At 70.8% G+C, this 57,671-nt stretch carries 48 protein-coding genes and 1 pseudogene (2 of these 49 cut by a window edge); 27 read left to right on the top strand and 22 right to left on the bottom strand.

From position 1 onward, the window contains the following. The 5 genes from ACFYQ5_RS31055 to ACFYQ5_RS31035 form a co-directional block, all read left to right on the top strand. Window positions 1-580, top strand: the 3' portion of a protein-coding gene (locus tag ACFYQ5_RS31055; protein WP_389202369.1) for a sugar ABC transporter substrate-binding protein. Its footprint begins 533 nt before the window's first position; 580 of the gene's 1,113 nt are visible here — the last part of the coding sequence; the start codon falls outside the window, past its left edge; its stop codon occupies window positions 578-580. A gap of 187 nt (window positions 581-767) precedes the next feature. Next, a complete protein-coding gene (locus ACFYQ5_RS31050; RefSeq protein ID WP_389202368.1) occupies window positions 768-1,556 on the top strand; it encodes an ATP-binding cassette domain-containing protein in 789 nt (262 codons plus the stop codon). Further along, the gene (locus ACFYQ5_RS31045) at window positions 1,553-2,830 is read left to right on the top strand and encodes a sugar ABC transporter permease (RefSeq protein ID WP_389202366.1); all 1,278 of its coding nucleotides are present in this window, start codon (window positions 1,553-1,555) and stop codon (window positions 2,828-2,830) included. The genes ACFYQ5_RS31050 and ACFYQ5_RS31045 overlap by 4 nt, the downstream gene beginning before the upstream one ends. Before the next feature lie 172 nt (window positions 2,831-3,002). After that, on the top strand, window positions 3,003-4,919 hold the full coding sequence (gene dxs, locus ACFYQ5_RS31040) for a 1-deoxy-D-xylulose-5-phosphate synthase (protein WP_389202364.1): 1,917 nt from the start codon (window positions 3,003-3,005) through the stop codon (window positions 4,917-4,919). A gap of 144 nt (window positions 4,920-5,063) precedes the next feature. Beyond that, window positions 5,064-6,566, top strand: a complete 1,503-nt coding sequence (locus ACFYQ5_RS31035) for an amino acid permease (RefSeq protein WP_389202361.1) — start codon at window positions 5,064-5,066, stop codon at window positions 6,564-6,566. A 5-nt stretch (window positions 6,567-6,571) separates the two neighbouring features. Here the strand turns inward: ACFYQ5_RS31035 and ACFYQ5_RS31030 are convergent, their stop codons facing one another. The 8 genes from ACFYQ5_RS31030 to ACFYQ5_RS30995 form a co-directional block, all read right to left on the bottom strand. Next, on the bottom strand, window positions 6,572-6,973 hold the full coding sequence (locus ACFYQ5_RS31030) for an NTP pyrophosphohydrolase (protein WP_389202359.1): 402 nt from the start codon (window positions 6,971-6,973) through the stop codon (window positions 6,572-6,574). 17 nt (window positions 6,974-6,990) lie between these two features. After that, the gene (locus tag ACFYQ5_RS31025; RefSeq protein ID WP_389202358.1) at window positions 6,991-8,091 is read right to left on the bottom strand and encodes an LCP family protein; all 1,101 of its coding nucleotides are present in this window, start codon (window positions 8,089-8,091) and stop codon (window positions 6,991-6,993) included. A 180-nt stretch (window positions 8,092-8,271) separates the two neighbouring features. Then, on the bottom strand, window positions 8,272-8,394 hold the full coding sequence (locus ACFYQ5_RS31020) for a hypothetical protein (RefSeq protein ID WP_389202356.1): 123 nt from the start codon (window positions 8,392-8,394) through the stop codon (window positions 8,272-8,274). Between the two features lie 234 nt (window positions 8,395-8,628). After that, on the bottom strand, window positions 8,629-10,761 hold the full coding sequence (locus ACFYQ5_RS31015; RefSeq protein WP_389202354.1) for a 3-hydroxyacyl-CoA dehydrogenase NAD-binding domain-containing protein: 2,133 nt from the start codon (window positions 10,759-10,761) through the stop codon (window positions 8,629-8,631). Further along, window positions 10,758-11,978 (bottom strand): thiolase family protein, encoded by a 1,221-nt coding sequence (locus ACFYQ5_RS31010; protein ID WP_389202353.1) that lies wholly within the window; start codon window positions 11,976-11,978, stop codon window positions 10,758-10,760. The genes ACFYQ5_RS31015 and ACFYQ5_RS31010 overlap by 4 nt, the downstream gene beginning before the upstream one ends. Window positions 11,979-12,259: 281 nt before the next feature. Continuing rightward, complete coding sequence (locus tag ACFYQ5_RS31005) at window positions 12,260-13,534, bottom strand: HRDC domain-containing protein (protein WP_389202351.1); 1,275 nt, start codon at window positions 13,532-13,534, stop codon at window positions 12,260-12,262. A 267-nt stretch (window positions 13,535-13,801) separates the two neighbouring features. Then, window positions 13,802-14,464: a response regulator transcription factor gene (locus tag ACFYQ5_RS31000; protein WP_033300087.1), complete on the bottom strand. Its 663-nt coding sequence runs from the start codon at window positions 14,462-14,464 to the stop codon at window positions 13,802-13,804. A 222-nt stretch (window positions 14,465-14,686) separates the two neighbouring features. Beyond that, entirely contained in the window at window positions 14,687-15,346 is a 660-nt protein-coding gene (locus ACFYQ5_RS30995; RefSeq protein ID WP_389202349.1) for a DUF3000 domain-containing protein, read from the bottom strand. A 158-nt stretch (window positions 15,347-15,504) separates the two neighbouring features. Between ACFYQ5_RS30995 and hemE the strand changes: the two genes are divergently transcribed. Further along, the gene (gene hemE, locus ACFYQ5_RS30990) at window positions 15,505-16,548 is read left to right on the top strand and encodes a uroporphyrinogen decarboxylase (protein ID WP_389202384.1); all 1,044 of its coding nucleotides are present in this window, start codon (window positions 15,505-15,507) and stop codon (window positions 16,546-16,548) included. A 200-nt stretch (window positions 16,549-16,748) separates the two neighbouring features. On the opposite strand, the gene ACFYQ5_RS30985 is transcribed toward hemE, so the two are convergent. Beyond that, window positions 16,749-18,128 (bottom strand): FAD-dependent oxidoreductase, encoded by a 1,380-nt coding sequence (locus tag ACFYQ5_RS30985; protein ID WP_389202347.1) that lies wholly within the window; start codon window positions 18,126-18,128, stop codon window positions 16,749-16,751. 51 nt (window positions 18,129-18,179) lie between these two features. After that, a complete protein-coding gene (locus ACFYQ5_RS30980) occupies window positions 18,180-19,163 on the bottom strand; it encodes a DUF4349 domain-containing protein (RefSeq protein ID WP_389202346.1) in 984 nt (327 codons plus the stop codon). Between the two features lie 127 nt (window positions 19,164-19,290). Here ACFYQ5_RS30980 and hemG point away from each other — a divergent pair, with 127 nt between their 5' ends. Next, entirely contained in the window at window positions 19,291-20,778 is a 1,488-nt protein-coding gene (hemG, locus tag ACFYQ5_RS30975; protein WP_389202344.1) for a protoporphyrinogen oxidase, read from the top strand. Between the two features lie 4 nt (window positions 20,779-20,782). After that, a complete protein-coding gene (gene hemQ / locus ACFYQ5_RS30970; protein ID WP_389202343.1) occupies window positions 20,783-21,496 on the top strand; it encodes a hydrogen peroxide-dependent heme synthase in 714 nt (237 codons plus the stop codon). A 286-nt stretch (window positions 21,497-21,782) separates the two neighbouring features. On the opposite strand, the gene ACFYQ5_RS30965 is transcribed toward hemQ, so the two are convergent. The 3 genes from ACFYQ5_RS30965 to ACFYQ5_RS30955 form a co-directional block, all read right to left on the bottom strand. Next, window positions 21,783-22,559 carry a TIGR04222 domain-containing membrane protein gene (locus ACFYQ5_RS30965; RefSeq protein WP_389202342.1) on the bottom strand — a complete coding sequence of 259 codons (777 nt, stop codon included), beginning with the start codon at window positions 22,557-22,559 and terminating at the stop codon, window positions 21,783-21,785. A 116-nt stretch (window positions 22,560-22,675) separates the two neighbouring features. After that, window positions 22,676-23,689, bottom strand: a complete 1,014-nt coding sequence (locus tag ACFYQ5_RS30960; protein ID WP_389202340.1) for a TIGR04222 domain-containing membrane protein — start codon at window positions 23,687-23,689, stop codon at window positions 22,676-22,678. A gap of 6 nt (window positions 23,690-23,695) precedes the next feature. After that, window positions 23,696-24,988 carry a DUF692 domain-containing protein gene (locus ACFYQ5_RS30955; protein ID WP_389202338.1) on the bottom strand — a complete coding sequence of 431 codons (1,293 nt, stop codon included), beginning with the start codon at window positions 24,986-24,988 and terminating at the stop codon, window positions 23,696-23,698. Window positions 24,989-25,258: 270 nt separating this feature from the next. On the opposite strand from ACFYQ5_RS30955, the pseudogene ACFYQ5_RS30950 reads away from it, so the two are divergent. Next, window positions 25,259-25,458 (top strand): annotated as a pseudogene (locus tag ACFYQ5_RS30950) (hypothetical protein); the annotation flags it as partial. 222 nt (window positions 25,459-25,680) lie between these two features. Here the strand turns inward: ACFYQ5_RS30950 and ACFYQ5_RS30945 are convergent. Beyond that, complete coding sequence (locus ACFYQ5_RS30945; protein ID WP_389202336.1) at window positions 25,681-26,445, bottom strand: peptidyl-tRNA hydrolase; 765 nt, start codon at window positions 26,443-26,445, stop codon at window positions 25,681-25,683. Between the two features lie 74 nt (window positions 26,446-26,519). Between ACFYQ5_RS30945 and ACFYQ5_RS30940 the strand changes: the two genes are divergently transcribed. From ACFYQ5_RS30940 to ACFYQ5_RS30930, 3 genes are read left to right on the top strand one after another with little or no spacing between them, the layout of a single operon-like run. Beyond that, window positions 26,520-27,197 carry an AIM24 family protein gene (locus tag ACFYQ5_RS30940; RefSeq protein ID WP_389202335.1) on the top strand — a complete coding sequence of 226 codons (678 nt, stop codon included), beginning with the start codon at window positions 26,520-26,522 and terminating at the stop codon, window positions 27,195-27,197. Next, the gene (locus ACFYQ5_RS30935) at window positions 27,194-28,789 is read left to right on the top strand and encodes an ATP-binding cassette domain-containing protein (protein ID WP_389202333.1); all 1,596 of its coding nucleotides are present in this window, start codon (window positions 27,194-27,196) and stop codon (window positions 28,787-28,789) included. The genes ACFYQ5_RS30940 and ACFYQ5_RS30935 overlap by 4 nt, the downstream gene beginning before the upstream one ends. Window positions 28,790-28,803: 14 nt before the next feature. Further along, window positions 28,804-28,983 (top strand): hypothetical protein, encoded by a 180-nt coding sequence (locus tag ACFYQ5_RS30930; RefSeq protein ID WP_389202331.1) that lies wholly within the window; start codon window positions 28,804-28,806, stop codon window positions 28,981-28,983. 17 nt (window positions 28,984-29,000) lie between these two features. On the opposite strand, the gene ACFYQ5_RS30925 is transcribed toward ACFYQ5_RS30930, so the two are convergent. From ACFYQ5_RS30925 to zapE, 4 genes are all read right to left on the bottom strand, one after another. Continuing rightward, window positions 29,001-29,912, bottom strand: a complete 912-nt coding sequence (locus ACFYQ5_RS30925; RefSeq protein WP_389202382.1) for a polysaccharide deacetylase family protein — start codon at window positions 29,910-29,912, stop codon at window positions 29,001-29,003. A 136-nt stretch (window positions 29,913-30,048) separates the two neighbouring features. Further along, window positions 30,049-31,425 (bottom strand): alkaline phosphatase PhoX, encoded by a 1,377-nt coding sequence (locus tag ACFYQ5_RS30920; RefSeq protein ID WP_389202329.1) that lies wholly within the window; start codon window positions 31,423-31,425, stop codon window positions 30,049-30,051. 132 nt (window positions 31,426-31,557) lie between these two features. After that, entirely contained in the window at window positions 31,558-31,983 is a 426-nt protein-coding gene (locus tag ACFYQ5_RS30915) for an OsmC family protein (RefSeq protein WP_389202327.1), read from the bottom strand. Between the two features lie 86 nt (window positions 31,984-32,069). Further along, window positions 32,070-33,164, bottom strand: a complete 1,095-nt coding sequence (zapE, locus tag ACFYQ5_RS30910) for a cell division protein ZapE (RefSeq protein WP_389202325.1) — start codon at window positions 33,162-33,164, stop codon at window positions 32,070-32,072. Between the two features lie 37 nt (window positions 33,165-33,201). Between zapE and ACFYQ5_RS30905 the strand changes: the two genes are divergently transcribed. The 4 genes from ACFYQ5_RS30905 (at window position 33,202) to msrB (ending at window position 36,451) form a co-directional block, all read left to right on the top strand. Then, entirely contained in the window at window positions 33,202-33,981 is a 780-nt protein-coding gene (locus ACFYQ5_RS30905; RefSeq protein WP_389202323.1) for a pyrimidine reductase family protein, read from the top strand. A 158-nt stretch (window positions 33,982-34,139) separates the two neighbouring features. After that, window positions 34,140-34,592 (top strand): indole-3-glycerol phosphate synthase, encoded by a 453-nt coding sequence (locus tag ACFYQ5_RS30900; RefSeq protein ID WP_389202322.1) that lies wholly within the window; start codon window positions 34,140-34,142, stop codon window positions 34,590-34,592. A gap of 46 nt (window positions 34,593-34,638) precedes the next feature. Continuing rightward, window positions 34,639-36,033, top strand: coding sequence for a UDP-N-acetylmuramate--L-alanine ligase (murC, locus tag ACFYQ5_RS30895; protein WP_389202320.1), 1,395 nt, complete (start codon window positions 34,639-34,641; stop codon window positions 36,031-36,033). A 10-nt stretch (window positions 36,034-36,043) separates the two neighbouring features. Beyond that, complete coding sequence (gene msrB, locus ACFYQ5_RS30890; protein WP_389202319.1) at window positions 36,044-36,451, top strand: peptide-methionine (R)-S-oxide reductase MsrB; 408 nt, start codon at window positions 36,044-36,046, stop codon at window positions 36,449-36,451. Window positions 36,452-36,575: 124 nt separating this feature from the next. Here the strand turns inward: msrB and ACFYQ5_RS30885 are convergent, their stop codons facing one another. The 3 genes from ACFYQ5_RS30885 to ACFYQ5_RS30875 all read right to left on the bottom strand — a co-directional run bounded on the left by ACFYQ5_RS30885 (window position 36,576) and on the right by ACFYQ5_RS30875 (window position 39,976). Continuing rightward, window positions 36,576-38,747: an MMPL family transporter gene (locus ACFYQ5_RS30885; protein WP_389202317.1), complete on the bottom strand. Its 2,172-nt coding sequence runs from the start codon at window positions 38,745-38,747 to the stop codon at window positions 36,576-36,578. Window positions 38,748-38,787: 40 nt separating this feature from the next. Next, window positions 38,788-39,336: a TetR/AcrR family transcriptional regulator gene (locus ACFYQ5_RS30880; protein ID WP_389202315.1), complete on the bottom strand. Its 549-nt coding sequence runs from the start codon at window positions 39,334-39,336 to the stop codon at window positions 38,788-38,790. Between the two features lie 217 nt (window positions 39,337-39,553). Next, the gene (locus ACFYQ5_RS30875; protein ID WP_389202314.1) at window positions 39,554-39,976 is read right to left on the bottom strand and encodes a MarR family winged helix-turn-helix transcriptional regulator; all 423 of its coding nucleotides are present in this window, start codon (window positions 39,974-39,976) and stop codon (window positions 39,554-39,556) included. A 164-nt stretch (window positions 39,977-40,140) separates the two neighbouring features. Between ACFYQ5_RS30875 and eno the strand changes: the two genes are divergently transcribed. Continuing rightward, window positions 40,141-41,442: a phosphopyruvate hydratase gene (eno, locus tag ACFYQ5_RS30870; protein ID WP_389202312.1), complete on the top strand. Its 1,302-nt coding sequence runs from the start codon at window positions 40,141-40,143 to the stop codon at window positions 41,440-41,442. 258 nt (window positions 41,443-41,700) lie between these two features. Here the strand turns inward: eno and ACFYQ5_RS30865 are convergent, their stop codons facing one another. After that, window positions 41,701-42,171 carry a hypothetical protein gene (locus ACFYQ5_RS30865; RefSeq protein ID WP_389202311.1) on the bottom strand — a complete coding sequence of 157 codons (471 nt, stop codon included), beginning with the start codon at window positions 42,169-42,171 and terminating at the stop codon, window positions 41,701-41,703. 577 nt (window positions 42,172-42,748) lie between these two features. On the opposite strand from ACFYQ5_RS30865, the gene ACFYQ5_RS30860 reads away from it, so the two are divergent. The 10 genes in view from ACFYQ5_RS30860 to ACFYQ5_RS30815 are tightly spaced (at most 42 nt apart) and all read left to right on the top strand, a layout consistent with a single transcriptional unit that may run on beyond the window. Continuing rightward, complete coding sequence (locus ACFYQ5_RS30860) at window positions 42,749-44,599, top strand: phage tail sheath family protein (RefSeq protein WP_389202310.1); 1,851 nt, start codon at window positions 42,749-42,751, stop codon at window positions 44,597-44,599. A gap of 42 nt (window positions 44,600-44,641) precedes the next feature. Next, entirely contained in the window at window positions 44,642-45,166 is a 525-nt protein-coding gene (locus ACFYQ5_RS30855) for a phage tail protein (protein ID WP_033300128.1), read from the top strand. Between the two features lie 8 nt (window positions 45,167-45,174). Then, window positions 45,175-45,933 carry a hypothetical protein gene (locus ACFYQ5_RS30850; protein ID WP_389202308.1) on the top strand — a complete coding sequence of 253 codons (759 nt, stop codon included), beginning with the start codon at window positions 45,175-45,177 and terminating at the stop codon, window positions 45,931-45,933. Then, entirely contained in the window at window positions 45,926-46,654 is a 729-nt protein-coding gene (locus tag ACFYQ5_RS30845; RefSeq protein ID WP_389202306.1) for a hypothetical protein, read from the top strand. The genes ACFYQ5_RS30850 and ACFYQ5_RS30845 overlap by 8 nt, the downstream gene beginning before the upstream one ends. 4 nt (window positions 46,655-46,658) lie before the next feature. Continuing rightward, entirely contained in the window at window positions 46,659-47,498 is an 840-nt protein-coding gene (locus ACFYQ5_RS30840) for a DUF4255 domain-containing protein (protein WP_389202305.1), read from the top strand. Between the two features lie 30 nt (window positions 47,499-47,528). Then, window positions 47,529-49,577: an ATP-binding protein gene (locus tag ACFYQ5_RS30835; protein ID WP_389202303.1), complete on the top strand. Its 2,049-nt coding sequence runs from the start codon at window positions 47,529-47,531 to the stop codon at window positions 49,575-49,577. Continuing rightward, entirely contained in the window at window positions 49,568-49,855 is a 288-nt protein-coding gene (locus tag ACFYQ5_RS30830; RefSeq protein WP_389202302.1) for a hypothetical protein, read from the top strand. The genes ACFYQ5_RS30835 and ACFYQ5_RS30830 overlap by 10 nt, the downstream gene beginning before the upstream one ends. Next, entirely contained in the window at window positions 49,852-56,652 is a 6,801-nt protein-coding gene (locus ACFYQ5_RS30825; RefSeq protein ID WP_389202300.1) for a DUF4157 domain-containing protein, read from the top strand. The genes ACFYQ5_RS30830 and ACFYQ5_RS30825 overlap by 4 nt, the downstream gene beginning before the upstream one ends. Window positions 56,653-56,661: 9 nt before the next feature. Continuing rightward, complete coding sequence (locus ACFYQ5_RS30820) at window positions 56,662-57,360, top strand: hypothetical protein (RefSeq protein WP_389202299.1); 699 nt, start codon at window positions 56,662-56,664, stop codon at window positions 57,358-57,360. A 35-nt stretch (window positions 57,361-57,395) separates the two neighbouring features. Then, window positions 57,396-57,671, top strand: the 5' end (the start) of a protein-coding gene (locus ACFYQ5_RS30815; RefSeq protein ID WP_389202298.1) for a hypothetical protein. It continues 411 nt past the right edge of the window; 276 of the gene's 687 nt are visible here — the first part of the coding sequence; it begins with the start codon at window positions 57,396-57,398; its stop codon lies beyond the right edge, outside the window.

Raw genomic sequence — 57,671 nt, 5'->3', positions numbered from 1 at the left:
CGGCGCGATCACCGACCCGAACGCCAAGCTCTTCAAGAAGGGCGCCAAGTCGGTGCTCGACGGCAAGGTGACGTACGGCAAGGAGTACGACACCAAGGAGTGGAAGGCCGAGAACGCCAACGCCAACATGGAGGGCGCGATCACGGCCCTCGGCAAGGACAAGATCGACGGCGTCTACTCCGCCAACGACGGCATGGCGGGCGGCATCATCCAGGCGCTCAAGTCCGCGGGCATCTCCAAGCTCCCGCCGGTCACCGGCCAGGACGCCGAACTCGCCGGCGTGCAGCACATCGTCAGCGGTGAGCAGTTCATGAGCGTCTACAAGTCGTACCCGCAGGAGGGCGTCATCGCCGCGGAGATGGCCGTGGCGCTCGCCAAGGGCGAGAAGCTCGACTCGATCGCCACGTCCAAGGTCGACAACGGTGACACGAAGGGCATTCCGACCGTCCTCGTCCCGGTCGTCTCGCTGACCAAGGACAACATCAAGGACACCATCATCAAGGATGGCATCTGGACGATCGACGAGATCTGCACGGCCAAGTACAAGGCCGCCTGCGACTCCATCGGTCTGAAGAACTAGCTCCCACCGCTCGGTGGCGGCCCCGGCCCCGCCGAGCGGCCCCAGGCCTGTCCGGCGCCCGCCCACCAACTGTCCCGCTACCGGGCTGGGCGCCGGACGGAACGCTTCTGCTTTTTCTTACTCTTCTGCTCGACCACCGCGCCTTCCCTCAGGCGCGGCATCCCCGCCGGGTCAGGCGGCGAAGGAGATGGTTCACGTGTCCGCTACGCCCGTGTTGGCGTTGCGAGGGGTCTCCAAGCGATTCGGTGCCGTCCAGGCGCTCACCGAAGTAGAGCTTGAGGTCCACGCCGGTGAAGTGGTCGCCCTGGTGGGCGACAACGGCGCCGGTAAATCAACGTTGGTCAAGACGATCGCCGGGGTGCACCCGATCGATGACGGAGTCATCGAGTGGGACGGCCGGCCGGTCCAGATCAACAAGCCGAACGACGCCCAGGGCCTGGGCATCGCGACCGTCTACCAGGACCTCGCGCTCTGCGACAACATCGACGTCGTCGGCAACCTCTACCTCGGCCGGGAGATCCGTAAGTTCGGAATCCTCGACGAGGTCGAGATGGAGCGCCGCTCCCGCGAGCTCCTGTCCACGCTGTCGATCCGCATCCCCAGTGTGCGCATCCCGATCGCCTCGCTCTCCGGGGGCCAGCGCCAGACCGTCGCCATCGCCCGGTCGATGCTCGGTGAGCCCAAGCTCGTCATCCTCGACGAGCCCACCGCCGCCCTCGGCGTCGAGCAGACCGCACAGGTCCTCGACCTCGTCGAGCGGCTGCGCGAACGCGGTCACGCGGTCATCCTCATCAGCCACAACATGGCCGATGTGAAGGCCGTCGCCGACAAGGTCGCCGTGCTCCGGCTGGGCCGGAACAACGGTGTCTTCGACGTGAAGACCACGTCGCAGGAAGAGATCATCTCCGCCATCACGGGCGCCACGGAGAACGCCGTGACCCGTCGTGCGGCGCGTAACGCGGAGGCCAAGAAGTGACAACCGACAAGACGTCCACGGCCGTGGTCAACCCGGAGGCCGCCAAGGGCGCGGACACCGCGGTCGACCCCCGGCTGCTCGTGCGTGAGCAGGGCTTCGCCGGGTACCTCACCGAGTTCAAGCGCAAGATGCGCGGTGGCGACCTCGGCTCGATCCCGGTGATCATCGGCCTGATCATCATCTGCGTGGTCTTCCAGAGCCTGAACTCCGAGTTCCTCTCCGCGAAGAACATCAGCGACATCGCCGTGGCGATGGTGGCCACCGGCATGATGGCCGTCGGCATCATCTTCGTGCTGATGCTCGGCGAGATCGACCTGTCGGTCGGTTCGGTCAGCGGTGTCTCCGGTGCCGTCGTGGCCGTGCTCAGCGTGACCAACGGCATGAACGAGTGGCTCGCCGTCGTCGTCGCGATCGTCAGCGGCGCGGTCATCGGTGCCGTCCACGGCTTCTTCTTCGCCAGGATCGGCGCCCCCGCGTTCGCCGTCACCCTCGCCGGCCTGCTGTTCTGGCTGGGGCTCATGCTCCAGCTCCTCGGCGACACCGGCACGATCAACCTCGACAGCGACGGCGTGGTCGGCAAGCTGACCACGTACTACTTCACGGACGTCGCCGCCGCGTACGGCCTGGCCGCTCTCGCGGTGATCGCCTTCTTCCTCTCGGCGTTCCTGGACAGCCGCCGCCGTGAGGCAGCGGGCGTCCCCTCCCGGCCGGTCACCGACATCGTGGTGCGCACCGTCGTGCTCGCGGTGTTCGCCTTCGCCGCGGCGTACATGTTCAACCAGTACCGCGGTCTCCCGCTGGCTCTGGTCCTCTTCCTCATCGTTCTGGTCGGCACGGACTTCGTTCTGCGCCGTACGACCTACGGGCGGAAGATCTTCGCGCTCGGCGGCAGCGTCGAGGCGTCCCGTCGTGCCGGCATCAACGTCACCGCGATCCGTGTCTCGGTGTTCGCCATCGCCGGCACCTTCGCGGCGATCGGCGGCCTGTTCTGGGCTTCCAAGATCGCGGCCGTCAACCAGGGTTCCGGCACCGGTGACCTCCTGATGAACGTCATCGCCGCGGCCGTCATCGGCGGCACCAGCCTCTTCGGTGGCCGGGGCCGCACCTGGAACGCCCTGCTCGGTGTCATGGTGATCGTCTCGATCCAGTACGGCCTGTCGCTGGAGGGCATCAAGACCCCGGTCCAGTACATGATCACCGGTGGTGTGCTTCTCGCCACGGTCGTCATCGACTCCGTCACCCGCAGGACGCAGAAGACCGCGGGCCGCGCCTGACCGTCCGCACCTGCGCACATGTGCCCGGCATCCCCCGTGATGCCGGGCACGTGCGCGTCCGCCCTGTCCCGGCGGCGCGGCGGAATGTGCCGCCCGATGACCGGGGCCGCCGGCGGAACATTAGACTCATCGGATCGACACGCTCGACCAGCTCACAAGCAAGGAGGCACGGGTGGACCTGCTGACCCGCATCAGGGGACCGCGCGACCTGGACCGGCTCGGTCTCGAGCAGCTCGACCAGCTCGCAGGCGAGATCCGTACCTTCCTCGTCGAGGAGGTGGCCAAGACCGGCGGCCACCTCGGCCCGAACCTCGGCGTGGTCGAGCTGACCATCGCCCTGCACCGGGTCTTCGAGTCCCCGCAGGACAAGGTCCTCTTCGACACCGGCCACCAGAGCTATGTGCACAAGCTGCTCACCGGCCGGCAGGACTTCTCGAAGCTCAAGAGCAAGGGCGGACTCTCCGGATACCCGTCCCGCGCGGAGTCCGAGCACGACGTCATCGAGAACTCGCACGCCTCGACGGTGCTCGGCTGGGCCGACGGCCTCGCCAAGGCCAACGAGATCCTGAAGAAGGACGACCACGTCGTCGCGGTCATCGGTGACGGCGCGCTCACCGGCGGTATGGCCTGGGAGGCGCTGAACAACATCGCCGCCGCCAAGGACCGCCCCCTCGTCATCGTCGTCAACGACAACGAGCGCTCGTACGCACCGACCATCGGCGGCCTCGCGAACCACCTCGCCACCCTCCGTACCACCGACGGGTACGAGCGGTTCCTGGCCCGCGGCAAGGACCTCCTGGAGCGCACGCCCGTCGTCGGCAGGCCGCTCTACGAGACCCTGCACGGCGCCAAGAAGGGCCTCAAGGACTTCATCGCCCCGCAGGGCATGTTCGAGGACCTCGGCCTGAAGTACGTCGGCCCGATCGACGGCCACGACATCGAGGCCCTGGAGTCCGCGCTCCAGCGGGCCAAGCGCTTCGGCGGCCCGGTCATCGTGCACTGCCTCACCGAGAAGGGCCGCGGCTACACCCCCGCCCTCGAGGACGAGGCGGACCGCTTCCACGCGGTCGGCAAGATCCACCCGGACACCGGCCTGCCCATCTCCACCTCCGGCCTCGACTGGACCTCGGTCTTCGGCGAGGAGATGGTCAAGCTGGGCCACGAGCGCGAGGACATCGTCGCCATCACGGCGGCCATGCTCCAGCCCGTCGGCCTCGGCAAGTTCGAGGCGGCCTTCCCGGACCGGATCTATGACGTCGGGATCGCCGAGCAGCACGCGGCGGTCTCCGCGGCGGGCCTCGCCACCGGCGGGCTGCACCCCGTCTTCGCCGTCTACGCCACCTTCCTCAACCGGGCCTTCGACCAGGTCCTGATGGACGTCGCCCTGCACAAGTGCGGAGTGACCTTCGTCCTGGACCGGGCCGGTGTCACGGGCACGGACGGCGCCTCGCACAACGGCATGTGGGACATGTCGATCCTGCAGTGCGTGCCGACCCTGCGCATCGCCGCCCCGCGCGACGCCGACCAGGTCCGCGCCCAACTGCGCGAGGCCGTCGCCGTCGACGACGCGCCCACCGTCGTCCGCTTCTCCAAGGGCGCGGTCGGCCCCGCGGTCAAGGCCGTGGGTACGGCGGGCGGCATGGACATCCTGCGTACGGCGGGTACGGACGCGCCGGACGTCCTCCTGGTCTCCGTCGGCGCGCTCGCCCCGATGTGCCTGGAGATCGCCGCCCTGCTGGACGCCCAGGGCATCTCCACGACCGTGGTGGACCCGCGCTGGGTCAAGCCCGTCGACGAGGCACTCGCCCCGCTCGCCGCGGAGCACCGGGTCGTCGTCACCGTCGAGGACAACAGCAGGGCCGGCGGTGTCGGCTCCGCCGTCGCCCAGGCTCTGCGCGACGCCGACGTCGACGTGCCGCTGCGCGACTTCGGCATCCCGCCGGTCTTCCTCGACCACGCCACGCGCGGCGAGGTCCTGGCCGAGATCGGACTGACCGCGCCGGACATCGCCCGCCAGGTCACCGGCCTGGTCGCCAAGCTCGACGGACGCTACGAGAGCCGTGTCGTGGAGCAGCCCGTCCGCGACTGATCCGCCCGCACGCACATGGGCCGGCCGCCCACCCCACTCGGGTGGTCCGACCGGCCCATTCGCGTGAAACCGGGGCGTAGGGAGCGTGCGGGAAGGGCTGGTTCCGAATCATGGCGTCCACGACGAGTGCGTGGAGGTACGCCGGTGAGCACGCAGCATGACACTCCCCCCAGCGAGAAGGGACTGTTCAGGACCAAGACGGTCGAACAGTCCATCCGCGATACCGAAGAGCCGGAGCACACTCTCAAGAAGTCCCTCTCCGCGGTCGACCTCACGGTCTTCGGGGTGGGTGTCATCATCGGCACCGGAATCTTCGTCCTCACGGGCAAGGTCGCCAAGGAGACGGCGGGCCCCGCCACGGCCCTCGCGTTCGTCGTGGCGGGCATCGTCTGTGCGCTCGCCGCCCTCTGCTACGCCGAATTCGCCTCGACCGTCCCGGTGGCCGGATCGGCGTACACCTTCTCGTACGCCTCTCTGGGCGAACTCGTGGCCTGGATCATCGGCTGGGACCTGGTGCTGGAATTCGCCCTGGGCACCGCGGTGGTGGCCGTCGGCTGGTCCGGTTACGTCCGCTCCCTCCTGGACAACGTCGGCTGGACGATGCCCGAGACGCTCTCCGGCCCGGACGTGGCGAGCGGCCTGGGCTTCGACATCCTGGCTTTCGTCCTCGTGCTGATCCTGACCGTGGTCCTGGTGCTCGGGATGAAACTCTCCGCCCGGGTGACCACGGTGGTCGTCGTCATCAAGCTGGTGGTCGTGGGCATCGTGATCATCGCCGGCCTCTTCTTCATCAAGTCGGCCAACTACTCACCCTTCATCCCCGAGGCGGAGAAGCAGCCCTCGGGCTCGGGCCTGGACGCACCACTGATTCAGCTGATCTTCGGCTACGAACCGACGAACTTCGGCATCATGGGCATCTTCACCGCGGCGTCCGTCGTGTTCTTCGCCTTCATCGGCTTCGACGTCGTGGCCACCGCCGCCGAGGAGACCAAGCTCCCGCAGCGTGACATGCCGCGCGGCATTCTCGCCTCGCTCGTCATCTGCACCCTGCTCTACGTCGCCGTGTCGATCGTCGTCACCGGCATGCAGCACTACTCCGAACTGTCCGTCAGCGCCCCGCTCGCCGATGCCTTCAAGGCCGTCGGACACCCCTTCTACGCGGGCGTCATCAGCTTCGGCGCCGCGGTCGGCCTCACCACGGTCTGCATGATCCTGCTGCTCGGCCAGACCCGGGTGTTCTTCGCGATGAGCCGCGACGGACTGCTCCCGAGGTTCTTCTCGGTCACGCACCCGCGCTTCGGTACCCCGTACCGCCCGACGATCCTGCTCGGTGTGGTCATCGCGATCGTGGCCGGCTTCACGAGCATCAACGAGCTGGCCACCCTGGTGAACATCGGCACGCTCTTCGCATTCGTGGTCGTGGCCCTCGGCGTCATCGTCCTGCGCCGCACCCGCCCCGACCTGCACCGGGCCTTCCGCACCCCGTGGGTACCGCTGCTCCCGATCGTCTCGGTGGCCGCCTCGGTCTGGCTGATGCTGAACCTGCCGGCGGAGACCTGGCTCCGCTTCGGGATCTGGATGGTGCTCGGCGTGATCATCTACTTCGTGTACGGACGCCGGAACAGTCGTATGTCGAAGGCCCGTTGACGTGGTCAGCCCTGCCGTGACCGTGGCAGCGGCCGTACCGTACGCGGACCCGTACAGAGGGCCCCGTACGCCTCGGCCCGCTGCCGCAGTCCACGGTCGGCCGTGACCACGACGCAGGGCCGCACACCCTGGGCGGACGCCGCCAGGGAGGCGATCAGGTCGTCCCCGCTGCCGGGCGCCGCCTCCACCCGTACCCCCGGCACGGACACGACCCCCCGGGCCGCCCCCTCCACGACGAGCACGAGTTCCACCGGGCCGGGGTGCCCGGGCAGCCCCTCGGCGGCGTACAGGACAAGAGAGTCCCGCAGCCGCTCGGCAGCGCCGTGCCGGTCCCGCCACCAGCGGTCCGGCACGGACCCCACCACGTTGGCGGCGTCGACGATCACCAGGGTCTGCTCCACGGTCATCCCTGCAGGATGGCAGATCAGCCGCCGGTGGCCGGAGACTTCTTGGCCGACTCGGGAATCCTGCCGTCCGTCCGGATCGCCTTCCAGAGGTCGCCGGCCTGTGGTTCCGACGCCACCACACGGTTCGGGTCCTGCTCGTCGTAGGCGACCGGCAGCATGATCGTCTCCATCGACGCGGGGTCGACGCCGTTCATCGAGCGGGCGAACTCGCTGAGCGAGGTCAGCGAGGCGAGCCCCTCGTCGGTGGTCAGCGACTTGGTCGCGGAATTGGCGATCCTGTACGCGGTCGCCGGACTGCCCAGCAGGTCCTGGGACTTGATCTCCTTCAGCAGCGCCATCAGGAACTGCTGCTGGAGCCCGATCCGGCCCAGGTCGCTGCCGTCGCCCACGCCGTGCCGGGTCCGCACATAGGCGAGGGACTCGGTGCCGTCGAGCCTGTGCGTGCCGGCGGCCAGGTCGAGGCCCGAGACCTTGTCCTTGATCGGCTCCTCGACCTCCACGTCGACTCCGCCCATGGCGTCGACCAGGTCCTTGAAGCCCGCGAAGTCGATCTCCAGGTAGTGGTCGATCCGGACCCCGGACATCTTCTCCACGGTCTTGACCACGCAGGCCGGACCGGCCTGGGAGTAGACGGAGTTGAACATGACCCGCTCCGCGGATGCCGTCCTCGAACCGTCGTCCTTGACGCACTCGGGCCGGGTCACCAGGGTGTCGCGCGGGATGGACACGGCGACGGCCTCGGACCGGCCCTCGGGTAGGTGCACCACCATCGCGGTGTCGGACCGTGCCCCACTGACACCGCCGCCTCCGCCCAGCTCCTTGTTCTCCGCCCCTGCGCGTGAGTCGGAGCCCAGGACGAGCAGGTTCTGCCCGGTGGTGGGGAGCTTCTCGGGACGGTCCTCACCGAGCGCCTGGTCGATGTCGACGCCCTTGATGTTGCCGTCGAGGTCCTGGTACATCCAGTACGCCGTGCCACCGCCCGCGAGCAGGAGCACGAGCAGGACCCCGAGCGTGATCTTGAGGCCGCGGCGGCGCTCACGGGGCTTCTTCCGGCCCTGCTTCGGCGCTTCCGCCCGTCGTGAGGCGCGCGGGCCCGGGGTTACGGCGTCGTGGCTCATCCTGCACGCGTCCCTTGGTCTGTGGCCCGTGAGGGCTGGGTGTGGTGATGGGGACTCGGGTGGGGCCGGTCCACATGTGCGGGGGAGGCTGAGGCGGGGGAGCGGGTGCCGGCCAGCGGGTGGGGCTTGCAGACGACCCTCGGCTGACGCTCCTGCGGGAGCAGCATGCGCACGAGCCGCTCACCGGCAGGGATGACCGAGCCCGATGGCGCCGGCCACCAGGGGGACGTCCAGGAGCAGCGTCGTGCGGACGTGCTGGTTCATCAGGAACGGGTGCAGCACTCGCCGGAGCTCATGAAGCATCGGACTGAACTTTAGACAGCAATGAAAGGTCTGGTGGGCTTTCGGAGGAGAAATGTCGAACATGTGACGACCGGATGCCGAACAGCGGCCTGTGCGAGCCCGAGAGGGATGCGTCGAGGGCGTAGGCCGTGCAGTGGTGCGCACCGTCGGCCCGATGGCTCTCCGGGCGATCCGGGCACAGCGAAGGGTACGACCCGTGGCCGAGCCGTACCCTTCGCCGCTCTTCGTCAGGTGTTACGCCGGGACGCTCGCCACGCCCTGCGCCAGGAACCGCTTGCCGTTGACCCGCTCCGAGACGCCCTCACGGTCCAGGTACGGCGTGATGCCGCCCAGGTGGAAGGGCCAGCCCGCGCCGGTGATCAGGCAGAGGTCGATGTCCTGGGCCTCGGCGACGACGCCCTCGTCCAGCATCAGGCCGATCTCCTGCGCCACCGCGTCCAGGACGCGGTCACGGACCTGGTCCTCCGTCAGGACGGTGTCGCCCTGCTTGAGGAGTGCGGCGACCTCGGGGTCCAGCTCCGGCTTGCCGGATCCATAGACGTAGAAGCCGCGCTTGCCGGCCTTGACGACTGCCGCGAGGTTCTCGGAGACCGTGAAGCGCTCCGGGAAGGCGCGGTTCAGGGTCTCGGAGACGTGCAGACCGATGGCGGGGCCGACCAGCTCCAGCAGCACCAGCGGGGACATCGGCAGGCCGAGGGGCTCGATGGCCTTCTCCGCCGTCTCGACCGGGGTGCCCTCGTCGATGATGTTCTGGATCTCGCCCATGAAGCGGGTGAGAATGCGGTTGACGACGAACGCCGGGGCGTCCTTCACCAGGACCGCCGTCTTCTTCAGCTTGCGGGCGACGCCGAAGGCCGTGGCCAGCGAGGCGTCGTCGGTCTGCTCACCGCGGACGATCTCCAGGAGCGGGAGGATCGCGACCGGGTTGAAGAAGTGGAAGCCGACGACCCGCTCGGGGTTCTTCAGCTTCGACGCCATCTCGGTGACCGAGAGGGACGAGGTGTTCGTGGCGAGGATCGCGTGCGCCGGGGCGACCGCCTCGACCTCCGCGAACACCTGCTGCTTGACGCCGATCTCCTCGAAGACGGCCTCGATGATGAAGTCGGCGTCGGAGAAGCCCTCCGCCTTGTCCAGCACACCGGAGACCAGGGCCTTGAGGCGGTTGGCCTTGTCCTGGTTGATGCGGCCCTTGCCGAGCAGCTTGTCGATCTCGGCCTGGACGTAGCCCACACCCTTGTCGACGCGCTCCTGGTCGATGTCCGTGAGGACGACCGGTACCTCCAGGCGGCGGAGGAAGAGCAGCGCGAGCTGGCTGGCCATCAGGCCCGCGCCCACGACGCCGACCTTGGTGACCGGGCGGGCCAGGGACTTGTCCGGGGCGCCGGCCGGGCGCTTGGCGCGCTTCTGCACCAGATTGAAGGAGTAGATCCCGGAGCGCAGCTCGCCGCCCATGATCAGGTCCGCGAGGGCCTGGTCCTCGGCGTCGAAGCCGGCGCTCAGGTCGCCGTCCTTGGCCGCGGCGATGATCTCCAGCGCGCGGTACGCGGCGGGGGCGGCGCCGTGCACCTTGGAGTCCGCGACGGCCTTGCCGCGGGCGACGGCCTGGTCCCAGGCGTCACCGCGGTCGACCTCGGGACGCTCGACCGCGATCTCGCCCTTGAGGACGGACGCGGTCCAGATCAGCGACTGCTCCAGGAAGTCCGCGCCCTCGAAGATCGCGTCGGCGATCCCGAGCTCGAAGACCTGCTTGCCCTTGAGCTGACGGTTCTGGTTCAGCGAGTTCTCGATGATCACCGAGACGGCGCGGTCGGCGCCGACCAGGTTGGGGAGCAGTGCGCAGCCGCCCCAGCCGGGGACCAGACCGAGGAAGACCTCGGGCAGTGAGAACGCGGGGATCGCGGTGGAGACGGTGCGGTACGAGCAGTGCAGACCGATCTCGACACCGCCGCCCATGGCCGCGCCGTTGTAGTACGCGAACGTCGGGACCGCGAGGCCGGACAGGCGGCGGAAGACGTCGTGGCCGCCCTTGCCGATGGCCAGCGCGTCCGTGTGGTTCTTGAGGAGCTCGACGCCCTTGAGGTCGGCGCCGACCGCGAAGATGAACGGCTTGCCGGTGACACCGGCACCGACGATCGCGCCTTCGGCGGCCTCCTTCTCGACCTGGTCGACGGCGGCGTTCAGGTTCGCCAGCGACTGGGGGCCGACGGTGGTCGGCTTGGTGTGGTCGAGGCCGTTGTCCAGCGTGATGAGGGCGAAGCGGCCCGCACCGCCGGGAAGGTCGAGATGGCGTACGTGCGCCTGCGTGACGACCTCGCCGGGGAACAGCTCGGCCGCACCCTTCAGAAGCTCAGTGGTGGTGGTGCTCACTTGTTGCCTCCGTCGAAATTCGGGTTCTCCCAGACGACCGTGGCGCCCATGCCGAAGCCGACGCACATCGTCGTCAGGCCGTAGCGGACCTCCGGCTGCTCCTCGAACTGGCGGGCCAGCTGAGTCATCAGGCGGACGCCGGAGGAGGCCAGCGGGTGACCGTAGGCGATCGCGCCGCCGTACTGGTTGACGCGCTGGTCGTCGTCGGCGATGCCGTAGTGCTCCAGGAAGGCGAGCACCTGCACGGCGAAGGCCTCGTTGATCTCGAAGAGACCGATGTCGTCGATGGAGAGGCCGGCCTTGGCCAGGGCCTTCTCCGTCGCCGGGATCGGGCCGTATCCCATGACCTCCGGCTCGACACCCGCGAAGGCGTAGGACACGAGACGCATCTTGACCGGGAGACCCAGCTCGCGGGCGGTCTCCTCGGAAGCGAGCAGCGAGGCGGTGGCGCCGTCGTTGAGACCCGCGGCGTTACCGGCCGTCACGCGGCCGTGGGCGCGGAACGGGGTCTTCAGGCCGGCCAGCGACTCCAGCGTGGTGCCCGGGCGCATCGGCTCGTCGGCGGTGACCAGGCCCCAGCCCGTCTCCCCGGCCTCGGCGTTGGTGCGGCGCACGGAGACCGGCACCAGGTCCTGCTGGATCGTGCCGTTGGCGTACGCCTTGGCGGCCTTCTCCTGCGAGCGGACCGCGTACTCGTCGGCGCGCTGCTTGGTGATCGAGGGGTACCTGTCGTGCAGGTTCTCCGCGGTCATGCCCATGAAGAGGGCGGACTCGTCGACCAGCTTCTCCGACACGAGGCGCGGGTTCGGGTCCACGCTCTCGCCCATCGGGTGGCGGCCCATGTGCTCGACACCGCCGGCGATGACGACGTCGTACGCGCCGAAGGCGATGGAGCCGGCCGTCGAGGTGACGGCGGTCAGGGCGCCCGCACACATGCGGTCGATGGAGTAACCGGGCACCGACTGCGGCAGCCCGGCCAGGATTCCGGCGGTGCGCCCGAGGGTGAGGCCCTGGTCACCGATCTGGGTGGTCGCGGCGATGGCGACCTCGTCGATCTTCGCGGGGTCCAGGTCCGGGTTGCGGCGCAGCAGCTCCCGGATGGCCTTCACGACGAGATCGTCGGCGCGGGTCTCGTGGTAGATGCCCTTCGGGCCCGCTTTGCCGAACGGGGTGCGGACGCCGTCGACGAAGACGACGTCCCGGATGGTACGAGGCACGGTGGCTCTCCTCCAGGGTGCGGGATGGCACTGCTGCGGACGCACACATCGGCGCGCCACGCCCCTCATGCTACTTGCGGGTAACCAGACTGCCCACCCCCCACCACCGGAGCGGTGAACGTCACACGCGACGGGGGCGTCACCGGTGCCCTGGGAAGGCCGGTTAAGTGGCGTGAATTCGATCCTCCTCGACGAGTCGGTCCGTGGTGTGGCCGCGACACGCGTACGCCCCCCTGCCGGAGGCGGATCCGGCAGGGGGGCGCACGCGTGTTCGGGGTGCCTCAGGCGCTCGCGTCCAGGGCCCGCAGCAGCAGGGGGCCGACCTGCTCGATCTGCCAGTGGCGCGCCCCGTGACCGGCCAGCGCGCTCTCCACCGTGTCCGGGGTCAGGACCTTGGGCGGCTCCCAGCAGACCCGGCGCACGGTGTCCGGGGTGATGAGATTCTCCTGCGGCAGGTGCAGCCGCTCGGCGAGCTCCGATACGGCGGCACGGGCCGCCGACAGCCGGGCCGCGGCGGCCGGGTCCTTGTCCGCCCAGGAGCGGGGCGGCGGCGGACCCGCCGGCTGCTGACCGGGCTGCGGCAGCTCCGACTCCGGCAGCTTCTTGGCCCGGTCGACGGCCGCCTGCCACTGCTCCAGCTGACGGCGCCCCATGCGGTGCCCGAACCCGGGCAGCGCGGTGAGCGCGTTCACGTCGGCCGGGAGTGCCAGGGCCGCCTCGATGATCGCGGCGTCGCCGAGCACCTTGCCGGGCGAGATGTCGCGGCGCTGCGCCACCTGGTCACGGGCGGTCCACAGCTCCCGGACGACCGCGATCTGACGGCGGCGGCGCACCTTGTGCATGCCGGAGGTCCGGCGCCACGGGTCCTTGCGCGGGGGAGCGGGCGGCGCCGAGGCGATCGCGGCGAACTCCTCCAGCGCCCACTCCAGCTTGCCCTGCCGGTCCAGCTCCTCCTCCAGGGCGTTGCGCAGGTCCACCAGCAGCTCGACGTCGAGCGCGGCGTAGCGCAGCCAGGGTTCGGGCAGGGGGCGGGTGGACCAGTCGACCGCGGAGTGGCCCTTCTCCAGGGCGTAGCCGAGGACGTTCTCCACTATGGCGCCCAGGCCGACCCGCGGGAATCCCGCCAGCCGTCCGGCGAGCTCCGTGTCGAACAGCGAGGTCGGGGTCATGCCTATGTCGCGCAGGCAGGGCAGATCCTGGGTCGCGGCGTGCAGAATCCACTCAGTTCCGGTCAGGGCCTCGCCGAGCCCGGACAGGTCTGGGCAGCCGACGGGGTCGATCAGCGCGCTCCCCGCGCCCTCGCGGCGCAGCTGTACGAGGTAGGCGCGCTGCCCGTAGCGATAGCCGGAGGCGCGCTCGGCGTCGACGGCGACGGGGCCGGTGCCTGCGGCGAAGTCCGCGATCACCCGGGCCAGCGCATCGTCGGACGCCACCACCGGGGGGATGCCCTCGCGCGGTTCGAGCAAGGGGATCGGCGCCGGGGCGACGTCGTCCGGGGGAGCGCCCCCGGTGGTTCGCAGTGAACTGGCTTCTGCGGTCTCTTGGGCGTCGGTCACATGCCAAGGGTATCTGTGTATGTGCGTCGCCCGTCGACGGAACGTTCCGTCGACGGGCGGCCATGCACGTAAACCGGCCGGTTACGCATCCGCGCAGGTGCCGGTGGGTCAGGGCCTGTCGTTCGGATCAGGCTGGAACAGGGAGCGGGGCCCGGTGCCGTGCTCGCGAGGCGGAGGAGGGAGCCATGGCGACCGGCGGCATCACCGCGAGGTGCGGTGCCAGGGTTCGTGAGCCCAGCATGATCCGAACGACAGGCCTCAGGGGGGTCAGTGGATGATGCCCGTGCGCAGGGCCACGGCGACCATCCCGGCACGGTCTCCGGTGCCGAGCTTGCGGGCGATGCGGGCGAGGTGGCTCTTGACGGTGAGGGCGGAGAGGCCCATCGAGACGCCGATGGCCTTGTTGGACTGGCCTTCGGCGACCAGGCGGAGCACCTCCACCTCACGACCGGAGAGTTCTCGGTAGCCGCCCGGGTGGCTCGGGGAACCGGGAGGCCTGCGGTGCATTCGGGCTGCGTTGGCGCCGATCGGGGCGACGCCGGGACGGGTGGGATGGCCGATGTTGGTACGGGTGCCGGTGACGACATAGCCTTTCACGCCGCCCGCGAGGGCGTTGCGTACCGCGCCGATGTCATCGGCGGCGGAGAGGGCGAGGCCGTTCGGCCAGCCGGCGGCTCGGGTCTCGGACAGCAGGGTCAGCCCGGAACCGTCGGGCAGGTGGACGTCGGCAACGCAGATGTCGCGCGGGTTGCCGACGCGGGGGCGGGCCTCCGCGATGGACGACGCCTCGATGACGTCACGAACTCCGAGGGCCCACAGATGGCGGGTGACGGTGGAACGGACGCGCGGGTCGGCCACGACGACCATGGCCGTCGGCTTGTTCGGGCGGTAGGCGACCAGGCTTGCGGGCTGCTCGAGGAGAACGGACACCAGGCCTCCTGGGGGGAGTGGCGGGACGGGCCGGCTCGGGGATGAAGCCGGGGCGAACCGTGCTTGAAGGGTCATTGACCTCTTCGGCAGCAGGTGCGTCCTCCTTTAGAGGAAGATCACGATTTAGTGAGTAACAATTCGGGCAAATAGGACGCGCGATCGATTGTACGAAAAGAGAGCCGGCCTCTGTGCGACCGGTTCCCTCCGAAAGGTGACGCAGTGTCAGGGGGCCTGGGGCCCGCGCCGCTGGGGCAGCGTCACCACCGCCGCGTCGGCCGTGCCGGACGGCGGCAGGCCGGCGAGCTGGCAGAGCAGATCGCCCCAGGCAACCAGATGCGCACCCATGTCCGGCACCCCGCCGTGCCCCTCGCGCGGCGTCCACGAGGCCCGGATCTCGATCTGCGTGGCCGGGTGGCGCGCGGACAGCGCGCCGAAGTAGTGGGAGCCGGCGCGCGTCACCGTCCCGCCGGCCTCCCCGTACGAGAGGCCACGGGCCTCCAGCGCACCCGTGAGCCAGGACCAGCACACCTCGGGCAGCAGCGGGTCGGCCGCCATCTCCGGTTCCAGTTCGGCCCGTACGAGTGTCACCAAGCGGAACGTGCCCTGCCAGGCGTCGTGTCCGGACGGGTCGTGCAGGAGGACCAGGCGGCCGTCGGCGAGATCGTCCTCGCCCTCCACGACGGCGGCCTCCACGGCGTACGCGTGCGGGGCGAGCCGCTGCGGCGGCCGTGTGGGCTCGACCTCCAGTTCGGGGCGCAGACGGGCGGAACGCAGCGCGTCGACCGCCGACCGGAACGCGAGCGGGACGGTGTCGCCCTCCGCGCCCTCCTCGCTGTCAGTGCCATCGGAATGATCGGAAAATTGTCCCTGAGCCGGAGCCATGCGGGGAAGAGTAGGCGGAACCGGAGCGCCGTGCAGGGAGGGACACCCATGCGACGTCCGGCTCGTTGCCGCTCCGTGCGAAGATTCTGTGCGTGAGTGCCAACGACCTTCCCCGAGAGTTCAGCCCCGTCCGATCAGGGGAGGGCCCCTCGTCGGGCCTGCGGACACCATCCGCCACCCATGAGTCGGCGTTCCTCAAGGCCTGCCGCCGCGAGCCGGTGCCGCACACCCCGGTCTGGTTCATGCGCCAGGCGGGGCGCTCGCTGCCCGAGTACCTGAAGGTCCGCGAGGGCATCGCGATGCTCGACTCCTGCATGATGCCGGAGCTGGTCACCGAGATCACGCTGCAGCCCGTACGCCGTCACAAGGTCGACGCAGCGATCTACTTCAGCGACATCGTCGTACCGCTCAAGGCCATCGGTATCGACCTCGACATCAAGCCCGGCGTCGGCCCGGTGATCGCCGAGCCGATCCGCACCCGCGCCGATCTGGCCCGGCTCCGTGACCTGACCCCCGAGGACGTCCCGTACGTCACCGAGGCCATGGGGATGCTCACCGCGGAGCTCGGAGCCACGCCGCTGATCGGGTTCGCCGGTGCGCCGTTCACTCTTGCGAGCTACCTCGTGGAGGGCGGCCCGTCCCGCAACCACGAGCGCACCAAGGCCATGATGTACGGCGAGCCGGAGCTCTGGGCGGATCTGCTCGACCGGCTCGCGGCGATCACCGGTGCGTTCCTGAAGGTCCAGATCGAGGCCGGCGCGTCCGCGGTCCAGCTCTTCGACTCCTGGGTAGGCGCCCTGGCCCCGGCCGACTACCGCCGCTCCGTGATGCCGGCCTCCGCGAAGGTGTTCGACGCCGTCGCGTCGTACGGCGTCCCGCGCATCCACTTCGGCGTCGGCACCGGCGAACTGCTCGGCCTCATGGGCGAGGCCGGCGCGGACGTCGTCGGTGTGGACTGGCGCGTCCCGATGGACGAGGGGGCCCGCCGCGTCGGTCCCGGCAAGGCGCTCCAGGGCAACCTCGACCCGGCGGTGCTCTTCGCTCCGACCGAGGCGGTGGAGGCGAAGGCCCGCGAGGTGCTCGACGCCGCCGCCGGTCTCGAGGGCCACATCTTCAACCTCGGACACGGCGTCATGCCGGCCACGGCCCCGGACGCGCTGACGCGCCTCGTCGAGTACGTGCACGAGCAGACGGCGCGCTGAGGCCTTCCGTTCGGATCCTGCCGGGCCGGCCTCCAGGCCCACCCGCACCGGGCTGACCCACGGTGCTCCGTCGGCGAGGACGGTGCCGGCGTACCGGGTACGGGGAGCTTGCAGCCGGGCGCGGACGGCCGCGTCGAAGGGAGGAGTCATTTCCGGAGGCCACCGGCCACGATCGGCGGGACGTCCCGGAACGGACGAACCTAACCGCCCGCCGCCCGCACCGCCGCCACAGCCTTGCGGGCGGCCACCAGGACCGGGTCCCAGACCGGGGAGAACGGCGGGGCGTAACCGAGGTCGAGGGCCGTCATGGCCTCCACCGTCATCCCGGCGGTGAGCGCCACCGCCGCGACGTCCACGCGCTTCGCCGCCCCGTCGCGGCCGACGATCTGCACGCCCAGGAGCCGGCCCGTCCGGTACTCCGCGAGCATCTTCACCGTCATCGGCTTCGCTCCCGGGTAGTAGCCGGCACGCCCCGTCGACTCGATCGTCGCCGTGACGTAGCGCAGGCCGACCGCTCGTGCGTCCTTCTCGCGCAGCCCGGTCCTGGCGATCTCCAGGTCGCAGACCTTGCTCACCGCCGTACCCACCACGCCGGGGAAGGTGCCGTAGCCGCCGCCGACGTTGGACCCGATGATCTGGCCGTGCTTGTTGGCGTGGGTACCGAGCGCGATGTGCCGGGTGCGGCCGGCGACGAGGTCCAGGACCTCGACGCAGTCCCCGCCCGCCCAGATGTCGTCCTGTCCCACGACGCGCATCGACAGGTCCGTCAGGAGGCCGCCGTGCGGCCCCAGCGGCAGACCGGCCTCGCGGGCCAGGCCGGTCTCCGGCTCGACGCCGATGCCGAGCACGACGACATCCGCGGGACAGGTCCCCCCGTCCGTGACGACCGCCGTGGCCCGACCGTCCCGGCCGGTGTCGATCCGGGTGACCGCCGCGCCGTTGACCGTGGTGATGCCCAGCCCGTCCATCGCGTCGTGGACCAGCCGTCCCATGTCCGGATCGAGCGTCGCCATCGGCTGCGCGCCGCGGTTGAGCACCGTCACCTCGAAGCCGCGCTTGAGCATCGCCTCGGCCATCTCGACGCCGATGTAGCCCGCACCGACGACCACCGCCCGTCGCCCCGGAGCACGGTCCAGCGATTCCAGGAGCGCCTGGCCGTCGCCCAGGGTCTGCACCCCGTGGACCCCCGGGGCGTCGATCCCCGGCAGATCGGGGCGCACCGGCCGGGCGCCCGTGGCGATCACCAGCTTGTCGTAGCCCGTCCAGTACGTCTCGCCGCTGTCGCGGTCCAGCGCCCGTACACGGTGCCCGGCGACGTCGATCTCCGTCACCTCGGTACGGGTGCGCAGATCGATGGAACGGGCCCGGTGCTCCTCGGGCGTGCGGGCGATGAGGTCGTCGGGCCCCTCCACGTCGCCGCTCACCCAGTACGGGATGCCGCAGGCGGAGTACGACGTGAAGTCGCCGCGCTCGAAGGCGACGATGCTCATCGCGTCGGGCCCCTTGAGCCTGCGGGCCTGCGACGCGGCGGACATGCCCGCCGCGTCGCCTCCGACGATCACCAGTCGCTCCGCCGCCACAGTCAGGTCCCTTCGCCGCAGGATGCAGGTCGGAGGCCCACGCTACGGCGCCTACGGGGCCGGTGGGGCCTCAGAGGTCTCCGTGGCCTCCTGGGGCGTCGTAGGGCGCGGTCGCAGACGGCCGCGCAGCCGCCGCCACAGGAGCACCAGGACGGCCGCGGCGACCAGGAACGGCGCCGTGGCACCGAACGCCACCGCGATCCACCGCAGCATGGTCACGAACGCGTCCCAGCCGCCGCCCAGCGCGTCCAGGAAGCCGGTGTCCTCCTCGCCGGGGTCCTCTCCCTCCTCGTACGGTTCGCTGAGGTCCAGCGTGATCGTCGCCAGCGAGGTGCGGTCCTCCAGTGATGCCTGCTGGGCGAGCAGCGACTCCAAGTCGGACTGCCGGCTGCTCAGTTCGCCCTCCAGCGTCACCACATCGGTGAGCTTCTCGGCCTTGTCCATCAGATCGCGGACCCGCGCGACGCTCGCCCGCTGGGTGGCGATCCGGCTCTCGACGTCGACGACCTCCCCGGTGACGTCCTTCGCGTCGGACGTACGGGACAGCAGCTTCCCCGACCCCGCGAGACTGCGCAGCACCTCGTCGTACCGGGCCTGCGGCACGCGCAGGACGAGATGGGACATGTCGTGGGAGTCGTCGACCCGTTCCGTGGTCTCGTCCGCGACGATTCCACCGGCGCCCTCCGCCGCGTCGCGTGCCGCGGCGACCGCCTTCGGCACGCTCTTCACCTCGATGGTGAGGCCGGCCGTGCGGATGACATGGACGGCGACCGTGGACCCAGGCCGCGGCGCCGAGGAGGCACCGTCGGCGGGCTTCGCAGCCGACTTCCCACCGGCACCGGCACCGGCTGCCGCGGGCGCCGCTGCCTTCTCGTCGGACGCGGAGTTCAGCCCCTGTCCGCCGCTGTCGGAGGAGGCGCCGCACGCGCCGGTGGCCAGGAGCATCGCGAGCAGTGCCGCGGCTGCCGACGCACGGGTGCGGCGCCGGTCCGGTCGAGTGGGTGGATGACTGTCCGTGTGGCGTCCGTATGGCATGACGCGTCCCCCCAGGGCTGTTGTCGATGGTGCGGATTCGACGTGCGGGACCCGTGCGCGGGTTGCCGATCAGGGGTTTCGAAGTGGTCACGTTCAGGACTCGTACAGGGTTTGAGAGAGTGGACCCATGCAGCGTCCTCTTCAGCGCGACACCACACGTACGGGCCATGCCGTCGTCATCGGCGGTGGCATCGCCGGACTCGCAGCCGCCCACCGGCTGTTGGCCTCCGGACTCCGGGTCACCGTCCTGGAGGCGACGGACCGGCTCGGCGGCAAGCTGATGACGGGCGAGATCGCGGGCACCCGGGTCGACCTCGGTGCCGAGTCGATGCTCGCGCGGCGGCCCGAAGCGGTCGCGCTGGCAACCGCGGTGGGGCTCGGCGACCGGCTCCGGCCGCCCGCCACCGCCGCCGCCTCGGTCTGGACCCGCGACGCGCTGCGCCCGATGCCCAAGGGGCACGTGATGGGCGTGCCGGGCGCCCCGGCGGCCGTCAGCGGTGTGCTCTCGCCCGAGGGTCTGGCGAGGATCGCCGAGGAGCGCGACCTCACCCCGACCGCCGTCGGCGACGACGTCGCGGTCGGCTCGTACGTCGCCGACCGGCTCGGCCGGGAGGTCGTCGACCGGCTCGTGGAGCCGCTGCTCGGCGGGGTGTACGCCGGCGACGCCTACCGGATCTCGATGCGCGCCGCCGTGCCCCAGCTCTTCGAAGCGGTGAAGGAGGGCGGCCCGCTCCTCGACGGCGTACGCCGCATCCAGGAGCGGGCCGCCGCCCGGCAGCAGACCGGACCGGTCTTCCAGGGCATCGAGGGGGGCATCGGCACCCTGCCGGGTGCCGTGGCCGACGCCGTACGGTCCGGGGGTGCCGAGATCCTCACGGAGACCCCGGTGCTCGGCCTGACCCGCACCGGCGATGGCTGGGCCGTGCGCACCGACAGCCGGGTGATCGCCGCCGACGCCGTCGTCCTGGCCACCCCCGCCTGGTCCGCGTCCACCCTGCTCGCCGCCGAGTGCCCGGCCGCCTCGGTCGAGCTCGCGGCCGTCGAGTACGCCTCGATGGCGCTGGTCACCATGGCGTTCCGGCGCTCCGGCATCGAGGGGGCCGACGCGCTCCAGGGGCGCTCCGGATTCCTCGTACCGCCCGTCGACGGGCGCACGATCAAGGCCGCCACCTTCTCCAGCAACAAGTGGCAGTGGGTCGCCGACGCGGCCCCCGACCTCTTCGTGCTGCGCACCTCCGTCGGCCGCTACGGCGAGGAGGAGCACCTGCACCGTGAGGACTCCGAGCTCGTCGCCGCGTCCCTGGGCGATCTGGCCACCGCGACCGGGCTGACGGCCCGTCCCGTCGACACCGAGGTCACCCGGTGGATCGGCGGGCTGCCCCAGTACCCCGTGGGCCACCTCGGACGGGTCGCCCGGATCCGCGACGAGGTCGCCAAGCTGCCCGGTCTGAGGGTGTGCGGAGCGGTGTACGACGGCGTCGGGATCCCGGCCTGTGTCGCGAGCGCGCACCGCGCCGCGGACGAGATCGTCCAGGACCTCACGGGCGCGGCCGCAGGGGAGATCGACAACACGCGGACCCGGGTTCGGGGCACCGGGAGCGAGGCGGGACAATAGCCGTATGAGTGCGCCAGAAAAGCTTCCGAACGCAGGCAAGAAGGCCAAGGACCTCAACGAGGTCATCCGCTACACCCTGTGGTCCGTCTTCAAGCTGAAGGACGTCCTTCCCGTCGACCGCGCCGGCTACGCCGACGAGGTCCAGGAGCTGTTCGACCAGCTCGCGGCCAAGGACGTCACCGTCCGCGGCACCTACGACGTGTCCGGTCTGCGGGCCGACGCCGATCTGATGATCTGGTGGCACGCCGAGACCTCCGACGCTCTTCAGGAGGCGTACAACCTCTTCCGGCGCACCACGCTGGGCCGCGCTCTGGAGCCGGTCTGGTCGAACATGGCGCTGCACCGCCCCGCCGAGTTCAACAAGTCGCACATCCCGGCCTTCCTGGCCGACGAGACGCCGCGCGACTACGTCAGCGTGTACCCCTTCGTGCGCAGCTACGACTGGTACCTGCTGCCGGACGAGGACCGCCGGCGCATGCTCGCGGACCACGGCAAGATGGCCCGGGGCTTTCCGGACGTCCGCGCCAACACCGTCCCGTCGTTCTCGCTCGGCGACTACGAGTGGCTGCTGGCGTTCGAGGCCGACGAGTTGTACCGCATCGTCGACCTCATGCGTCACCTGAGGGCCTCCGAGGCGCGGCTGCACGTCCGCGAAGAGGTCCCGTTCTACACGGGACGCAGGAAGTCCCTCGCAGACTTGGTGTCCGGACTCGCATAGCCAGCGTTTCCGGTCATCCCGACCCGGAAGATCAGTTGGCGGGCAACGGCGTGTGTGACGCCGCCCGTCGTTCCAGCGACACCGGGTCCGGTGCCGGGTGCACATCGGCCGACGGCCGGCGAACCGCAGTGGCCCGCGGGGGAGTCAGCCATTCCTCTCCGCGGACCGCCGCTCCTCGCCGTGTCCGGCCGATGTGTCCCGGGCCGTACAACGGAATATGACGTCACCAAGGGCCGCTCCCGGCAACGGGGCGGCCCTTGGTGACGCACGGCCTCGGACCGGCGGGTCAGCCTCCGGCCCGCGCGCCGCTCAGCAGGGCCGCCCGCAGGCCCGGATCCTGCAGGGCCGCCACGCCCCGGACGGCCACCGCCGCCAGCTGATCACGGTCCGCGCCGTGCACCGGGGCAGGCAGTGAGTCCAGCCAGCGCTGCCCGGACGGGGAGGCCCACGGGCTGTACGGGTGGTTCTCCACCCGTGCGATGGCCAGGCAGCCCAGCGTCAGCACGAGCGGCAGCCCGAACCAGGCGGCCACCGGACCGGCGTAGCCCGTCTCCTGACCGGGCATCAGCATCGCGGTGGCCGCCAGGACCACCACCAGCACGGCCGCTGCCCGCACGCCCCGTACCGCCGACTCCAGGCTCGTCCGGGTCCCGTGCGGCACGGCGAGCCCCGCCGCGACGAGACGGTCGGCGAGGGAGCGTACGGCGTCCGCGGCCGCCGCGGCGGCCCGTATCGGGGCTATCCGGGACTGCCCCGCCGGGCCGATCGCGCGGATCACGGTGCGCTCGACCTCGTCCCGCCCCTCCGGATCGACGACCGTCGCCCAGCCCGTGTGGGCGAGCAGCAGCCGGCGCCGCAGGTGCATGGAGACCAGGGCGAGATCGGCGACCCGCTGCGGGCCGCCGGCCAGGAACGCCGTCTCGTACAGATTGAGTTCAGGGGAAACGGGCGTCCGTTCGGCAACGGGCGGCCGCTGTGCGGCGCCTGCGGTGAGGAGGCACAGCCGGATGCAGGAGACGGCGGCCGCGCCCCACGCGACCAGAAGAAGCATGACCCAGAGCATGGCCGAGTTCTATGCGAAAACGGCAGGCAGGCGCCATGGCCTGTTCACGATATGGACCAATCTCGGTCACATGTCATCGTCGATGGCTGAATCCCTCTGCTGCCGACTCGCGTTCCTCATGAACTGCTGCCGCAGCTGGAGCCGCCGCCGCAGCTCGACCCGCTGCTGCTGCCGCAGCTCGACCCGCTGCTGCAACTGGACCCGCCGCTGCTGCCGCAGCTCGACCCCGAACTGCAGGTGGACCCCGAACCGGAGTCGCCGCCCCCGCCACTGGAACTGCCGCAGCTCCCGCCACCGGGACTCGCCCCGGCGCACCACACGACCGGGATGAGCGCGGCTGTCGGGTTGGTCGAGGTCACCGACGAGGAGTGCCGGACGGACCGTTGCCTGGCAGCCGTCACCAACCACCCCTGGAGCACGGGGTCGGGGAGTGCGCGCAGCCCCCGGGTGGCCACCAGGTGGGCCGGGTCCCCCACTTGGGCGTGAGCGATCCGGAAGTCGTCGAGTGCGCGCCGCCCCGCCCGGGTGATCCGCCGCTTGGCCGAGGCGGCGGTGACGAAGCCGATGATGACCCCGGCCACGAGCGCGGGAAGAATCTTCATGATGAACGGGAACGGCACGTCCGCGTAGTCGTCGTACGCGATCGACTGCAGGACGGTGGCAGCCAGGGCCAGAGGGAAGGCCACGACGCAGACCACTCCCTGGGTCGTCGCCCACCGTCGCCGGCTCCGGTTCTCGTCCGGCGCCACCAGCAGCCCGCGGGCCGCGAGCCCGTCGCCGATCTCCTGCACCGCCTGGTGCCGCATGACGGCTTCGCGCAGCGTGTGCAGGGCCCCGCTCGGGGCGGTGGCCAGCTCCTGGAAGACGGCACGTTCCACCGGGTCACGGGCCTCTTCCCGGTATACGGCGACGATCCCCGGCCCGCCGAAGGCCAGCCGGCCGTCCACGTGCAGGGCGGTGAGCGCGGTGTCGACGACCCTGGCGGGACCGCCGGCGAGGAAGGCGGCCTCGGCGCGGTCGTGCACCCGGTCACCGGCGCCGGGGCGCCGTCCGGACCTGCGGGTGGCGATGATCAGGAGCGTCGAGGAGACCGCCACGGCGAGGGTCAGCAGGACAGCAAGTGCGTTCAAAGGGGGTCACCTTCCCAGAAGGGCGGTACGGGCGGCGTGGACCAGGCGGGTCATTCGGCGGGGTGGGCGCGGCGCGGCCCGGTCCTGCCACCAACGGGTCAGCCGCCGCCTGGCCGCTTCGTCGGAGGGGCGGTCGGCGATGAGCAGATGCTCGGCGAAGTCGAGGGCGTCACGGCGGTAACCGGCGGACATCGGCCGGTTCCTGGCGTACGCGAGGAACGCGCCGCGGTAGCCGTCGCCGAGAATGCCGGGCAGTTCGGGCGCGACCTCGGCGACGACATCGGCACGCTTCGCGGCCAGGGCGCGGCTCTGCACCTCGAGGCGGCGGTGGTCGAAGCCGTCCGGCGCAGGCGCCCCGGCCACGAGCGAGGAGAGCAGCGCGGTCTGTGCCACGGCGGTCCGGTCGCGGCCGCCGGAAGGGCGGACGACCGGTTCCGGGGGGCCGGCGGGCCGCTGCCGGTCCTCCCGGTGGGCGGTGGACGCCGCGGCCAGCGTGCCACGGATCGCGGTCAGTTCACCCGCCAGCTCCTCGGCCGGCGGGAAGTCGTCGTCGCGCTCCAGCAGGACCCCCGGCGGGTCGACGCGGGAGCGGAGCTCGCTCAGCACGTCCAGGACGGGGCGTGTCACCGGGTGGGCGTGCGTGTCGTGCCAGACACCGTCCTTCTCGATGCCGCCCGCCACATGGACGTACGCGATGGCCTCCACCGGCAGTTCGTCGAGCGCGGTCGCGGGGTCCTCGCCGCGGTTGACGTGGTTGGTGTGCAGATTGGCGACATCGATCAGCAGCCGTACGCCGGTCCGTTCGACCAGCTCCGCGAGGAACTGCCCCTCGCTCAGCTCCTCGCCGGGCCAGGAGATCAGCGCGGCGATGTTCTCCAGGGCCAGCGGGACGGGCAGCGAGTCCTGTGCGATCCGCACGTTCTCGCACAGCACGTCCAGCGCGTCCCAGGTCCGGGGCACCGGCAGCAGATGGCCCGCTTCCAGCACCGGCGAAGAGGTCAGCGGCCCTCCGGCGCGCACGAACGCGATGTGCTCCGTCACCAGGGGCGTGCCCAGCAGTTCGGCCCGCGCGGCCAAACCGGCGAGACGGCCGGGATCCGGACGCTCGGCCCCGCCCAGACCGAGCGACACCCCGTGCGGGACGACCGTGACCCCGCGCTCCCGGAGGCGTACGAGGGACTCGGGGAGATGGTCCGCGCAGAGGTTCTCCGCGACGGCCTCGACCCAGTCGATGCCTGGCAGAGCCTCGACGGTGTCCGCGATTTCCGGCCGCCATCCGATGCCGATTCCCAGCTTCATGGTGTCCCCTCCCCGTTCTGTTCAGGGGTCATGGCCCCGCCGGGCGTCAGCGAATCCGAAAGGGGGGACGTTCAGAGCTGGATCTGAGGTTCCCCGACGGGTTCGGCGTTCCGAAATCTGATCGTGATGCCCTCGACGTGATGACCGGTACCCCAGCCGGCCTGCGGAAACGCGGACGCCGCGGATATGCCGATGAGCCGGACAGCCCGGATTGATTCCATGGCCCGTTGACCGAGGTCAACGGGCGTTCCCATGCTGATCGGCATGCCGTTCAACACCTTCTTCGAGGACGGCGACGGCGGCCTGTGGGCGACGTCTTCCGCAATCCGCTCTTCGGCTACCGGTCGAATCCGCCGCGCCTCGCCGATGCCGCGGTGCCGGGTGTCGTGCGGGTGGAGTGGACCGGTTCGAAGGGGAACCGCCTGTACGTCCAGCGCGCCCGCGCCGTGACTGACGTCCTCCAGGGCTGAGGCGGCGGAGCCGTCGTCGGTGGCACGGGGCGTGAGGTGGACGACTGGTCTCCGCCCGGTGTCACCGGCACCGGAACCTGCGGCACTTGGCCACCCGACGACACGGGCGGGCCCGACGGACCGGCCGTGGAAGCGCAGGGCGCTTCGCGCGCCAGGCCGTCGAAGCCGGCGGAGCCGGTGCGCTCCAGCACGAAGATGTGGTCGAGCCGCCCGCCCGGCAGGTCAGCGGCGCAGCGCCGGGTGGTCGGCGACGACCGTGCACGATCCCGGGGCGACCTCGGTGAATCCGGCGTCCCGCACCACCGGCAGCCCGCTCGCGGTGAGTTCGCGCCAGCGGGCGGCGTCCGGGGTGGCGACGGAGAGCGGGAAACCCGCCTCACGCCACGCCTTGCGCTCGGTGTCCGAAAGCTCCCACCAGGCGAGCTGCGCGCCGTGCCCGGCCTGCGCCATCGCCTTGCCCGCCGACATACCGACGTCCGGATTCATCCAGAGCACCGGACCGGCCGGATCGGGGGCGGGCGGGGCCTCGGGGTCGTCCAGGTCGGTGCCCGACACCTGGAGCTTGGCCAGCTCCTTGGGCCAGCCGTCCAGGGGCACCGGCGGGAACACCCGGACCTCGGCGTGCTCGCCGGTGACCGTGATCCCGGGCAGCGTGGACGCCTTGCGCCACTCCGCGCCGCGCGCCCGCCGCACCACCTTGCGGATCCGGGCGTCCTGCCAGTCGTGCATGGCCCGTGCCCACTCGCCCTCGGTCCCGGCCCCGTCCTCGCTCAGCGAGCGGGGGTCCGAGAGGATCGTGAGCACCGCGCGGGCGGCGGTCACCAGGGCGTCGTTGCGCGCCGGTGGGTCGGTCTTCTCGAGGTGCACCACCAGCGGCAGAACGAACTGCGGGGCTTCGTCACGTGCCGTCGGCTCGGAACGGAACGGGCTGTCGGCGGGGGCCTTCGGTGCTGCGGGAAGGGGTTCAGGAATGCTGTCGCTGCTCACGCACCCCAGTCTGCCAGGCCCCCCCGACAACCTGTTCTTGGCGGAACTGAGCGCTCCGGGTGAGGATGCACGACATGAAGAGCGACCTCTTTTCCAGCGAGCACATGGCGCAGCCCGCCACCGCCCCCGGCATGACTCTGCAGAACTCCAAATCCATCAAGTACGCCGTCAACGGTGAGATGCACGCGCGTCAGGGATCGATGATCGCCTTCCGGGGCAATCTCCAGTTCGAGCGCAAGGGCCAGGGCATCGGCGGCATGCTCAAACGCGCGGTGACCGGCGAGGGGCTGGCCCTGATGGCGGTCACCGGCCAGGGCGAGGCGTGGTTCGCCCATGAGGCGGCCAGCTGCTTCATCGTGGAGATGGAGCAGGGCGACGTCCTGACCATCAACGGCCGCAACGTCCTGTGTTTCGACGCGAGCCTGTCCTACGAGATCAAGACCGTGAAGGGCGCCGGAATGACCGGCGGCGGCCTCTTCAACAGCGTCTTCAGCGGATACGGCAAACTCGGCCTGATCTGCGACGGCCAGCCCATCGTGATCCCCGTCACCGCGCAGCAGCCGGTGTACGTCGACACGGACGCAGTCGTCGGCTGGAGCGCCCAGCTGACCACCACGCTGCACCGCTCGCAGAGCTTCGGCTCGATGGTGCGTGGCGGATCCGGCGAGGCCGTCCAGCTGATGCTCCAGGGCGAGGGTTTCGTGATCGTACGGCCCTCCGAACTCAAGTCGGAGAAGGCGTCGTCCAGTTGATCCTGCGAGGAGCGGGCCGCCGGTACGGCCCGCGCGGCCCCTGGGTGCTGCGCGGGCTCGATCTGGACCTGCCCGCGCACACCCTGGTCCGGATCGAGGGCGCCAACGGCGTGGGCAAGTCGACCCTGCTGAGGCTGCTCGCCGGGATCGACGCGCCGACGGAGGGGCAGGTCTCGGGCCGGCCGCGCACGGCGTACGTCCCCGAGCGCTTCCCCGCGGCGCTGCCGTTCACCGCTGTCGACTACCTCATTCACCTGGGCCGGGTCCACGGGCTCCCGACCGCCAGGGCCGCCGCGCGGGCCGAGGAGTGGCTGGAGCGTTTCGGGGCCGCGGGACACGCCCGTACACCGCTCGCGGAACTCTCCAAGGGCTCCAGCCAGAAGGTGGCGGTCGCCCAGGCGCTCCTTGCCGAGCCGGACCTCCTCGTCCTGGACGAGGCCTGGACCGGACTGGACACCGCGGCCCGCGACGAACTGGACCGGGCCGTCGCCGAGCGGGTGGCCGACGGCGCCACGGTGGTGTTCGTCGACCATGACCCGAGGCGGCTCGCGGGAAGGGCCGACATCGCCTACCGGCTGGAGGGCCGGACCCTCACAGCGGCGGCTGTTCCGCCCGGCGATTCCGGCCCGGCCGTCCGGATCGAGGCGACGGGACAGGCGTCCGCCGCCCTCCCGCCGGGGCTGCCGGGCGCCCCGACGGTGGAACGGGACACCGGAAATCCGGCCGCGATCCGGCTCACGACCACCGCGGCGCACTCGGATCCCCTGCTCCAGGCCCTGATCGAGGCCCGCCCGCCGTGGCACATCACCGGGCTCTCACCGCTCCCGGCGCCGGTCCCGGCCTCGGTGACCCCCTCCTCCGGGCCGGACAGGGCGGCCCGCCCGGCCGGTCCCGTCCGTGCGGCGGGTTCGCCGGTCCATGGCACGACCGCCCTGATGCGCTACCAGGCAGCACTGCTGGCACGCTCACAGCGCTGGCTCGCGCCCCTCCTCCTGTACGCGGCTGTCCTCGGCATCGGCGTGCAGGTGGGGCAGCCCCTGATGGACTCGCTGGGGTACGCCGCCGCGGCGCTGCTGCCCGTGGCGGCCTGGCTCGTGCGGCTCTGCGTCACCCAGGAACCGCCCGCCGCCCGGGCCGTGATCGCCGCCGTCCCCGGACCGTCGACCGCGCACCGCGCGGCGCTGCTCACCGGCCTGGCATGCGCGCTCGCCCTGGGCGGGGCGGGGGCGGGAACCGTGCTGCTGCTCAGCGAACCGGTCAGCACCGACCGCACCGTCGCCGTGCCGCACCTGGCCGCGGCGCTCGCCGGACTGCTCGGGGCCGCGTGCTGCGCCCTGGTGGGGGCGGCGGTCGGGGCGCTCTGCGCCCGGCCGGTCCTGCACGGTCGCGGCTGGTCGCTCGCCGCGACCGTGCTCGGGGCGCTGCTCGCCCTCGTGACCGACGGCTCACCCGCGAAGGCCGCAGTGACGGGCCTGGTCTCCGGTTCGGTGACGGGCACGGTGCGGCTGCCGTTCCTGCCACTGGCAGGGGCCGTCGCCGTCGCCGTCGCGGCGGCCGTCCTCACGTCCAGGATCGCCGCTCTGCGCGAGTGAGTACGCTCGTACGTATGGACGATGCGTACTGTGAGACGCCCGCGCCGGCCCCCGCACCCGTGGACGCGGGGCCGCCGTACGCCGAGTGCGTGCTGTGCCGGAAGCCGACCGAATACCCGGAGTCGACGAAGGGCAGCACCCTCTGCCCGGTCTGTGCCTGGCAGGAGGCCGGCCGCACCGCCTGTTCCGGCTGACGCGGGGCGGGGCGTGTTCAGCCGCGCATCAGCTCCGAGACCTTGACGAAGCGGTAGCCACGCTCGCGCAGCTCCGGGACGATCCGGCGGACCGCGTCGTCGGTGACGGGCGCCGCGCTGCGGGTGCAGTGCATGACCACCAGCGAACCCGGCTTCACACCGGCCAGCACCTGCTCGGCCACCGCGTCCGCGTCGGTGGCGAAGGCGTCACCGCTGACCACGTCCCACTGGATCGCGGTCACCCCGGTCGGGGCCAGGGCCTTCAGCGCCGCGTCGTCGTAGCAGCCGCCGGGGAACCGGAAGTACGGCACGACATTGCGCGCCCCCGTCTTCCGGATCGCGGTGAAAGCCAGCTCCACATCGCGGCGCATGTCCGTCTTCTCGACGGTCGGCAGTCCGTAGCAGGGGGAGGCGAAGGCGTGGTGGCTGAACGAGTGGTTGGCGATCTCGAACAGGGGATCGGTGCCGATCGAGCGGGCCTGGTCCGGGTACTCCTGCGCCCACCTGCCGGTCATGAAGACCGTCGACGGGACCTTCAGCCGGCGTAGCGACGCGATCAGCCCAGGGTTGTCGAAGCGCTCGCCGGAGGCGGCACGCGGTCCCTGATCCGCAGTCATGTCCGCGTCGAAGGTGAGAGCCACGACCTTGTCGGGCCCGCCCGCCTTGTTCCGGGAGACGGTGCCGGGGCCCGAGCCGTCCGCGCGTCGCTCGAAGACCGGCGTCAGACCGCCGGGGCCGGGGGCCAGTACGGGCGACTCGCTCCCCGGAACCTGCGACGGAACCTGCGACGGAACCTGCGACGGAACCTGCGACGGAATCCGCGACGGGGACGGGGATCCCGTCGCGGATTCCGGAGAGGCCGCCGGAAGCGCTGCGGTCCTGGCGCGGGTGGCCCCGGAGCTTCCGCAACCGGCGAGCACCCCACTCATCACAGTCAGCACGATCGTGGTACGAACGGATTTGATCACTGAAGGACGTTAGCTGACGATATGTCAGATCATATTCATGGCGCTCCGGCCGCCCGGCCCCCGGGCCGCCGGATCACCCGCCTGCTCGCGCCCCGGTTCAGCGCCAGGGACCCGTCACCGCGAACGTCGTCCCCGGCGTGTAGCAGTTCACGAACATCGTCCCGCCGTCCGGTGAGAACGTGACGCCCGCGAACTCGCCCCACTCCGGCTCCTCGGCCGTCCCGATGTTCTGCCGCCCCCGAGCCATCGCGTAGACCTCGCCGCGCCGCGTCACCCCCAGCACATGCTGCGCGCCGCCCCCGTCCTCGCAGACCATCAGCCCGCCCCCGGCGGCGAGGCAGATGTTGTCCGGGGACTCGCCCGGCAGCTGGACGTCGGTGTCCGGGCCGAAGACGATCACCAGGGTGAGCCGGCGCCGCCCCGGTTCGTACCGCCACACCTGGCCGTAGTGGTCGGCGGCCGATCCCTCCGCGCTGTGCGCGAAGCTGGAGACGAAGTACACCGACGAGCCGCCCCAGTAGCAGCCCTCCAGCTTCTGGGCGTGCGTGATGCCCTTCGGCCCGAAGTCCTGCAGCCGGATCGGTGTCTCCGCGGCCTGCGGGTCCGGTACGGGGACCCACTCGATCCGGTCGAAGCTCGCACCCGTCTCCTGGATCACCGACAGGTCGGGCACGCCGGGTACCCGCATGGCCTCCAGCGCGCCGCCGGCCCGCAGGGAACCCGTCCCGCCGAGTGGTTTCTCGGGGAGGAAGCGGTAGAAGAGCCCGAACGGCTTCTCGAAGGCGTCCTCCGTCTCGTACACGATGCCGTTCCGCGGGTCGACCGCGACGGCCTCGTGCTGGAAGCGGCCCATCGCGGTCAGCGGTACGGCCCCGGTGCGGCGCGGATCGGCTCCGTCCACCTCGAAGACGAAGCCGTGGTCCTTCGTGTAGCCGTTGGTGCCGGCCTTGTCCTCGGTCTCCTCGCAGGTCAGCCAGGTGTTCCAAGGGGTGGGTCCACCGGCGCAGTTGACGGCCGTACCGGCGATGGCGACGCGCTCGCCGACCACACCGCCCCGGCTGTCGAGCTCCAGGGCCGTACAGCCCCCCTTGCCCATGGGGTCGTACGTGAGGCCTTCGACCGTCGGGACGCCGATCCTGCCCGTGACCCGGTTCTCGTGGTTGCGCACCAGGTGGACCCGGCCGCGGCGGCCGGCGAAGGCGGCCATGCCGTCGTGGTTGCTCGGGACCTGGCCCTCGCCGGAGCGGAGCGGGTCGCCCTCCCGGGAGAGCACCCGGTAGCGAAAACCTCTCGGCAGATCGAGCAGACCGTCCGGGTCCGGCACGAGGGGGCCGTAGCCGCTGTGGCCCCGGGCCTCGGCGGTGCCGGAGAAGAGTTCGGCGAAGGCCCCGGTGAAGGCGACCGAGGCGGCGGTCGCGGCGCTGCCGGCCAGAACCGTTCGTCGGGTCGCGAGGTGTCGAGGTGTGGATGACATGAGGCAACTCCCTGTTGGCAGACAGGTGAAGTGACCCGCATGTGTGTACCACGCGTCGCGGCGCGCGGGAACCATGCGGGCCACGGTGCCCCTGGTGTCCCCGGGGCGGACGAGGCCCCAGGGACGAGCGGGTCAGGCCAGCGACGCGGTGAGCGTGATGGTGGTGCCCGCGAGCGCCTGGCTGACCGGGCAGTTCGCCTTGGCGTCCTCGGCGGCCTTCACGAAGCCCGCCTCGTCCAGACCCGGGACCTCGCCCTCCACCGTGAGGTGGATGCCGGTGATGCCGGTGCCGGGCTGGAAGGTGACCTCCGCCTGGGTGTTCAGCCGGGTGGGCGGGGTACCCGCCGTGGCCAGACCGTTGGACAGGGCCATCGAGAAGCAGCTGGAGTGCGCGGCCGCGATGAGCTCCTCAGGGCTGGTCTTGCCGTTCGCCTTCTCCGCGCGGGACGGCCAGGAGACCGGGTACTCCCCGATCCCGGAGGAGTCGAGGGTGACAACGCCGTTGCCCTCGAGCAGATTGCCTTCCCATACCGTGTGCGCCTGACGCGTGGTAGCCATGCTGGATCCCTTCAAACGGTGTGCGCGGTTGTTATCCGGACATGCGCGGCACCCGGAGGCACCCGTACGTCCTTCAACCCCCGAACCTACTGCGCCACCAGTCTCTTTGCGTCACGTGCCAGTGCCGTCAGCCGCGAGATGGCCCGGAAATACTTCTTCCGGTACCCGCCGTTCAGCATCTCGTCACTGAACAGCCGGTCGAAGGGAAGCCCTGAGGCGAGCACCGGGATCTCACGGTCGTACAGCCGGTCCGCGAGCACCACCAGGCGCAGCGCCGTGGACTGGTCGGGCACCGGCTGCACATCGGTGAGGCAGACCGCCGTGATCCCGTCCGTCAGCGCGCCGTAACGACTCGGATGGACCCGGGCGAGATGGTCGAGCAGGGCCGGGAAATCATCGAGCGAGGCGCCCGCGGTCGCGTACGCGGCCCTGGTGACCTGATCCTCGGAGTACGGCGGCGGCGCCTCGGGCAGCCCTCGGTGGCGGTAGTCCTCGCCGTCGATCCGCAGCGGCCGGAAGTGTGAGGACAGCCCCTGGATCTCGCGGAGGAAGTCGGCGGCCGCGAAACGGCCCTCGCCGAGCTTGCCGGGCAGCGTGTTCGATGTGGCGGCCAGCGCGACGCCCGCCTCGACCAGCCTGCTGAGCAGGGACGACACCAGGACGGTGTCACCCGGGTCGTCCAGTTCGAATTCGTCGATGCAGAGCAGCCGGTGCCCGCTCAGGGTCTGCACGGTCTGCTGGAAGCCCAGCGCGCCGACCAGGTTCGTCAGCTCGACGAAGGTGCCGAAGGCCTTGAGGGAAGGCGCGGCCGGGGCGGCGTGCCAGAGCGAGGCCAGCAGATGCGTCTTGCCGACGCCGTAGCCGCCGTCGAGATAGACGCCGCGCGGCCCGGTGGGCGTCGCCGCCTGTTTCCTCCCGAACCACTTGCGCTTCCCCGAGCCCGTGGCATGCGCCCCGCCGAGCCCGGCGGCGAACGAGCCGAGGACCTCGACCGCCTCGGTCTGGCTCGGCTGGTTCGGGTCGGGGACGTACGTATCGAAGCGCACCGAGTCGAAACGCGGCGGCGGCACCATCTCCCCGACCAGACGGTCGGCGGGGACGCGTGGCTCGAGGGCGCACAGGGACTGCGGGGCCGTTTCGGCTATGGGGCTCTGCCCCGGCACGGCTGTGGAGGACGACACAACTCTCCACCTTAAGGGCCGTGCCAGACTGCTGCGCATGCGACGCCTGCTCCCTGTGACGGACCTGACAACCCCAGCCCACACCGCTGCCGCCGCCGATCGTGAGTGGACGCTCGACGAACTGGCCGACGCCTACGCCTATCCCGAGGGCGAGCGACCCTGGCTCCGCGCCAACATGGTCTCCACCCTGGACGGCGCCGCCCAGCACGACGGCCGCTCCCAGGGCATCTCGTCCCCCGCCGACATGCGGATCTTCGGCACCCAGCGAGGCCTGGCCGACGCGATCGTCGTCGGCGCCGAGACGGTGCGTCTGGAGGGCTACCGGCCCGCGCGAGCCCGCGACGCCTTCGCCGCCCGGCGCGAGACGGCGGGACAGGGACCCGCCCCGGCCATCGCGGTCGTCAGCGCGAGCCTGGACCTGGACTTCTCACTTCCGCTCTTCGTCTCGCCCCTGGTTCCGACCCTCGTGATCACCGGAACGGCAGCACCCTCCGACCGGGTCCACGCGGCCCGGGAGGCGGGGGCCGAGGTGCTGTTCGCGGGGGACGGCGCAGCTGTCGACCCGGCGCGTGCGGTGGCGGAACTGGCCGCGCGGGGACTCACCCGGCTCCTCACCGAAGGCGGGCCGCGGCTGCTCGGCCAGTTCGTGGCGGCCGACGTGCTGGACGAGCTCAGTCTGACCCTGTCCCCGCTGCTCGTGGCCGGAGACGCGCAACGCATCGCGGGCGGGCCCGCCATCCCCGTGCCGGAACGTTTCTCCCTCGTCTCGCTCCTGGAGGAGGGAGGATTCCTCTTCACTCGGTACGGGAAGATCTGACATATAGCGGAATTACCCGTTCCGGTTAGCTCCGGGTGGGCACACTTAGTCCTGCTACCCCGTGCAATTGCGGGGAAGGATGGTTTCAGCACCAGCGGCCGTCCCTGCGGCCGACGAGATGAAGCGGAAGGGCGCCTGTCGTGTTCACAAGCGTTTTGATGATCGAGAAACCCCTCACTCCCGAGGACGTGGAATTCGTCACGACCCTCCACGGCGAGGAGCGGATCTCGTTCGTCGTACTGATGCAGCCCCGTGGCGACCAGGCCGATGTGCTGCTGCGCGCGATCGACGACGTGGCGATCGGCGAGCTCCGGGACGCCGTCCGCGAAGGCGAGCAGCCGGAGGGCAAGGCGGCCAGGGAGCCCGCCGAGATGGCGCTGGAGTACTCGCTCCGGGAGCTGCGCGAGGCGGGATCGGAGGCCGTGGGACAGGTGGTCGAGGACCATCCCCTGGACAGGCTGAAGACCGTGGTCGACGACTCCGGGGCCGACGAGGTCATCGTGCTGACGGCGCCGCACTACGTCGAGGAGTTCTTCCACCGTGACTGGGCGTCCCGGGCCCGTCACAAGGTCGGCGTACCGGTGCTCAAGCTCTTCGCACACAGCGAATAGGCTGGGGCGCGCACCCAGACCACGTCACACCTCGGGAGAGACACGTATGGCACCCGGTATTCCTGCCGCCCTGGAACGGCCGCACTTCATCGGCATCGGCGGCGCCGGAATGTCGGGCATCGCGAAGATCCTCGCCCAGCGCGGTGCGAAGGTGGCGGGCAGCGACGCCCGGGAGTCCGCCACCGCCGACGCGCTGCGCGCGCTGGGAGCGACGGTCCACATCGGGCACGCCGCCGGGCACCTGGCCGACGACGCGACCTCGGTGGTCGTCTCCAGCGCCATCCGCGCCGACAACCCCGAGCTGGTCCGCGCCGCCGAGCTGGGCATTCCCGTCGTGCACCGCTCCGACGCGCTCGCCTCCCTGATGGAGGGCCTGCGCGCCATCGCGGTCGCCGGCACGCACGGCAAGACCACCACCACATCGATGCTCGCCGTGGCCCTGTCCGAGCTGGCCCTCGACCCCTCGTACGCCATCGGCGGCGACCTGGAGGGACCCGGCACCAACGCCACGCACGGCCAGGGCGACATCTTCGTCGCCGAGGCGGACGAGAGCGACCGGAGCTTCCAGAAGTACGCCCCCGAGGTCGCGATCGTCCTCAACGTCGAGCTGGACCACCACGCGAACTACGCCTCGATGGACGAGATCTACGAATCCTTCGAGACCTTCGTCGGCAAGGTCGTCCCCGGCGGCACCCTGGTCATCGCCGCCGACCAGCCCGGCGCCGTCGAGCTCACCCGACGGGTCCGCGACCTCTCCTCCCTCACCGTCGTCACCTACGGCGAGTCCGAGGGCGCCGACGTACGCGTGCACAAGGTCACCCCGCGTGGCCTGACCAGCGAGGTCACGGTCGTCCTCAACGGCAAGTACCTCACCTTCACCGTCTCCGTGCCCGGCCGCCACTACGCGCACAACGCGGTCGCCGCGCTCGCCGCCGGTGTCGCCCTCGGTGTCCCCGCGCACAATCTGGCCTCCGCCATCGGCACGTACACCGGGGTCAAGCGCCGCCTCCAGCTCAAGGGTGAGGCGGCCGGCGTCCAGGTCATCGACTCGTACGCGCACCACCCCACCGAGATGACCGCCGACCTGGAAGCCATGCGCGGAGCGGCGACCGGCTCACGCCTCCTGGTCGTCTTCCAGCCCCACCTCTTCTCCCGCACCCAGGAGCTCGGCACGGAGATGGGTCAGGCCCTCGCCCTCGCCGACGCCTCGCTGGTCCTGGACATCTACCCGGCCAGGGAGGACCCGGTCCCGGGCGTCACGAGCGCACTGATCATCGACGCCGCGCAGGCCGCGGGCGCCGATGTCACGGCCGTCCCCGACAAGGCGGCGGTCCCCGCCGTCGTCGCGGGAATGGCGAAGCCCGGCGATCTGGTTCTCACCATGGGAGCGGGCGATGTCACCGACCTCGGCCCGCAGATCCTGGACCACCTGTCGAGCTGAGGGAGCCACCGTGTCGTACGACGTCGAGAAGCCGGACGAGCAATGGCGGGCGGAGCTGTCGCCCGCCGAGTACGCGGTGCTGCGCAAGGCCGGCACCGAGCCCGCCTTCGTGGGTGAGTACACCGACACCAAGACGGCGGGCGTCTACTCCTGCCGTGCCTGCGGTGCGGAGCTGTTCCGCTCCGACACCAAATTCGAGTCGCACTGCGGCTGGCCGTCCTTCTACGACCCGAAGGACACGGACGCGGTCGAACTGCTCCAGGACAACACCCTCGGCATGACCCGTACCGAGGTGCGTTGCGCCCGGTGCGGCTCGCACCTGGGGCATGTCTTCGAGGGCGAGGGCTATCAGACGCCCACGGACCAGCGGTACTGCATCAACTCGATCTCGCTGACGCTGGCGCCCGACGAGAGCTGATCGGGCCGGGCCCGGTGTGCGTACCGGTGCCGGATCCCACGGGAACGGCCCGCCAGGAGACGTGTGCTCCTGGCGGGCCGTTCTGTCGGCGGGGCGGGACCTCAGCCCGGACGTACGGTCGTGCTCACGTCTTCACGAGCTCGACTTCCCGCTGCTGTCCCGGGATGTGGGTGTTCAGCCGCTCGCCCTCGATGTCGAGGTCGGGCAGGACCCGGTCGACCGGGCGCGGCAGATACCAGGCGGCGCGTCCCAGAAGGTGCATGACCGCCGGCACGATGGCCATCCGCACGACGAACGCGTCGATGAGTACGCCGATCGCCAGGGCGAACCCGATGGACTTGATGATCGGGTCGGGCATGAACACGAATCCGCCGAAGACGGCGAACATGATCACCGCAGCGGCCGTGACCACGCGCGCGTTGTGGCCGACGCCGCTGATGACGGACTCGCGGGCGTCGGTGCCGTGGACGAAGTCCTCCCGCATCCGCGAGACGAGGAAGACCTCGTAGTCCATGGCCAGTCCGAAGAGGATGCCGATCAGGAGGATGGGAAGGAAGCTGACCAGCGGGCCGGGCGTGTCGAGGCCGACCAGGTCCGCCAGATGGCCTTCCTGGAAGATCGCCACGGTGATGCCGAAGGTGGCACCGATGGTCAGCAGGAAGCCGAGTGCCGCCTTGAGCGGAACCAGGACCGACCGGAAGACGAGCATCAGCAGCAGGATGGACAGCCCGACCACCAGCAGGAGATAGACCGGCAGTGCGTCGGCGAGCTTCTCGGAGACGTCGATACCGACCGCTGTGGCACCGGTCAACGCGATGCCCGCGCCCTTCACGTCCGCCACCCGGTCACGGATCGCGTGGACGGTGTCCTCGGTCGCGGCGTCGGTGGGGCCCGTCTCGGGGATCACCGCCAGCAGGGCGGTGGTGCCCTTCTCGTTCATCTGCGGGGCGGCGACGGCCAGTACGCCGTCGGTGTCCATGATGAGCGCGGCGGTCTCCTTGACCGCGGCGCCGGTCGCCTGCGCGTCGTCGCCGGACACGACGGCGATCAGCCGGCCGTTGAAGCCCTCGCCGAACCCTTCGGTGGTCAGGTCGTAGGCCTCACGGTTGGGCGACCCGACCGCCTCGGTGCTCGCGTCGGGCAGTGAGAGCCGCATGTCCTGCACGGGCAGGGCGAGGGCGCCGAGGCCGACCACACCGACGAGGAGTACGGGAACGCGCAGCCGCGCCACGATCCGGCCCCAGCGGAAGCCGAAGCCGGTTCCGGCCTCGACGGGGGCGGAGGCGGGCGCCAGGTCCTGCGTCCGGAGCTTCCGGGGCAGTACGCGTACGCCCGCGAAGCCGAGGACGGCGGGCAGCAGAGTGAGGGACACCAGCACCGCGAGAGCGACCGTGGCGGCGGCCGTCAGCCCCATGACCGTCAGGAACGGGACACCGGCGACGGCGAGCCCCGCCAGTGCGATGACGACGGTGGCGCCCGCGAACACGACGGCCGAACCGGCGGTCCCGGTCGCCCGGCCGGCAGCTTCCTCCCTCTCCATTCCTTCCGAGAGGTACTGGCGGTAGCGGGAGGTGATGAACAGCGAGTAGTCGATGCCGACGGCCAGACCCAGCATGAGCGCCAGGATCGGCGCGGTGCTCGTCAGTTCGACGGTGCTGCTGAGGGAGAACAGCCCGGCCATGCCGGCCGCGACGCCGACCAGGGCGTTCAGCAGGGTCATGCCCGCCGCCACCAGGGAGCCGAAGGTGAGGACCAGAACGATCGCGGCGACCGCGACGCCGAGGGCCTCGGTCGAACCGATCTCCGGGACACCCCGCATGATCTCTCCGCCGTGCTCGACGCGGAGGTCGGCGACGTCCGAGCCCGCCTCCGTGAACGATTCACGCTGGGCGTCGGTGATGCCGTCGACACCCGATTCGAACTGCACCTGGACCAGGGCGTAGCGGCCGTCCTGCGAGACGGCCTTGGACGCGAAGGGGTCGACGGCCGCCAGGACACCGGGGACCTTTCCGGCCTCCTCGGTCACGGGAGCCACAGCCGTGGGCGTGAGCTTGCCGCCCTCGGGTGCGACGACGACTATGGTCCCCGTCGCGCCCCCTGCCTGCGGGAATTCCTTGGAGAGCGAGTCCAGGGCCTTCTGGGACTCGGTGCCCGGTATCGAGAACTTGCTGGTGGTGGGCCCGCTGAAGGCTGCCGCGCCGCCTCCGAGCAGGGCGAGCAGCAGAAGCCACAGGGCGAGGACACGCCCTCGGCGACGGAAGGAGAGCCGGCCGAGCCGGTACAGCAGGATAGCCATGCGAAGGAGTCGTCTTTCTCTTGGACCTGGACGGCTTCTGTCAGCTGGTGGGATGCCCGAGGGTTCTCAGTGCTCCCAGAACCAGTTCGGTGCGCAGGGTGTCCCGTTCGACGTCGACGTCGGAGGCGACCGTGACGGCCACTCCTCCGATCACCATCTGGGCCATGACACGCGCACGCGGTTGTCGGGACCGGCCGGCCAGCGCATCCGCGAGCTGGTCGATCGCCTCGGGAATGACGGCCAGTACCGGATGACCGAGCATGTCGGGCAACGCGGCGAAGATGATCTTTATCTCCAGGTGGAAACGCACCGCCAGGCCGACATAACCCGCCACGGCCGGCTCGACGGCCTGATCGCCGTCCAGCACCGCCAGCTCCTCACTCAGGGCGGACAGCGCCTCGGCCGGAGAGGCCAGCAGTTCCGTGAGAATCGCGTCCTTGCCGGTGAAGTGGTACAGGAGGGACGCCTTGGAACAGTGAGCCTCGACGGCGATGTCGTGCAGCGAGGTCCCCTTGAAGCCGTGCTCGGCGAAGAGGTGCAGGGCGGAGTCGAGGATGTGACGGCGCATCGCGGAAGGCGGACGTGGCATGGGTTCACCGTAGCTGACCGATCGGTCAGTCCTGACCGATCGGTCAGGCGTTCTTGGTGACGGCCGTCACCTCCGCCTCTCGCCCGTGCGGTCGACTCCGCCGGAGTCCAGATCTGCGGCCATCGGCCATCGCGGAAACGCCGGCGCCTGACGACAGCGCCGCGAGGCCCGGTGCCGGGGTGTACGAGCCCGGCGCGAATCGGACGAGAGGCCCTCGCTAGCGTGCGGCGAGCCGCTCCATCAGGGCGGCGCTGCGCGCCAGCACCTCCCGCTCCTCGGCGGTGAGTTCGGTCTCGATGGCCTGGGCGAGCCAGCCGGCCCTTCGGCCCCGCTCCGCCTCGAGTGCGTCCCGTCCCGCGGCGGAGAGCTCGACCAGGGACTTGCGGCCGTCCGTGGGGTGCGCTCGGCGGACGACCAGGCCCTGCTCCATCAGCAGCCCGACCGCGCGGGCCATGGACTGAGGGCGTACGCGCTGGTCGGCTGCGAGATCGCTGGTGGTCATGGCCCCGTCGCGGTCGAGCGTGCCGAGCACGGCGACCTGGCCGAGCGGGATTCGGTCCTCGTGCTTCACGCGTCGAGTGAGCTTACCCATCGCGGTACGCAGTTCGGTGGCGACGATGGCGGGTTCCGGGGTGGGCATAGGGCACTTTAACCCCCGCCCACCCGTGCGACTGTGCAGCCTGACCTGCGCAGCCAACCTGTACAGCTGCGCTGAACAGCATCGCTGTAGAGTTTGCTCTGTCGCGGCACGCGCCAGCGTTGTCGCAGCAGGGCCGCGGCGTGCCACGATGTGAAGGAACTCCCATGGTGTCCACGGCAGTTGAGCCCACCGCCATTCAGTCCGTCACCGCCCGACCGGTCCTCGACAGCCGCGGCAACCCCACGGTCGAGGCCGATGTCCTCCTCGCCGACGGCTCCCTCGGGCGCGCCGCGGTTCCGTCCGGCGCCTCCACCGGTGCACGGGAAGCCGTGGAGTTGCGCGACGGGAACCCCGGGCGTTGGCACGGCAGGGGCGTCGATCGCGCGGTCGCCCACGTCAACGGCGAGATCGCGGAAGCGGTTGTGGGGCGCGACGCCGACGACCAGGCAGGCCTGGACGCCGCGCTCGTCGCGCTCGACGGCACGGGCGACAAGTCCCGGCTCGGAGCCAACGCGCTGCTCGGCATCTCCCTCGCCACCGCCAAGGCTGCCGCTGCCGCCCACCGCCGGCCGCTCTACCGCCACCTCGGCGGCGCCGACGCCCGCCTGCTCCCGCTGCCGATGATGAACATCATCAACGGCGGTGCTCACGCCGACAACCCGCTGGACTTCCAGGAGTTCATGATCGCGCCGGTGGGTGCGGAGACCTTCGCGGAAGCTGTTCGCATGGGCTCTGAGGTCTTCCACACGCTGCGTCGCGACCTGCTGGCCGCCGGGCACCCCACGGGCGTCGGCGACGAGGGCGGCTTCGCGCCCGCGCTGCGCACCGCGGAGGAGGCGCTCGACTTCGTCATGGCGGCCATCGAGCGCACCGGATACCGCCCCGGCGTGGACATCGGTCTGGCCATGGACCCGGCGACGTCGGAGTTCTTCCAGGACGGTACGTACGTGTACGCGGGCGAGGGCGTGCGCCGCACGCCCGCCGAGCACGCGGACCACCTGGTCAAGCTGATCGACTCGTACCCGATCGTCTCCGTCGAGGACCCGATGGCCGAGGACGACCTGGACGGCTGGCGGGAGCTGACCGCCCGCGTGGGCGACCGCTGCCAGCTCACCGGCGACGACGTGTTCTGCACCGACGAGAATCTGCTGCGCGAGGGAATCCGCACGGGCGTCGGCAACTCGGTCCTGGTGAAGGTGAACCAGATCGGCACCCTGACCGAGGCCCTGGCCGCAGTCACCACCGCGCACCACGCGGGCTGGACCGTCGTCATGTCGCACCGTTCCGGCGAGACGGAGGACACCACGATCGCGGACCTGGCGGTAGCGACGGGCTGCGGCCAGATCAAGACCGGCTCGCTGTCCCGCTCGGACCGCACGGCGAAGTACAACCAACTCATCAGGATCGAGGAGGAGCTGGGCGCCTCGGCGCGGTACGTGGGCGGATCGGTGCTGCGCCACGCCTGATCGCCGCAGCTGTCAGCCCCAGCCGCGTCCCCGACCTCACGGGTCAGTACACCTAGGGCGTGTTTCGGAAGTCCCGCCTGTCCGGCGGCGTCTGGCACGCACGCTCGCCGCGTTGTCGGGATCACCCCGATACTCCCCCAGGCTTCGCCTGGGAGGTGCCCCCATGCGTATCGGGGCCACCCTCCGCCTTGCGATCGCACGCACCAGACGCCGCCAGCCCAGCCCTCCGGGCGGACGGCGCTACTTCTGAAACACGCCCTAGCTCTGGCCGGGCTCCGCGCCCGCCTCGGCCCGCAGCAGCGGGTGCACCACCCCGGGGAACACCCGGGCCCGCACGATCTCCTCGGCCGCACCGCCCTGGACCACGGTCTCGGCCACACCCCAGGGGCGTCCAGCCAGGTGAACGGTCAGTGTGTACGAGGCCGAGCAGCCCATGCACTCGTAGCGGTCCGCCCAGGTCTCCACGTCCGTGACGCTGCCCGGGTAGCGCTTCACGTGCCGGTGCCGGGCATGGCAGCGGTCACAGGTCTCGCCGGGCTCGCACGTACCGCCGCAGGGGCAGGGCACATCCAGCGAGTCCGCGGGCTCCCAGCGCTGGACGAGCCGGGCGTCCCGGGTGGCGCCCATGTCCTTCATCGCCTTCAGGTTCCGCGCGGCGACGTTGTACGACTCGCCGGTCGCGGCCATCCGGTCCCGGATCACGTCCTTGCGCCCACGGTTCGTCGTCATGTCTTCCTCCTGGGTGTACGCAGCCCGCCAGGAGGCCCACGAAATCGTCCTCCCTACGGTACCTGCCGCTCCGCCCCCGCGGCTCCGGTGCCGGCCGTGCGCCCGGCCGGATCCCCATATGCCCCGAGTGTGACAGTCCGTACGGAAAGTGAACCGAGTTGCCACTCCTCGTGTTCGGGCGCACGGCGGCGCGCCGCCATCGAGCCAATTCGGCTTGTTCTGCTCATGGACTCCGGGTTTTGTGTGAAGCGACGGTGAATTGAATCTTCATACGCTGATAGGAAAGTCCTCTGACCACGTCACATCATTAATTTCCGATCCGGCCAGCCACCGGTGCCGGATGACCGAATCGACGTCTTGACCGGTTCTCGTGGCGCGATACACACTCGCAACAGGCACTCATGCATCAGGAGCCACGAGCGCACACGGATGCGGATGGCCCTGCGAGACCAGATATCGCACGGGGTGAACGACGGGGGATACACGCGGGGGATCGGTGCGTGCGGGATTCGACGCATGCGCACATTTCCTTCACCTCTCCTCTCATCTCTTGGTGCGCGAAGGGAATGGAGGGGGAATGCCGACGCACATGGGCTATCCCGGTGTATACATCGAAGAACTTCCCAGCAGCGTCCGTACGATCGCCTCGGTCACCACGTCGGTGACCGCGTTCGTGGGGCACACGCGCCGGGGCCCGCTCAACCAACCGGTACGGATCACCAGCTTCGCGGACTTCGAGCGCCGGTTCGGCGGACTCACCTCGCAGAGCGCCCTCAGCTACGCGGTGCACCAGTTCTTCGGCAACGGCGGCACGCTCGCGGTGATCGTCCGGGTGGCCAAGGCCGGCACGGGTGAGGACGCCTGTGTCACCCTCCGTTCCACGGAGGGGCGCAGCGAGTGCCCGGTACTGGAGGTGCACGCGAAGGAGCCCGGGGTATGGGGCTCGGGCCTGCGGGTGGCCGTGGACCACGACACCCCGGCGCCGGACAGGACGTTCAACCTCCGGATACTCGACGCCCGAGGTGGTGCCCGGGAGTCCTTCACCGGACTGTCCATGGACGCCGGCCACGGCCGCTTCGTCGAGACGGTCGTCAACGCGGGTTCCTCCCTGGTCCGGGTGAAGGCCCTCGACGAGGACCGCCCGGACCCGTCCGGCACGGTCTCCAAACCCTTCTCGGCGGATCTGCCCGGCCTGGAAGTCGAGCTGAAGGTCAAGATCGGCGATGTGGAGCGCGAGTTCACGCTCTTCGAGCCCGACCGCGACGGTGAACCACCGAGCAACGTCACCGAGCTGGCCCTCCTGCTGGAGCGCAAGCTGCGCGCGCTGCCCGACGCCCCTGGGAAGCACGCCTTCGCCGGGGCCGAGGTCACCGCCTTCGGCCGGCGGCTCCAGGTCGTCGCCGGGTCCGTCGATCCGGACGACGTGGTCCGCTTCGTCGGCGAGTGCGCCAACGACCTGGGACTCGAGTCCTCGGTCAACCCGCCCGTCTTCCCGCTGGAGGGCGGCAAGGACGGCGACCCGCCCGGCCCGCGCGACCTCATCGGCAGCGAGGGGGCCAAGACCGGTCTCCAGTCGCTGCGTGACGTGGACGACGTCAACCTGCTGGCCCTGCCGGAGCTGTCGGCGTACGAGTCCACCGAGGACATGGTCACCGTCCTGTCGGCGGCCGAGCAGCTCTGCCAGGAACGGCGGATCTTCCTGCTCGTCGACTCGCCCTCGACCTGGGGCAGCGTCGACGCCGCGCGGGCCGGGATCGGTGCGTTCGAACCCGTCCGCAGCAACCACGCGGGGCTGTACTTCCCGCATCTGCAGCTGACCGACCCGCTGACCGGCAGGCTGCGTTCCTTCCCGCCGTCGGGTGCCGTCGCCGGGGTGATCGCCCGTACCGACGGTGAGCGCGGGGTGTGGAAGGCGCCGGCCGGGACCGAGGCACGCCTCGCCGGAGTCCGGTCACTGACGGTCAAGCTGACCGACCGGGAGAACGGGCTGCTCAACCCGCTGGGCGTGAACTGCCTGCGCACCTTCCCCGTGGTGGGGCCGCTGGTCTGGGGCGCCCGCACGTTGCAGGGCGCGGACGCGCTCGACAGCGAGTGGAAGTACGTACCGGTGCGACGGCTCGCGCTGCACGTCGAGGAGAGCCTCTACCGCGGTCTGCAGTGGGTCGTCTTCGAACCCAACGACGAGCAGCTGTGGCAGCAGATCCGGCTCAAGGCGTCGGCCTACCTCAACGACCTCTTCCGGCAGGGCGCGTTCAAGGGCGGCACACCGCGCGAGGCGTACTTCGTGAAATGCGACAGGGACACCACCACCGACGCCGACATCGAACGCGGAGTGGTCAACGTCGTGATCGGTATCGCCCCGGTCAAGCCCGCGGAGTTCGTGATCGTCAAGATCCAGCAGTTCGCCGGGCAGTTCGACCTCTCGTAGCCGACGTCTCGTAGTCAAGGAAAAGGAACACGAAGGAAACCGATGGCTGAGTTCCAGATAAACGCCCATCGCTTCGACCCCTACAAGAATTTCAAGTTCCTGGTCCTCTGGGACGGTCGAACGGTCGCGGGCATCAGCAAGATCAGTCCCCTGAAGCGCACCACCGAGGTGGTCAAACACCGCCACGGCGGCGATCCCAGCTCACCGCGCAAATCGCCGGGCCGCTCCGAGTTCGAAGGCGTCACGCTCGAACGCGGTGTCACCCATGATCCCGAATTCGACCGCTGGGCCAACAAGGTCTGGCAGGTGGGCGCCGGGCTCGGTTCGGAGGTCTCGCTCCGGGACTTCCGCAAGGACATCATCATCCAGGTGCTCAACGAAGCCGGGCAGGTGGCCGTCTCGCACAAGCTCTACCGGGCCTGGGTCAGCGAGTACCAGGTCATCGGCGAGCTCGACGCGAACGCCAACGCCGTCGCCATCCAGAGCGTGAAGCTGGAGTGCGAGGGCTGGGAACGCGACTACGAGATCCCGGAACCGGTCGAGCCGTCCTTCACCCACCCGGCCTGAACGTCGTCGTGACACCAGGGACGGCTCCGGTAGGGCCCGCCGAGCTGCTGGCCGCCTGGGAGACCGGGCTGCCTCTTGGCGCGGCGGAGAGATCGCTGCTGCTGCACCGGGCGGCCTGCCCGGGGGCCCGTACCGACGTGTTGCTGTCGGTGCCGGTCGGTGAGCGGGAAGCCGATCTGTTCGCGCTGCGCAGGTCGCTCTTCGGCGAGCGGATGCAGGTGCGGACCGAGTGCGGTGCCTGCGGCGAGGCCATGGAGTTCGACCTCGACGCCGGCGCGCTGGGCGCCCGCCCTGCGGCGGTGGACCGGCTGCTGCGAGTCGCGGAGGACGACTGGGTGGTCGAGTTCCGGCTGCCCACCGTCGCCGACCTCGCGGCGGCCGGTACGGAGGCCTCGCCCGCCGGCGCACGCCGACGACTGGTGACGGACTGCACGGTCCGGGCACTGCGGGGCGGCGAGGCCGTCGCCGCGGAGCGGCTTGCCGCCCTGCTGCCCGAACGGGTGGAACGGCTCATCGCCGAGAAGGCCGCCGAGGCCGACCCGGCGGCCGAGGTGACGCTGAACGTGGCGTGCCCCGAATGCGGTGAGGCCACCTCGGCCGAGCTGGACATCACCTCCTACCTGTGGACCGAACTGGACAACTGGGCGCGGGACTTGCTCCTCGATGTCCATCTGCTCGCCACCGCCTACGGGTGGAGCGAGCCCGACATCCTGGCGCTCAGCCCCATTCGGCGTCGTTACTACCTGGAGCTGTGCACCGATGCCTGACTACTTCGACCGGCTGCTCGCCCGGTACACGCCGGTGGCCGCGGCCGACGACACCGGCGCACGGGTGCGGGTACGGCCGCGGCTGTCCGGCCCGTTCGAGCGGGCCGAGGCGCTGCGGTACGGCCCGCCCGAGCCGGACGAACCGGCCGCGCTGATCCCTTCCGCTCCGAGGGCCGACCGGGATCTGCCCCAGCCGGTGCGGCCGGACCGGGAGGTGCGTACGGAGCGGCACACCGTGGTGCGCACCGAGCGCGTCCCGCAACCGGGCGAGACGGGCCAGCCGGTTCGGCCGGCGGCCCCGGCACCCCTGCTGCGGCCTTCGGCGGCCCCGGCACCCAAGACCCGGCCCGGTGGGGCGGAAGGCGCGCGCACGGCACGCCGGGGGCGGCCGTCCGCTCCGGACGAGCCGGCGGTGGCGCCCGCCGTGCCGGCAGCACCGGTACGCACGACAGCCGCACCGGCGCGTGCGGCAGCGCTCGCCGTGCCGCGCGGCTCCGACTCCACCGCTGCGCGGGGTGCGGCGCTCGGCTCGGTGGGGCGGCGCGCACCGCGCCCGGCCGAACGTGTCGTGCACGTACAGATCGGCCGGCTGGAGGTCAGCGCGGCGCCGCCGCCCGGCGCGAACGCCGCACCGGCCGGTCGCCCCGCACAGCGGACCGGCCGGCCCGCTCCCGTACTGACGCTGGACGACTACCTGTCACGTGGCGGGAAGAGGAGCTGACGACATGAGCAACGCACTCGCCGTCGCCACGGTCACCCAGGCGCTCGCCCTGCTGATCGAGAGCAACCTGGGACCCGAGATGGACATCGCGGTCAAGGTGGAGACCCGTAAGCCGCCGTCGGAGCCGCCGAGCGAGCCGACCATCACGGTGTTCCTCTACCAGGTGACCCCGAACGCCGCGATGCGCAACAACGACCTGCCGACGCGCGCCGCCGACGGCACCCTGCGCAACCGGGCGGCCGCACCGCTGGACCTGCACTACGTGATCAGCGCGTACGGGGAGGAGGCGGAGCTGGTCGGGCAGCGGCTGCTGGGCTGCGTGATCCGGACACTGCACGAGATCCCGGTGCTGCCGCGGGAACTGATCGAACTGGCCGCCGACCGGCCGTATCTGGCGGGCAGTGACCTGGCGGACTCGCTGCAGAAGGTCCGCTTCACGCCGACGGTCATGGACGTCGACGAGACGTCCAAGCTCTGGGGGATGCTGCACCAGACGCCCTACACCCTGTCGGTGGCCTATCAGGCGTCTCTGGTGGTGATCGAGGGCCGCGAGAAGCCGGTCCCGGCGAAGCCGGTGGAGCAACGCACGGTACGGGCAGTGCCGTTCGGGGCACCGGGGGCGCCTGTGCCGCCGGTGCTGCCTGGCGCGGACGAGGCGGACGGGTATTCCGAGGCTCCCGTCCCTCCCGCCGACGTGCCTCCCACCCGAAAGGCCCCCGCGAAGAAGACCGCCGCGGCCAAGGCCCCCGCCAGGTCCACCAAGTCCGCCACCAGGCGAACGGCTCCGCCACGTCCCCGCAGGACGGCCGAGAGCGACACACCGACGCCGGACGACAAGGGCTGAGCCGGAGTGCGGAACACGGGGGGCGAGGGCATGGGTGCGTACGAAGGAGCCGGTCGCGGCGAGGACCGCGACACGGAAGCGCAGGGACGGGCGCTCCTGGCGGCCGTCCGCGCCGTGCTCGCCCGCGTCGACTCCCACGCCGGACGCGCCGCACACGGCTCGGGTCCGGCCGGGGCCGCGCAGCCCACACGGAGCGGAGACCTGGGCACGGACGCCGTCGCCCTGTCCGACGACACGCCCGACGCCGACACCGCCCGCGGTGCCTTGGCAGCACCCCCCGGTTCCGTTGCCCTCGACGCCCTGGTCGCCTGCTTCGGGCTCAGCCCGTTCGAGCGCGAGATCGTCCTGCTGGCCGCCGCGGCCGAGCTGGACCCCACCACGGCTGCCCGTTGCGCCACGGCCTGCGGGGATCCGGAGCGTACGTACCCCACCTTCTCGCTCGCCCTCGCCGCGCTCGTCGATCCGCACTGGAGCGCTCTCACGCCCGTCGCCCCGTTGCGGCGCTGGCGCATCGTCGAGCTCGACGACGAGACCCGGCTGACCACGTCCCGGCTCCGGCTCGACGAACGGATCCTGCACTTCCTGGCGGGCTCGCCCTACCTGGACGCACGACTGCACGGCCTGCTCCGCCGGACCACCACCCCGGACTCGCTGCCCGCCTCCTACGACCTGGTGGCGAGCCGGGTCGCGGCCGGGTGGGCGGGGACCGGGCGCGGCGCGCCGCTCCGGGTCGAGCTGGTCGGAGGCGATCTCCGTACCCGCGCGGACATCGCCGCGGTCGCGGCCCGCCGCTCGGGTCTCGGCCTCTACGAGATGTCGGCCGCCGATCTCCCGGCCGCACCGGACCGACGCGACCTGTTGGCACGGCTGTGGCAACGCGAAGCGGTTCTGCTGCCCGCCGCCCTGCTGGTCGAGGTCGGTGACCTGGACCGCGAACAGGGCGCCGCCACCGATGCGTTCGTGGAGAGCGCCGCCGTGCCACTGGTCGTGTCGAGTGCCGATCCGCGTCGGACGGCACGCCCCCGCGGTGAGCGTGTGGTGGTCCCGCCGCTGGACGCCGACGAGCAGCTCGGGGTGTGGACCGACGCGTTCGCCGATGTGCCCGACGTGTCGGAGGGTGACCTCCGCGACCTCGTGGCCCAGTTCTCGCTGCCTCCCCATCTGGTCCGCGCTGCGGGAGCCGCCGTGGCCAGGGACCTGCACGGCGAGGACGAGCGGGACGCGACCGGCCTGGCCTGGCAGGCGGGGCTCACCGAGGCCCGGATGGGCATGGACGAGCTGGGCCGCCGGATCGAACCGCAGGCGACCTGGGGCGATCTGGTGCTGGCGGAGCGGCAGGTGCGGGTCCTGCGCGAGATCACCGCGCATGTGCGGCAGCGGCCGACCGTGTACCAGGAGTGGGGCTTCGCCGAGACGCTGCGCCGGGGGCTGGGCGTCACCGCGCTCTTCGCGGGCGGCTCCGGCACCGGCAAGACCCTCGCCGCCGAGGTGATGGCCAAGGAACTGGGCCTGGACCTGTTCATCATCGACCTCTCCCAGGTGGTCAGCAAATACATTGGTGAGACCGAGAAGAACCTGCGCAAGGTGTTCGACGCCGCCGAGCAGGGCGGGGCGCTGCTGCTGTTCGACGAGGCCGACGCCCTGTTCGGCAAGCGCAGCGAGGTCAAGGACTCCCACGACCGCTACGCCAACCTCGAAGTCAGCTACCTGCTGATGCGGATGGAGGCGTACCGGGGCCTGGCGATCCTCACGACGAACATGAAGCAGGCGCTGGACACGGCGTTCATGCGCCGTATCCGCTTCGTCGTCGACTTCCCGTTCCCGGGTGAGAGCGAGCGGGCCGAGATCTGGCGCCGTGTGCTGCCCGCGCGTGCGCCGATGAAGGGCGTCGACCCCGCTCTGCTGGCGCGCCTGACCGTGGCGGGCGGTTCCATCCGCAACATCGCGCTCTCCGGTGCGTTCCTCGCGGCGGAGGAGGGCGACCGGCTCCAGATGCGCCACATGCTGGAGGCCGCCCGCACCGAGTACCTGAAGCTCGACCGTTCCCTGACGCCGTCGGAGGTGCACGGATGGGTCTGAACGAGCAGCAGCGCACCATACGCGTGGACATCGGCGAGCTGGTGCTCGACGGGTTCGGCCGGGTGGACCCGGAACGCGTGTCGGAGGCGTTCCAGGCGGAGCTGGGCCGGCTCGTAAGGGAACGGGGCGTCCCGCTCGCCGCCGACGGCGGACAGGCGCTGGACGCCCTGGCAGGACTTCCCCCGCTGCCCGCGAACCTGTCCGCGCGGTGCCTCGGCCAGGAGCTGGCGCGCGCGGTGCACACGGGCCTTTCGGGCGAGGGCGAGGTGACGCGATGAGCACGTCCCACTCGCAGGAGACGCGGTCCGACCAGGCCGGCAAGCGCCGTAAACGCAAGGAACGAGCCGCGTCCCGGGCGCCCGAACCGAAGAACATCGTCAGCGGCGCGGGCCAGCCGCTCGACCTGAGCGTACGGCGGGAGCTGGAGGAGCAGCTCGGGCACGACTTCAGCCGCGTACGGCTGCACACCGACCCGGACGCGGGTGCGCTCACCGAGATGCTCGGCGCGGACGCGGTCGCGGTCGGCCAGGACATCTTCTTCCGGGAGGGCGCGTACCGTCCCGGCACGCAGGACGGTCAGCGGCTGCTGGCCCACGAGCTGCTGCACACGGTGCAGAATCCGCACGGGCTCGGCGCGCTGCGCGCGGGCCGGGACCTGGGCGCGGTGAGCCTGCCGCAGCAGGCGATGGAGCGCGAGGCGGAGTCGGCGGCGCAGGAGGCCGTACGGGACGGGAAGCCCGCGCCGGAGATCGCTCCGAACGGGTCCACACCCGGCTGGCTGCGGTACGCGACCGTGGACGCGGATCGCCGCCGGGTGGAGGAGCTGGACCCCGCGACCTTGATCGACCGCGTCGCGAACGACGTCCTGCGATCCCTGCGTGGCGACCCGGAGGACCGATCGGGCCGGGTACGGCTCCAACTGGCACGGCTGGCACCGCAGGTGCAGGACCTAGTCCTGGACCGACTGGAGGTACGGCTGCCGGTGCCCGTCCTCGACCGGGTGCTGGACCTCGTCGAGGAGACCGAGGCGGCCGGGCCGCTGCCGCTGGATGCCGCGGCCGCGCCGGTGGCTCTACCCGGAGCGGGTGAGGAGATCGCGGAGGAACGTCGGCGCGGCGATTCCACCGACGAGCTGCCGGACGCCCGCGAACGGCGGAAGGGCACCGGAGGCGCGCCCGAGGGCGAGCAGGAGGAGCCCGGCGAGGACGGCGGCAGGCGGCCCGGCACCGAGGGCGACGGGGTGGGCGGCACGTCCCCGGAAGAGGTGGCGTCGCAGGACGAGGAGGAGGCCGGGGCGCGACAGGAGGACCGGTCGCAGTCCCAGCAGGGGGACAGAGATGCCTCCGTGCGAGAGGACAGGAACGCGTCCGCCCAGGACGAGGAGCAGAAGGCCCAGGACGACGACGCGAAGAAGGACGGGGCGAAGAAGGACGACCAGGCCGCTGAGGAGGAGCGGGAGGAGGCCGGGGGCCAGGAGGAGGCGCCGCAGGAGCCGGAGCGGCAGGCGGGAGAGCAGCGGGCAGGTGAGGGCGAGGGCCCGGCGGTCGCCGGGAACATCGCTGCCGCCCCGTCGCCCGTCGACAGGAGCGGCGCCGAGCCCGGCGAGAAGCGCCGGTCCGGTGGTGACACCTCCCCGTTCCGCTCGGTGGGCGACCGGGAGAACGAACAGGACACGGACGACGAGCCGTTGGGGCTGGACGCGGAGCCCTCGGAGCAGGATTCGGCCGCCGACGCGGACACGTCTGCCGACCGCGGCAACGAGGCCGTCCCCGACATCGACCTCGTGGGCCGTACGGATGCCGCGAAGAACCCGGGCATCGTCGAGGAGCGGCGGAAGGGCACCACCTCTCGTCCCGTTCTTCCGTCCCCGGACGCCGGGCCGGAGGCGGCTCCGGCCGAGATCCCGGACCAGGAGCCTCCCGCCCGTTCCCGGGCGAACGACGACTTCCAGGTGCTCGCCGGCCAGGACCTGTTCGGCGGTGCGTCCGCCGGGCAGGACCTGGGGCCGGACGGGGCGGACACGGCGGTCGGCACCGGGGCCGGTGCGTCGGGGCTGAGCACGACGGCCTCGGCGGACTCTTCCGGAGGCATCGGTGACAGGACGCGGGCGGAGCAGCGCGCCGAGGACGCCGAGGCGCGCCGGCGGGACGAGGAGGCCCGTGCCGCCGACGGTTCGGGAGCCGACGCGCCCCCGAACACCGGCGGACCGGCTGGTCCCGAGCGCCTGGCCAGGGCGGACGAGGACGCCCGTACCCAGGACACCGGCTCGTCCCGGGCGGCCGGTGGGAAGGTGGACAGTGGCGGCCGGGCCGAAGGCACCGCGAAACAGGAATCGCAGGCCGCCGCCCCGGCGAAGAGCGAGACGGAGCCGGGCAACGGATCGGACAAGGGGGCTGGATCGGACAAGGGGGCCGCCGAGGCGGCCGGTAAGGGCGAGGACACGACGGGCGCCGGCGGCAGTGGCACCGGCCAGGGCGCTCCCGGCGCCGAGCCGACCCCCGCCCCCGACCACCAGGGTGTCACCGAGGGCAACGGCAACGCCACATCGCCGCGACCGGAGATCGGCCCGGACAAGGTCTCCGCACCAGGTTCCGGTTCCGGTTCCGGTCCTGCTCCGCAACTGGCGTCGGGCAACGGCCCCTCACCCATGTCCGTCACGGAAGCGAAGACCAACACACCTGAGACCAAGGGTGGTTCGGGCTCCGGAGGGGCGGGCGCAGCCGCCCGGCCCAAGCCGTCGGGCCGGAAACGGCAGGCCGCCCGGCAGGTCGCGCGGAACGCGCGCCGCGGCGGAGCCGGTGGCGGAGGCGGTCGCTCGTCCTCCGCTCCCGCGCCGACACGGGGCCGAGGCGCCAAAGCAGGCACGTCCGCCCCGGCGAAGCCCAAGAAGCAAGCCGCCGCACCGGATGTCTCGAATGCCACACCCGAGGCAGGGCTCGCGACGGCGGCGGGACTGAAGCCACATCAGATGCTGGACACGCTCAAGGGAGTGAACGGTGCGGTCGGCCGTTCGGTCGACAAGGAGCGCACCGTCCTGCGCAAGGCGCCACCGAAGGAGCAGCGCCCGTCCGGCTCCCCGCGAACGGTGCCCGGCGGCCCGACGGCGTCGGCGCCAGGGGTGTACACCAACGCCAAGGTGGCCCGGACCGATGCCACTGCGGGCAAGACACCCGAGATCGGCGGTGAGCAGAAGCCGGAGGGCGAGGTTCCGGGCGCGAACGTGCCTGAGCCGAGCTGGTGGGACATCGCCGTCACGATCGGCGCGCAGCTCTTCGGCAAGCTCCTGAAGGAGATTCTGCCGCTCGACGACCTGATCGACTCGATCCTCGGGCTCCCGACGAAGGACGAGGGCCTCAAGAACGCCAAGGTGGGCGACGCCCCGACGCTCCCGCTGGAGAACGACTCGGACCCCGGGCGCACCGACGAACAGGGCAGGCATCTCGACGAGCGGAAGACGGAACTGCACCGCTCCGGGCGGGCGGACGCGGCTCGCCCGATGGGTGAGGACCAGATCTATCCGGACGTTCCCAAGGAGACACTGACCGGCAAGGTTCCCGGCGGCAACGGCAAGAACACCAAGGGTGCCGGTCGCACGATGCCCGGTGGCGGGGTGCCGGTCGAGTCCGCGTCCGTCGTGGCCGAGCACGACCGCGGTCCGCAGATCCAGGCCGGCTTCGGCGAGGGCCGGCAGAAGATGTCGCAGGAGCGCGAGAACAAGGACGGCAAGGCGCAGGACGACCGGCAGAAGCACGACAAGGACCTCAAGCGCGAGGTCGACGCCAGCAGCAAGAAGCAGGCCGACGCCCGTGACAAGGGTCGCTCCGACATCTCCGGCTCCCGCGACGCGTGGCGCAAGGAGCAGGACGACAAGACCTCGGAGATCGACGGCAAGAAGGGCAAGAAGTACGACGAGGTCCGCAAGGACATCAAGGGCAAGGAGGAGGAGACCGACAAGGACGTCGACAAGCGCACCGAGGACGACAACAAGAAGATCACGGACGAGCAGGCCAACGCCGAGAAGGACGCGGAGAAGAAGCAGGAGGAGGGCAAGGGCGACGCCGACAACTGGCTCGAAGACGCCATCGAGAAGCTGAAGCAGTTCTTCGAGGATCTCAAGAACGCCATCAAGAGCGTCTTCGAGAAGGCGCGGCAGATCGTCACCGACCTCATCGACAAGTTCAAGCAGCAGGTCTTCAAGCTCATCGACGACGCGCGCAACTGGGTGATCGACAAGATCAACAAATTCGCCGACGTGTTGATCGCACTCGGTGACGAACTCCTCGCCGACTACCCGGCGATGCGCGACAAGTGGCGCAGCACCATCGATGGTGCGCGCGACTGGGCCGTCGAGAAGGTCAACCAGTTCGCGGACGGGCTCAAGGAAGTAGCGGGGAAACTGCTCGACGGTCTGTGCGGGGCGCTGCTCGCCGGGCTCGACGTCCTGGAGACCGGCATGCTGGCGGCCGTGGAGGTCGCCGAGACCGCAGCCGTCGGGGCGCTGGAGTTCGGTGCCGCTGTGGTGGAGGGCCTCGGCGAGTGGGCGGCCATCTTCAACGACATCGTCTCCGACCCCGGCGACTGGATCAGCAAGGCCGGTGCCGCCGCGGACACCGGTGCCAGGGACCACCTGTTCAACGAGGTCACGAGCGCGGTCAAGGCCTGGTTCAACCAGAAGGTCCAGGAGATCATCGGGATCCCGATGGACCAGTTCCAGGAGCTGATCTCCGGCGGGGTGACCGTCGAGCAGATGGCTCAGATGGCGTGGGACGAGGCACTGCCTCAACTCCCCGTCATCATCGGTGTGCTCGTGGTGGAGAAGGTCGTCGCGAAGCTGATCCCCGGTGCCGGTTGGGTCATGGCGATCATCGACGCCCTGAAGACGGCATGGGGAGCGCTGAGCGAGATCCTCGCCGCTTTCGGCCTGTTCATGGACTTCCTGAAGTCGGTCAAGAGCGGCAACGGCGCCCAGCCGTTCGCGAAGGCGGTGGCCGCTGGTGTGGTCGCGCTGCTGGAGTTGATCTACGAGTTCCTGATCGAGGGCGTCGGCAAGTTCATGGGCAAGGTGGCCGAGAAGCTCGGTGACATGCTGAAGAACCTCCGTAAGAAGAAGGGCGCCCCGGACGGATCCGACGCCCCGACGCCGCCGGACGCGCCGGGAAAGCCGAAGGACCCCGCCTCGGCGAACGACGACCGGTCACCGGACCCGGACCGGCCGGCCGGCCGCCCGTCGGACCGCTCGGACGACCGCCCTGCCGCGCGTAAACCCTCCTCCGACAGGACGTCCCGTCCGCCGTCCAGGCCGCGGCCCGGCAAGCGTTCCTCCCCGGAGCGGAAATCGCGCCCCTCGCACACCACTCGCCCGAAGAAGCGCCGTGACGACGAGCGACGTCGCGAGGACGGCCGTGAGGTCAACGCCGCGCGGAAGCGGATGCGGGACGCGGAGCAGCGCACACGCAACGACAAGGACGTCGCCGGTGCGCCGGAGCGCCGTCGGCACGACACGGACCGTGGGGACGGTCATGGCCCCGGGCGGGACCGCCCGGGCGACAGGCGCCGGGACGACCGGCGCCGTACGGAGGACAGGCGCCGGTCCGACGACCGTCGCCCGCAGGACAGGCGTGCCGACGACCGCCGGCGGGACACCGACCGGGACCACGACAAGGACCGCCGCCCCGGCAACCGCGTCCGACGCGCGCGCCAGACTGTCAAGTCGGCCGTCAACAGGGCCCGCCGCGCCGTCGGCAAGGTCTTCGGCAAGGCCCGCCGCAAGATCGGCAACCGTCTGAACGATCGCCTGCGCAGGTTGCGGGACCAGTGGCGGCGCCGGAACGACCGGGACCGAGGCACGGACCGGAGGCGGAACGAGCACAGGGACCGGAGGCGGAACGAGGACAGGCAGCGGGAGTCCAACGGCATCACGGACTTCGACCTGCCGAAGGTCGAGTTCAGGACCAAGGACAGCGAGAAGCACACCCTGCAGTTCGACGGCCGCGGCAGGAGCGCCGACCTGGCCGTCCGCAGTGCCGTGCAGAACATGGCGGGGTACTTCGGGGACTGGGAGAGCGAGATCCAGGAGCTGAGGGCCAACGGCCAGAACGATCTCGCGGACCGGATGGCCGAGCTGATCGGCGCGGCCCGCCGCCAGAGCGTCAGGGTGGAAACCATGCAGAACGCCCTGCCGAAGCCCCGGAACCGGCGTGGAATCACGGAGGGCACCCTGGGTGACGTGGCATTCCAGCGCCGCATCGAGCGGCTGAGAGATGTCATGGAGCATTTGGCGGAACTGCTGGAACAGCGCAATGCCGGCGAGAAGGAACCTCCCCTTCCCGCGCCCATCCTCCCACCGTTCTCCGACGGGCCCATGGCCTTCGATTTCAAGGCGTCGTACGTCAACAAGAAGTCGGACGGCACGGATACCAAGCAGCGGCCCAACGCCTCTCCTGTGGGATGGGCGGAGCTGAAGAACCTTCCGGGTGGCCTGCAGGAGCGGAAGGACTACTGGGTGCGTATGCACATGCTTCCGAAGCGGCTCGGTGGTCATGCCTCCACGTCGAACCTGGTTCCAGCGCCGGGAAAGATCAATACCCAGGCGGGAGTGTCCATCGAGCACCCGGCACAGCGGGCCATCGGCCACAAGGTCGCCACGAAGCCCGGGTGGCCGAACCCGGAAAAGATGGTCTGGTACAAGGTGGCGATCCAGTACCGAGGCCAGTTCCCGGGATTCCCTCGGCGAGTCAGCGTGCAGTGGGGCCTCTACAAGCCGACCGGGGGCCGGTGGAAGGAACAGAGCGCGTACGACACGTGGAAGGACAATTTCCCGGCGCCTCAAATTCCCGTCGGGTTCCAGATACGCGAAGCGAATGCCGCGACGATCAGGATGGTGACCCGGGTGTCCGAGGCGACCGCGAAGGATATCGCGGACATGCTGGATACCGCAGGCCATCAATACAACAGCGTCGACGACATCATCTCGGGTCTGCTGGGTGGCGCAGGGCGAGGTGGCGGCGCGGTATCGAGTCGGCTGCGCAAGGACATCGCGAAGCTGAGGGCCGCGCGTAACAAGATCAGTTTTTGAGAGGCAGAGATGACGGAACCGAATCAGTACGAGCATTGCTGGCTGGACGTATTCGAAGAGCTGCGGAACTGCTCCGACCCCGACCTTCATGTGACCAGGGATCATCAGGGCCCGTTCGTGGAGCCGGCGGATGCGCGCAGTGCCTTCGACGAGCTCGCTCAACAGGACGGAGTGCTGCTCGACCCGGTCCTTCAGGGGTGTTTCCTGCGCTTCGACGACCTGGGCGCCTGCTGGGGGTTCGGTGAAGAGGAATCAGACCCGATTTTCGCCGGGGAATTCAGCCTCTCGCCCCTGGTGTGGGCGATCCGGAAGCGGGCGCCCGTCGAACGTTACCCCGACCCGTCACCGAAGCAGCTGGAACTGCTCTCCGAACTCCGCGACTTCGACGGAACACCCATGACCGGGGTGGGGTCCGTCTCCTCCCTCAGGATCGTGCAAGGGGGCGTGCACAATCCTGAGATCTGGTTCAGTGACGGTGAGCTCGGAATCCATCGGATGGATATCGACCTCTGTGGCTACCTCGAAGCGCTACGCGTCACCAAGGGCACCTTCGGCTGGCAGTACCTGTTCACCGACGTCTCCTTGGCCGACGACGACCACGCGGTGACCACGGAGTTCCTCACCGAGATGCTCGCCGTCTTCCCCGACTTGTTTCCCGCGCACGACTACGAGCCGCTCGGAGCGCGACTCGCCGAGCGCCTCCGCTGAGCCGGACGGACACACGGACACACGGACAGGAACCCATGACCCGTTACGCAGACATACCCAAACCCATCCGCTCCGGCATCGTCGTGGTCGACCCCGAACGCGGCACCCCCCAGCGCATCATCGTCCTCCAGTTCAACCCCGACACCCTGGAACGCAGCCTCGCCCCCCAGTCCGCCGGCGGGAGCGGCGACTCCGGCGGAGGCGGCAGTGGGTCCGGCGACAGGAACGAGGCCCTCCGGCTCAAGGGGCCCGCCGAGGAGACCTGGAAGTTCACCGCCGAGATCGACGCCACCGATCAGTTCGAGGTCGCC

The organism is Streptomyces sp. NPDC005794 (assembly GCF_042871445.1).
GTDB lineage: Bacteria > Actinomycetota > Actinomycetes > Streptomycetales > Streptomycetaceae > Streptomyces.
Note: the sequence above shows the minus strand (reverse complement) of the source record. Positions and strands in the feature narration are given on the sequence as shown.

Coding starts and splice junctions, on each gene's coding strand:
- ACFYQ5_RS31050 (WP_389202368.1), top strand. CDS start 768: ATGGTTCACGTGTCCGCTACGCCCGTGTTGGCGTTGCGAGGGGTCTCC.
- ACFYQ5_RS31030 (WP_389202359.1), bottom strand. CDS start 6,973: ATGACCGTGGAGCAGACCCTGGTGATCGTCGACGCCGCCAACGTGGTG.
- ACFYQ5_RS31025 (WP_389202358.1), bottom strand. CDS start 8,091: ATGAGCCACGACGCCGTAACCCCGGGCCCGCGCGCCTCACGACGGGCG.
- ACFYQ5_RS31020 (WP_389202356.1), bottom strand. CDS start 8,394: ATGCTTCATGAGCTCCGGCGAGTGCTGCACCCGTTCCTGATGAACCAG.
- ACFYQ5_RS30995 (WP_389202349.1), bottom strand. CDS start 15,346: ATGGCTCCGGCTCAGGGACAATTTTCCGATCATTCCGATGGCACTGAC.
- ACFYQ5_RS30980 (WP_389202346.1), bottom strand. CDS start 19,163: ATGCCATACGGACGCCACACGGACAGTCATCCACCCACTCGACCGGAC.
- hemG (WP_389202344.1), top strand. CDS start 19,291: ATGCAGCGTCCTCTTCAGCGCGACACCACACGTACGGGCCATGCCGTC.
- hemQ (WP_389202343.1), top strand. CDS start 20,783: ATGAGTGCGCCAGAAAAGCTTCCGAACGCAGGCAAGAAGGCCAAGGAC.
- ACFYQ5_RS30965 (WP_389202342.1), bottom strand. CDS start 22,559: ATGCTCTGGGTCATGCTTCTTCTGGTCGCGTGGGGCGCGGCCGCCGTC.
- ACFYQ5_RS30955 (WP_389202338.1), bottom strand. CDS start 24,988: ATGAAGCTGGGAATCGGCATCGGATGGCGGCCGGAAATCGCGGACACC.
- ACFYQ5_RS30940 (WP_389202335.1), top strand. CDS start 26,520: ATGAAGAGCGACCTCTTTTCCAGCGAGCACATGGCGCAGCCCGCCACC.
- ACFYQ5_RS30930 (WP_389202331.1), top strand. CDS start 28,804: ATGGACGATGCGTACTGTGAGACGCCCGCGCCGGCCCCCGCACCCGTG.
- ACFYQ5_RS30925 (WP_389202382.1), bottom strand. CDS start 29,912: ATGAGTGGGGTGCTCGCCGGTTGCGGAAGCTCCGGGGCCACCCGCGCC.
- ACFYQ5_RS30920 (WP_389202329.1), bottom strand. CDS start 31,425: ATGTCATCCACACCTCGACACCTCGCGACCCGACGAACGGTTCTGGCC.
- ACFYQ5_RS30915 (WP_389202327.1), bottom strand. CDS start 31,983: ATGGCTACCACGCGTCAGGCGCACACGGTATGGGAAGGCAATCTGCTC.
- ACFYQ5_RS30905 (WP_389202323.1), top strand. CDS start 33,202: ATGCGACGCCTGCTCCCTGTGACGGACCTGACAACCCCAGCCCACACC.
- ACFYQ5_RS30900 (WP_389202322.1), top strand. CDS start 34,140: ATGATCGAGAAACCCCTCACTCCCGAGGACGTGGAATTCGTCACGACC.
- murC (WP_389202320.1), top strand. CDS start 34,639: ATGGCACCCGGTATTCCTGCCGCCCTGGAACGGCCGCACTTCATCGGC.
- ACFYQ5_RS30885 (WP_389202317.1), bottom strand. CDS start 38,747: ATGGCTATCCTGCTGTACCGGCTCGGCCGGCTCTCCTTCCGTCGCCGA.
- ACFYQ5_RS30880 (WP_389202315.1), bottom strand. CDS start 39,336: ATGCCACGTCCGCCTTCCGCGATGCGCCGTCACATCCTCGACTCCGCC.
- ACFYQ5_RS30875 (WP_389202314.1), bottom strand. CDS start 39,976: ATGCCCACCCCGGAACCCGCCATCGTCGCCACCGAACTGCGTACCGCG.
- eno (WP_389202312.1), top strand. CDS start 40,141: ATGGTGTCCACGGCAGTTGAGCCCACCGCCATTCAGTCCGTCACCGCC.
- ACFYQ5_RS30865 (WP_389202311.1), bottom strand. CDS start 42,171: ATGACGACGAACCGTGGGCGCAAGGACGTGATCCGGGACCGGATGGCC.
- ACFYQ5_RS30860 (WP_389202310.1), top strand. CDS start 42,749: ATGCCGACGCACATGGGCTATCCCGGTGTATACATCGAAGAACTTCCC.
- ACFYQ5_RS30855 (WP_033300128.1), top strand. CDS start 44,642: ATGGCTGAGTTCCAGATAAACGCCCATCGCTTCGACCCCTACAAGAAT.
- ACFYQ5_RS30845 (WP_389202306.1), top strand. CDS start 45,926: ATGCCTGACTACTTCGACCGGCTGCTCGCCCGGTACACGCCGGTGGCC.
- ACFYQ5_RS30840 (WP_389202305.1), top strand. CDS start 46,659: ATGAGCAACGCACTCGCCGTCGCCACGGTCACCCAGGCGCTCGCCCTG.
- ACFYQ5_RS30835 (WP_389202303.1), top strand. CDS start 47,529: ATGGGTGCGTACGAAGGAGCCGGTCGCGGCGAGGACCGCGACACGGAA.
- ACFYQ5_RS30830 (WP_389202302.1), top strand. CDS start 49,568: ATGGGTCTGAACGAGCAGCAGCGCACCATACGCGTGGACATCGGCGAG.
- ACFYQ5_RS30825 (WP_389202300.1), top strand. CDS start 49,852: ATGAGCACGTCCCACTCGCAGGAGACGCGGTCCGACCAGGCCGGCAAG.
- ACFYQ5_RS30820 (WP_389202299.1), top strand. CDS start 56,662: ATGACGGAACCGAATCAGTACGAGCATTGCTGGCTGGACGTATTCGAA.